40 protein-coding genes, 6 tRNA genes and 1 rRNA gene (1 of these 47 cut by a window edge) are annotated in these 52,433 nt (G+C 59.0%); 43 read left to right on the top strand and 4 right to left on the bottom strand.

Annotated features, from left to right (window positions below; all coding sequences use genetic code 11):
- The 4 genes from rrf to uvrB form a co-directional block, all read left to right on the top strand.
- Positions 1 to 107: ribosomal RNA gene (rrf, locus tag AAA021_RS07615) — 5S ribosomal RNA — on the top strand; the annotation flags it as partial.
- 193 nt (positions 108 to 300) lie between these two features.
- A complete protein-coding gene (gene coaE, locus AAA021_RS07610) occupies positions 301 to 942 on the top strand; it encodes a dephospho-CoA kinase (RefSeq protein ID WP_349088705.1) in 642 nt (213 codons plus the stop codon).
- The gene (locus tag AAA021_RS07605; protein WP_349088703.1) at positions 935 to 1,516 is read left to right on the top strand and encodes a lytic transglycosylase domain-containing protein; all 582 of its coding nucleotides are present in this window, start codon (positions 935 to 937) and stop codon (positions 1,514 to 1,516) included. Before coaE ends, AAA021_RS07605 begins: the two co-directional genes overlap by 8 nt.
- 51 nt (positions 1,517 to 1,567) lie before the next feature.
- A complete protein-coding gene (uvrB, locus tag AAA021_RS07600) occupies positions 1,568 to 3,808 on the top strand; it encodes an excinuclease ABC subunit UvrB (protein WP_349088701.1) in 2,241 nt (746 codons plus the stop codon).
- Between the two features lie 65 nt (positions 3,809 to 3,873).
- Here the strand turns inward: uvrB and AAA021_RS07595 are convergent, their stop codons facing one another.
- The 3 genes from AAA021_RS07595 to AAA021_RS07585 all read right to left on the bottom strand — a co-directional run bounded on the left by AAA021_RS07595 (position 3,874) and on the right by AAA021_RS07585 (position 7,696).
- The gene (locus AAA021_RS07595; protein ID WP_349088699.1) at positions 3,874 to 5,514 is read right to left on the bottom strand and encodes an FAD-dependent protein; all 1,641 of its coding nucleotides are present in this window, start codon (positions 5,512 to 5,514) and stop codon (positions 3,874 to 3,876) included.
- Between the two features lie 79 nt (positions 5,515 to 5,593).
- Positions 5,594 to 6,865: an NAD(P)/FAD-dependent oxidoreductase gene (locus tag AAA021_RS07590; RefSeq protein WP_349088698.1), complete on the bottom strand. Its 1,272-nt coding sequence runs from the start codon at positions 6,863 to 6,865 to the stop codon at positions 5,594 to 5,596.
- The gene (locus AAA021_RS07585) at positions 6,866 to 7,696 is read right to left on the bottom strand and encodes an Mrp/NBP35 family ATP-binding protein (RefSeq protein WP_349088696.1); all 831 of its coding nucleotides are present in this window, start codon (positions 7,694 to 7,696) and stop codon (positions 6,866 to 6,868) included.
- Positions 7,697 to 7,955: 259 nt separating this feature from the next.
- Between AAA021_RS07585 and uvrA the strand changes: the two genes are divergently transcribed.
- From uvrA to folB, 39 genes are all read left to right on the top strand, one after another.
- Complete coding sequence (gene uvrA / locus AAA021_RS07580; RefSeq protein ID WP_349088694.1) at positions 7,956 to 10,835, top strand: excinuclease ABC subunit UvrA; 2,880 nt, start codon at positions 7,956 to 7,958, stop codon at positions 10,833 to 10,835.
- 133 nt (positions 10,836 to 10,968) lie between these two features.
- Positions 10,969 to 11,469 (top strand): Cys-tRNA(Pro) deacylase, encoded by a 501-nt coding sequence (gene ybaK / locus AAA021_RS07575; RefSeq protein WP_138375029.1) that lies wholly within the window; start codon positions 10,969 to 10,971, stop codon positions 11,467 to 11,469.
- Positions 11,470 to 11,472: 3 nt separating this feature from the next.
- Complete coding sequence (locus AAA021_RS07570) at positions 11,473 to 13,776, top strand: lipid II flippase MurJ (RefSeq protein ID WP_349088692.1); 2,304 nt, start codon at positions 11,473 to 11,475, stop codon at positions 13,774 to 13,776.
- Between the two features lie 6 nt (positions 13,777 to 13,782).
- Positions 13,783 to 15,723: an excinuclease ABC subunit UvrC gene (gene uvrC, locus AAA021_RS07565; RefSeq protein ID WP_349088690.1), complete on the top strand. Its 1,941-nt coding sequence runs from the start codon at positions 13,783 to 13,785 to the stop codon at positions 15,721 to 15,723.
- Positions 15,724 to 16,087: 364 nt separating this feature from the next.
- Positions 16,088 to 17,701: an ABC transporter substrate-binding protein gene (locus AAA021_RS07560; RefSeq protein WP_349088689.1), complete on the top strand. Its 1,614-nt coding sequence runs from the start codon at positions 16,088 to 16,090 to the stop codon at positions 17,699 to 17,701.
- Positions 17,702 to 17,858: 157 nt separating this feature from the next.
- Complete coding sequence (locus tag AAA021_RS07555) at positions 17,859 to 18,815, top strand: ABC transporter permease (RefSeq protein WP_035138896.1); 957 nt, start codon at positions 17,859 to 17,861, stop codon at positions 18,813 to 18,815.
- Between the two features lie 3 nt (positions 18,816 to 18,818).
- Positions 18,819 to 20,834 carry a dipeptide/oligopeptide/nickel ABC transporter permease/ATP-binding protein gene (locus AAA021_RS07550; protein WP_099431432.1) on the top strand — a complete coding sequence of 672 codons (2,016 nt, stop codon included), beginning with the start codon at positions 18,819 to 18,821 and terminating at the stop codon, positions 20,832 to 20,834.
- Entirely contained in the window at positions 20,835 to 21,662 is an 828-nt protein-coding gene (locus AAA021_RS07545) for an ABC transporter ATP-binding protein (RefSeq protein WP_006236159.1), read from the top strand.
- Between the two features lie 80 nt (positions 21,663 to 21,742).
- Positions 21,743 to 22,720: an acetylxylan esterase gene (locus AAA021_RS07540; protein WP_349088687.1), complete on the top strand. Its 978-nt coding sequence runs from the start codon at positions 21,743 to 21,745 to the stop codon at positions 22,718 to 22,720.
- A complete protein-coding gene (locus tag AAA021_RS07535) occupies positions 22,713 to 23,564 on the top strand; it encodes an acetylxylan esterase (protein WP_349088686.1) in 852 nt (283 codons plus the stop codon). Before AAA021_RS07540 ends, AAA021_RS07535 begins: the two co-directional genes overlap by 8 nt.
- Positions 23,565 to 23,632: 68 nt before the next feature.
- Positions 23,633 to 24,553 (top strand): dihydrodipicolinate synthase family protein, encoded by a 921-nt coding sequence (locus AAA021_RS07530; protein ID WP_195520698.1) that lies wholly within the window; start codon positions 23,633 to 23,635, stop codon positions 24,551 to 24,553.
- A 173-nt stretch (positions 24,554 to 24,726) separates the two neighbouring features.
- The gene (locus AAA021_RS07525; protein ID WP_022094876.1) at positions 24,727 to 25,692 is read left to right on the top strand and encodes an ROK family protein; all 966 of its coding nucleotides are present in this window, start codon (positions 24,727 to 24,729) and stop codon (positions 25,690 to 25,692) included.
- A 141-nt stretch (positions 25,693 to 25,833) separates the two neighbouring features.
- Positions 25,834 to 26,520 carry an N-acetylmannosamine-6-phosphate 2-epimerase gene (locus AAA021_RS07520; RefSeq protein ID WP_022094877.1) on the top strand — a complete coding sequence of 229 codons (687 nt, stop codon included), beginning with the start codon at positions 25,834 to 25,836 and terminating at the stop codon, positions 26,518 to 26,520.
- A 101-nt stretch (positions 26,521 to 26,621) separates the two neighbouring features.
- A complete protein-coding gene (rapZ, locus tag AAA021_RS07515) occupies positions 26,622 to 27,542 on the top strand; it encodes an RNase adapter RapZ (protein ID WP_022094878.1) in 921 nt (306 codons plus the stop codon).
- 6 nt (positions 27,543 to 27,548) lie between these two features.
- Entirely contained in the window at positions 27,549 to 28,478 is a 930-nt protein-coding gene (gene whiA / locus AAA021_RS07510; protein WP_349088685.1) for a DNA-binding protein WhiA, read from the top strand.
- A gap of 193 nt (positions 28,479 to 28,671) precedes the next feature.
- Entirely contained in the window at positions 28,672 to 29,697 is a 1,026-nt protein-coding gene (gap, locus tag AAA021_RS07505; protein ID WP_055286941.1) for a type I glyceraldehyde-3-phosphate dehydrogenase, read from the top strand.
- A 140-nt stretch (positions 29,698 to 29,837) separates the two neighbouring features.
- On the top strand, positions 29,838 to 31,028 hold the full coding sequence (locus AAA021_RS07500) for a phosphoglycerate kinase (protein WP_006236149.1): 1,191 nt from the start codon (positions 29,838 to 29,840) through the stop codon (positions 31,026 to 31,028).
- On the top strand, positions 31,021 to 31,788 hold the full coding sequence (gene tpiA / locus AAA021_RS07495; RefSeq protein ID WP_349088684.1) for a triose-phosphate isomerase: 768 nt from the start codon (positions 31,021 to 31,023) through the stop codon (positions 31,786 to 31,788). The genes AAA021_RS07500 and tpiA overlap by 8 nt, the downstream gene beginning before the upstream one ends.
- Before the next feature lie 5 nt (positions 31,789 to 31,793).
- Positions 31,794 to 33,347 (top strand): 2,3-bisphosphoglycerate-independent phosphoglycerate mutase, encoded by a 1,554-nt coding sequence (gene gpmI / locus AAA021_RS07490; RefSeq protein ID WP_349088683.1) that lies wholly within the window; start codon positions 31,794 to 31,796, stop codon positions 33,345 to 33,347.
- Positions 33,348 to 33,512: 165 nt separating this feature from the next.
- Entirely contained in the window at positions 33,513 to 33,767 is a 255-nt protein-coding gene (secG, locus tag AAA021_RS07485) for a preprotein translocase subunit SecG (RefSeq protein WP_349088682.1), read from the top strand.
- Between the two features lie 294 nt (positions 33,768 to 34,061).
- Positions 34,062 to 35,738, top strand: coding sequence for an ABC transporter substrate-binding protein (locus AAA021_RS07480; protein ID WP_349088680.1), 1,677 nt, complete (start codon positions 34,062 to 34,064; stop codon positions 35,736 to 35,738).
- A gap of 156 nt (positions 35,739 to 35,894) precedes the next feature.
- Positions 35,895 to 36,932 carry an ABC transporter permease gene (locus tag AAA021_RS07475; RefSeq protein ID WP_195520694.1) on the top strand — a complete coding sequence of 346 codons (1,038 nt, stop codon included), beginning with the start codon at positions 35,895 to 35,897 and terminating at the stop codon, positions 36,930 to 36,932.
- Between the two features lie 14 nt (positions 36,933 to 36,946).
- Positions 36,947 to 37,882, top strand: a complete 936-nt coding sequence (locus AAA021_RS07470) for an ABC transporter permease (protein WP_349088679.1) — start codon at positions 36,947 to 36,949, stop codon at positions 37,880 to 37,882.
- A gap of 2 nt (positions 37,883 to 37,884) precedes the next feature.
- Positions 37,885 to 38,976, top strand: a complete 1,092-nt coding sequence (locus AAA021_RS07465; RefSeq protein ID WP_055310514.1) for an ABC transporter ATP-binding protein — start codon at positions 37,885 to 37,887, stop codon at positions 38,974 to 38,976.
- Positions 38,976 to 40,004, top strand: a complete 1,029-nt coding sequence (locus AAA021_RS07460) for a dipeptide ABC transporter ATP-binding protein (protein WP_022094888.1) — start codon at positions 38,976 to 38,978, stop codon at positions 40,002 to 40,004. The genes AAA021_RS07465 and AAA021_RS07460 overlap by 1 nt, the downstream gene beginning before the upstream one ends.
- A 593-nt stretch (positions 40,005 to 40,597) precedes the next feature.
- A tRNA-Leu gene (locus AAA021_RS07455) sits at positions 40,598 to 40,687 on the top strand.
- 60 nt (positions 40,688 to 40,747) lie between these two features.
- On the top strand, positions 40,748 to 43,093 hold the full coding sequence (locus tag AAA021_RS07450; RefSeq protein ID WP_349088678.1) for a SpoIIE family protein phosphatase: 2,346 nt from the start codon (positions 40,748 to 40,750) through the stop codon (positions 43,091 to 43,093).
- An 81-nt stretch (positions 43,094 to 43,174) separates the two neighbouring features.
- On the top strand, positions 43,175 to 43,921 hold the full coding sequence (locus tag AAA021_RS07445; RefSeq protein WP_349088676.1) for an anti-sigma factor antagonist: 747 nt from the start codon (positions 43,175 to 43,177) through the stop codon (positions 43,919 to 43,921).
- A gap of 105 nt (positions 43,922 to 44,026) precedes the next feature.
- Positions 44,027 to 44,102: transfer RNA gene (locus AAA021_RS07440), tRNA-Gly, on the top strand.
- Between the two features lie 34 nt (positions 44,103 to 44,136).
- Positions 44,137 to 44,210, top strand: a tRNA-Cys gene (locus tag AAA021_RS07435).
- 42 nt (positions 44,211 to 44,252) lie between these two features.
- Positions 44,253 to 44,328: transfer RNA gene (locus AAA021_RS07430), tRNA-Gly, on the top strand.
- Between the two features lie 178 nt (positions 44,329 to 44,506).
- Positions 44,507 to 46,240, top strand: a complete 1,734-nt coding sequence (locus tag AAA021_RS07425) for a glycoside hydrolase family 13 protein (protein WP_349088675.1) — start codon at positions 44,507 to 44,509, stop codon at positions 46,238 to 46,240.
- Positions 46,241 to 46,372: 132 nt separating this feature from the next.
- Positions 46,373 to 46,448 (top strand) — tRNA-Gly (locus AAA021_RS07420).
- A gap of 3 nt (positions 46,449 to 46,451) precedes the next feature.
- A tRNA-Val gene (locus AAA021_RS07415) sits at positions 46,452 to 46,526 on the top strand.
- Positions 46,527 to 47,137: 611 nt separating this feature from the next.
- On the top strand, positions 47,138 to 49,360 hold the full coding sequence (nrdD, locus tag AAA021_RS07410) for an anaerobic ribonucleoside-triphosphate reductase (protein WP_055309732.1): 2,223 nt from the start codon (positions 47,138 to 47,140) through the stop codon (positions 49,358 to 49,360).
- A gap of 426 nt (positions 49,361 to 49,786) precedes the next feature.
- On the top strand, positions 49,787 to 50,368 hold the full coding sequence (gene nrdG, locus AAA021_RS07405) for an anaerobic ribonucleoside-triphosphate reductase activating protein (RefSeq protein WP_349088674.1): 582 nt from the start codon (positions 49,787 to 49,789) through the stop codon (positions 50,366 to 50,368).
- A gap of 66 nt (positions 50,369 to 50,434) precedes the next feature.
- A complete protein-coding gene (folE, locus tag AAA021_RS07400) occupies positions 50,435 to 50,992 on the top strand; it encodes a GTP cyclohydrolase I FolE (RefSeq protein WP_349088673.1) in 558 nt (185 codons plus the stop codon).
- Between the two features lies 1 nt (position 50,993).
- Positions 50,994 to 51,575 (top strand): HD domain-containing protein, encoded by a 582-nt coding sequence (locus AAA021_RS07395; protein WP_171021502.1) that lies wholly within the window; start codon positions 50,994 to 50,996, stop codon positions 51,573 to 51,575.
- 43 nt (positions 51,576 to 51,618) lie between these two features.
- Positions 51,619 to 52,104 (top strand): dihydroneopterin aldolase, encoded by a 486-nt coding sequence (folB, locus tag AAA021_RS07390; RefSeq protein WP_196025577.1) that lies wholly within the window; start codon positions 51,619 to 51,621, stop codon positions 52,102 to 52,104.
- Between the two features lie 6 nt (positions 52,105 to 52,110).
- Here folB and AAA021_RS07385 read toward each other — a convergent pair whose 3' ends face one another.
- Positions 52,111 to 52,433 carry the final stretch of a SprT family zinc-dependent metalloprotease gene (locus tag AAA021_RS07385; protein ID WP_349088671.1) on the bottom strand. The gene runs 454 nt beyond the window's last position, so 323 of the gene's 777 nt are visible here — the last part of the coding sequence; its start codon lies beyond the right edge, outside the window; its stop codon occupies positions 52,111 to 52,113.

The following is a 52,433-nucleotide window of genomic DNA, read 5'->3' as shown; positions in this document are numbered from 1 at the left end:
CAGAGCATGGGGGGCACGCCCGGTCCCGTTCCGAACCCGGAAGCTAAGCCCCATCGCGCCGAGAGTACTGCGGGGTCAGCCCGTGGGAGGCCAGGGCGCCGCTGACCGGTGGACGGCACCGAGCCGTACGCTAGAGCTGAGAAGGGGGAGGCCTCGCGGCCTCCCCCTTTTTTGCGTTTAATAGAGGGTTGTAATACACGAACTCGCCTTCGTTTAGCTTCTCTTACTGTTTGGCTGTATTTTGAGTCCTTCTTTTGTATTTGCGCGATAATAACTCCCATTGGCGTTAGGGAGGACTTGATGTTTACCGTTTTTGTCTTGGGCAATATTGCTTCGGGTAAGTCGACTGCCTGCCGCTATCTCGAATCTCATGGCGCCATGCTTATCGATCTGGATGAGCTTGCCAAATCGCTGTATGTGCCAGGCTCCGATATCGTCAATGCCCTCGCGGAAGAATTCGGTTGGGACATTCTGGACGGGGAGGGCGGCATTCGCCGCAATGTCCTCGCTGCTCGAGCTTTCGCCTCTCCTGATACAGTCGCGCGGCTCAATGGCATCGTTCATCCGGTTCTCATCGAACAGCTGTCACTGAGGATTCTTGATCCGGTTTGCTGCACGGTTTCGTCCCCCCGTTATCCCTTTGCGGTTGTCGAGGTTTCTGCCCCGACTGGTTTTGAGGATGCTTTTGGCCTGGCTGATGAAATTCTGGTTATCAGCGCTCCTTTAGCAGTTCGTCGTGAGCGTGCTATTCATCGTGGTATGGAGTCCCTTGATTTTGATGCTCGCTCTGCATGCCAACCTGATGAGGCTTCGCTTTGCAATCTCGCTACGACGGTAATCGATAATACGGCAGGCGACAATTCACTCTTTGAACAACTGGACGCATGGCTTGCGCGCCATGGCTTCGGGGATGTAGTGGATAGGGAGGAGACCGATGCCTAAGACACGTTTCTTTACGTGGTATCGCGTGGCGCCACTTGTCGTTATGCTCGTCTTCGGCCTTATTTCGCTCGTCTACTCGTATGCCCCTGCCGCCTTCTTTAAGCCTTTGTATCCGATTGACTACGAGGCGTACGTAAAGCAATCGAGCATTTCGCACAATCTTGATCCGTATCTGGTGTGTGCTGTCATAAAGTCGGAATCGAATTGGGATCCCAAGGCTGAGTCGAATCAAGGCGCTCAGGGATTGATGCAGCTGATGCCCGAGACTGCCCAGGATATGATTGCCAAGGGTCTTGTCGATGGTAGCGAGTATTCAGCCGACAACCTTAACGATCCCGCTACGAACATCGAGTTTGGCTGTGCGTACCTTTCGTATCTTCTAACGTATTTTAACGGGTCGACTGACAGCGCCATTGCCGCCTATAACGCCGGCATGGGCAATGTCGACGGATGGGCGCAGCAGAGCACGTCGCTTCATAATGCGATCACTTTTCCCGAGACGCAGGCGTATCTGATTCGTGTCAATAATGCCTGGGTCCGCTACAAGACCCTCTATCCCGATCGGTTCGTATAGGACTATGCCTGCCGCCTGCGTATACTGCAGATATATGAGTTAGGAGTATCCATGGCGGAATTTGAAGTTGAGCGTGTTGGAGGAGAGCTCAAACGTTTTGGCGTTGAGGGCTCTGAGGTGCCGTTTAGGGTCGTGTCTCCATACGAGCCCGCCGGTTCCCAGCCTAAGGCCATTGAGTCGCTTGTGCAGGGTGTGAGGGACGGAGATCGCTATCAGGTTTTGCTGGGCGTGACTGGTTCGGGCAAGACCTTCACGATGGCTAAGACTATTGAGGCCCTGGGGAAGCCGACGCTGGTCATGGCTCCCAATAAAACGCTTGCCGCTCAGCTCGCGAGCGAGCTCAAGGAATTCTTCCCTAACAACGCCGTGGTCTATTTTGTGTCGTACTACGATTACTATCAGCCCGAGGCATATGTACCGCAGAGTGATACGTATATCGAGAAAGACTCCTCGATTAACGAAGAGGTCGAGATGCTGCGCCATCAGGCGACGGCATCGCTGCTATCTCGACGCGATGTGATCGTCGTCGCATCGGTCTCGTGTATCTATGGCATTGGCTCCCCCGAGGACTATGCGGGCCTAGCTCCGAACGTCGACAAGAAGGTGCCGCTCGAGCGTGATGACTTTATCCATGCGCTTATCGATATCCAGTACGATCGCAATGACTATGATTTGGCACGTGGCACCTTCCGCGTGCGCGGCGATGTCGTCGACGTGTATCCGCCCTATGCCGAGCATCCGTTGCGGTTTGAGTTCTTTGGCGACGAGGTCGAGCTGATTGCCGAGATCGACGAGGTCACCGGCGAGATGCTGCGTGAGTACGAGGCCATTCCCGTGTGGCCGGCCTCGCACTACGTGACTGAGAAGCCTAAGGTCAAAGCGGCTCTGAAATCAATCAGCGAAGAGTGCGAGAAGCGTGTGGCCGAGCTCAAGGCGACTGATAAGCTGCTCGAGGCGCAGCGTCTGCAGCAGCGCACCGACTATGATCTCGAGATGCTCGAGACCATGGGTTTCTGTAACGGTATCGAGAACTACTCGCGTCATCTGGACGGCCGAAAACCGGGCGAGCCGCCGTTTACCCTGATCGATTACTTTCCTAAGGATATGCTCTGCATCATCGACGAGAGCCATGTAACGGTGCCGCAGATCCGCGGCATGCACGAAGGCGACCGCTCGCGTAAGGTGACGCTGGTTGAGCATGGTTTTCGTCTGCCTTCGGCACTCGATAACCGCCCGCTTCGTTTCGATGAGTTTGAGGCGAGGATTCCCCAGTTCATCTACGTTTCGGCCACGCCGGGCGACTATGAGCTGCGGGTTAGCCAGAACGACGTTGAGCAGATTATTCGTCCGACCGGTCTGCTCGACCCCAAGATCGATGTGCGTCCGGTTCGTGGGCAGATTGACGATCTTGAGGACGAGATTCGCGAGCGCGTTGCCCGCAAGGAGCGCGTGCTGGTGACTACGCTCACCAAGCGCATGGCCGAGGACCTGACCGACCATCTGCTTGATGCCGGCATTAAGGTCAACTACATGCATTCCGATACGGCGACGATGGACCGTGTCGAGATCTTGCGAACGCTGCGCGAGGGAAAGATCGATGTTCTCGTTGGCATTAACCTGCTTCGCGAGGGTCTTGACCTTCCCGAGGTCTCGCTGGTGGCAATTCTCGACGCTGACAAGGAAGGTTTCTTGCGCAACCGCCGTTCGTTGATTCAGACGATTGGCCGTGCGGCCCGTAATGCCGACGGCGAGGTCATCATGTATGCAGACGTTGTGACCGATTCGATGAAAGAAGCCATCGAGGAGACGCAGCGCCGTCGCGAGATTCAGATGGCATATAACGAAGAGCATGGCATTGTGCCCAAGACGGTCCGCAAGGCCATTAACGACATCTCGAGCTTTATTACCGAGGCCGAAAAGACTGTGGGCTCGAAGGGGCGCTCGAGAGGCGATTCGCTGGGTCACGGTGCGTTCTATACGCCCGACGAAAACGGCGAGGGCGCCGCGCCGGAGACGGTGGCGCCCGAGCAGACGCTCGCCGAGCAGCTGGAAGGGCTGCCGCATGACGAGCTCGTGCGGATCGTCGAGACCATGGAGGAAGACATGCGCAACGCTTCCGCCGCCATGGACTTTGAGGAGGCGGCGCGTCTGCGCGATGCCGTCGTTCAGATTCGGGCGATGCTTGAGGGCGCATCTGAGGACGAAACGATCGAGCGTTTGCGTTCGCAGGCTCGAAAGGGTTCTACCTTTGCTTCGGGCAGAAAACGCCAGGGTGCAAGATTCAGGAAGTAGCGAACAGGCCCCGAGTTCCCTGTGGAGCTCGGGGCCTGTGTCGTTTGGACGCGGGAGTTCGTGCATTAGAGGTCTGCTATCAGCGCCTCAGCGCAACGGATGCCGTCGGTGGCGGCACTCATGATGCCGCCGGCATATCCGGCACCCTCGCCGCAAGGGTAAAGGCCCGGAGTCGACACGGCGTGGCATGTTCGATCGCGGGTGACGGTGACCGGGGAGCTCGAACGCGTCTCCACGCCAGTGAGGACCGCATCGGGGCGGTCATAGCCACGCAGTTTCTTACCGAGCAGGGGGATTCCCAAACGAAGCGATTCGACGATATGCTGCGGGAGGGCATCGTCGATCGCCGTCCAGGTCACGCCAAGTGGATAGGTCGGTTTTACCTTTCCAGGTGCCGTGCTGGCGCGTCTAGCAAGGAAATCTCCGACGAGCTGTGCCGGCGCGTTCCAGTTGGAGCCGCCCAGGCGATAAGCGGCTCGCTCGCAGGCGCGCTGGAGCTCAATGCCTGCGAGCGGATCATCGCCGGGAAGGTCGTCAGGTGTGACGTTAACGAGTAAGGCGGCATTCGCGTTGCGCCCGTCGCGGGCATTGAGGCTGGCGCCGTTGACGCACAGATGGCCTTGCTCGGAAGAGGCCGCGACAACCTGTCCTCCGGGGCACATGCAAAACGAGAACACACTGCGGCCGTTGGGGAGATGGGCGACAAGCTTGTAGGGGGCTGCTCCGAGTGCCGGGTGCCCCGCCGAAGGGCCATATTGGGCACGGTCGATGTCGCGCTGTGGATGCTCGATGCGCACACCCATGGCAAAGGTCTTTTGCGCGAGGGCAACGTCATGTTCTTTGAGAAGCTCGAATACGTCGCGGGCGGAATGGCCGCAGGCGAGAATGAGGTGCTTTGTGGCGATTGTCTCGCTTGTGGTTTCTTGGGGCGGTTGGACATCGACGCCGGTGATGGCGCCAGATCCATCGGTTCGAATATTGACGAGCCTTGTTCGATAGCGGACGGTTCCACCGAGCTGCTCGATGCGCTGGGAAATGTTGGTGACGACGGTGGGGAGGATGTCGGAGCCAATGTGCGGCTTGGCGTCCCACAGGATGTCGCGAGGTGAGCCAGCTTCGACGAAGGTCTCAAGAATCAGCCGATGGGCAGGATTCTTGGTTCCCGTGTTGAGCTTGCCGTCCGAGAAGGTCCCTGCGCCGCCCAGGCCAAATTGGATATTGCTGTCGGGGTCGAGGATACGCTCCTTAAGAAAGAGATCAATCGCTTCCGAGCGGCGAAGCGCGGGGTCGCCGCGCTCGATGAGCAGGGGTTTAAGGCCCGCTTCGGCAAGGGTCAGGGCGGCGAAGAGACCGGCGCAACCGGCGCCGACAACGACGGGACGCCCCTTGGGTGCATTTGGGACAGGGTTGGGGAATGAAGGAGCCTCGCCGTCTACCATGCGGATGCGCGAGCGGTCGCACTCGGCGACGCGATCGACCACCTCCTGCTCGAGTCGGGAGCTTGTCAGCTCGACTCGAAAGCTCAAAATAAAATGGACATCTCGCTTTTTACGGGCGTCGATTGACTTGCGATGGAGCTCAATGGCTTTAATCTGGGAATCCTCGCATCGCAGGGCTCGTTTGACGGCGCGTCTACCAATAGCAAGGCAGGCGGTTTCGTCGCCGGCCTCATCGAGTGACGCGTGGACTTGGGTGATTTCGATCATCGAGGTCTCCTTAGATGCAAGAAAGAGGCCGCCCGGTGTCCCAGACGGCCCGAATGCGTTTTGATTATAGACTGCGCGGCTATAGGCTGCTTGCAGCGCGAATACCCGAGATCCAAGCCCATGCAAGGTTGAAACCGCCGCAATCGGCATCGATGTCGAGCGCCTCGCCACAGATGTAAAGTGGGGCGTCTGCCGCGTTGCTCACGCAGAGGTTGGGAGCTGAGACGCTCTCGATGGGCACGCCGCCGCGCGTGACCTGGGCCGAACGCTCCTCTGTCGTTCCCTCGACGAGCATCTTAAAGTGCTTGAGGATTGAGACCAGATGGATGACGTCGTACGACCCGGGGTGGCACTGTTCGAATGCGGTGCAGACAACGTGAGAGAACTGCGGGGCGAGCATGCCGTCGAGCCAGCGGGGGTCGCGGGGTGAAAAGCCGCCGAGCAACGCAACTCGCTGGCTGAGCATATCGAGCAACTCGTCTTTGGAGAGGTCGGGAAAAACGTCGAGCAGAATCGTGTCGCCGCGCTGGACGCGACGGGAGAGGTTGAAGGCAGCAACGCCTGAGATGCCAAAGGTTCGGAAGAGCACTTCGCCGTCTTCGCGCCAGAGCTCCTCGTGATTGCGGGTGAGCGTCAAACGGGCGCGGACGCGCAGGCCATCCAGTGTCTTGAGCGCAGCCTGGTCGCCGAAGACCGATGCCGACACAGGGCAGAGGACGGGTCGCTGCGGGGTGAGGGAAAGATTGAACGTCCTCGCGATGTCGGCAGGGTTGCCGCCCGTAGCGATAATTACGGCCTTTGCCTGCAGCGTCTCGTTCGTGCGAGGGGTGTCGGCGAGCGCCTTCCGAAGCGAGCGTAGTTCGGATTTTCGGTCGTCGTGCTTTTTTGCCTTGAGTGCTCGCGCGGGACGGTCTATTTGGAGTGCCCAGCCCTCGGGGGCTTTGAATGCCGAGGCGACGTTTGCTCCACAGATCAAGGTGATATCTAGGTGATTGCAAGCGTTGAGAAGCGCATCGCGCACCGATTCGGCACGAAGAGAGCGCGGATACAGCCGGCCCTCCTCGGAGGTCGTCATGATGCCCAGCGAGGAGAAGAAACTGCCGAGCTCTTGCTCGGGCTGGGGACCCATGACGGATTCGACGAATGCGGGGTGGTTGTACCGTTGGAAATCAATTGATTCGTTGGAAAGGTTGCAGCGGCCGTTGCCGGTCGCAAGGAGTTTAAGGCCGCAGGCAACATCGCGCTCAACGATGCAGGTGCTTTTGCCTGCGCGTGCGGCCGTAATGGCGGCGGCGAGACCCGAGGCCCCGCCGCCGATTACCAAGACGTCATAGGAGGCGTTTGCGTTCACTTAGGCCTCGGCGGTTTCGTGCGGGGCAATGGCCTCGACGGCAGAGACGACCTGGGGCAGCATACGTGCGGGCAGTGCGGTCTCAACCTCGCCCTTATCGCAAGCCTCGGCGAGTGCCGGATTGATGGGAAGCTGCCCTAGGATCTCGAGGTTGTAACGCTCGGCAACATCGGGGAGCTTGCTCTTGCCAAAGACCTCTATCTTCTTGCCGCAATCGGGGCACTCGATATAGCTCATGTTTTCGACGATTCCCAAAATGGGCACGTTCATCTTCTCGGCCATGTTGACCGCCTTGGCGACAATCATCGAGACCAGATCCTGCGGGCTCGTGACGATGACGATGCCATCGACGGGCAGCGACTGGAAGACCGTGAGGGCGACGTCGCCCGTTCCCGGAGGCATGTCGACCAGCAGGTAGTCGATGGGGCCCCATGAGGTTTCGCTCCAGAACTGCCTGATGGCACCCGCGATAACCGGACCGCGCCAGAGGACGGGGTCGGTTTCGTTTTGGAGCAGCAGGTTAGAGCTCATAACCTTGACGCCGTGCTCGGAGATTTCGGGCAGCATAAGGTTGCCGAGGGCATGGACGTGACGTCCGCTCATACCGAACATCTTAGGGATAGAGGGGCCGGTAATATCGGCATCGAGGACGCCGACCTTGTGATCGTGGCGGGAAAGCTCCGTGGCGATGGCGCCGGTGACGAATGACTTGCCGACGCCGCCCTTGCCGGAAAGCACGGCGATAACGCGCTTGACCTCGGACAGCGTATTCTCCTCAAATTGCGACGGCGGCGTTTGCCCGCCGGCTGCCTGTGCGTGCTCGCAACCCATGTTTGACTCCTCTGTATATGTTGGGGCCGGAGCCCCGCGGTGTGACACGAGCGTCATTGTACCCTCGTTTGCGAGCGGGAGTCATTCATGATGCGTGGCAGGCGATCGACGGTATTCGAAAGTACGGACCGAGCGTGCGGTCTGCGGCGTCAGACAACGCAAAAGGTCTGCGAATCTTGTATCACGAACATCTGTGCGCGTCGAGTGCGCTAAACTCATCGTCAGTGTGATTTGAAGTTGTAGGAGGCAAGGAGCTTCCATGTCTGATTCTTCTATCGTTATCCGCGGCGCGCGCGAGCATAACCTGCGCGATATCGATGTCTCCATTCCGCGTGACCAGCTCGTGGTCATAACCGGTCTTTCCGGATCGGGCAAGAGCTCACTGGCGTTCGATACCATCTATGCCGAGGGCCAGCGCCGTTACGTCGAGAGCCTTTCGAGCTATGCGCGTCAGTTTTTGGGCCAGATGGACAAGCCCGATCTGGACTCGATTGACGGCCTGTCGCCGGCTGTGTCGATCGATCAGAAGACGACGTCCAAAAACCCACGCTCGACGGTGGGCACCGTAACCGAGATTTACGACTATCTGCGTCTGCTGTTTGCTCGCGTGGGAACGCCGCACTGTCCTGAGTGCGGTCGTGTCATTGAGCGTCAGACGACCGATCAGGTCGCCGACAAGGTGCTGGCGGCGGGGGAGGGCCGTCGCGCGTTTGTGTTGGCGCCGGTGGTTCGTGGACGCAAGGGCGAATATGCCAAGCTGTTTGAGGACCTGCGTGCGGAGGGCTTTAGCCGTGTGCGCGTCGACGGCGAGGTGCGCTCGCTTGACGACCCTATCGACCTGGACAAGAAGTTCAAACACGACATTGAGGTCGTGGTCGACCGTATCGTGATTCGAGAGAACTCCCTGGGTCGCATTGCCGAGTCCGTTGAGCAGGCGACGGCACTGGCGCACGGTAACGTGAACGTGTACATGCTGCCCGACCGCGACGCTCCCGAGGGAACCGAGGGCGAGCTGCTGGAGTATTCGCTGGCACTGGCGTGCCCGGAGCACGGGCATTCCATCGACGACCTGCAGCCGCGCGATTTCTCGTTCAACGCGCCCTATGGTGCATGTCCCGAGTGCGATGGCCTGGGCTTTAAAAAGACAGTCGATGCCGAGGCGCTGATTGAAGACCCCTCAAAGTCGATTGCCGACGGAGTTTTTGGCAGCCTGTTCGGCAATTCCAACTATTATCCGCAGATTTTTGCTGCGGTCTGCAAACACTTTAAGGTGAGTGCCTATACGCCATGGGAGGACCTGCCCCCGCGGGTGCGTCGTGCGTTTTTGGATGGCATGGGCGACACGAAGATTTCGGTCGACTATCAAAAGCTCGATGGGCGTCGCAGCCAGTGGGACACTAAGTTCTCGGGCGTGCGCAACATCCTGTACGAGCGCTACAGCGAGACGACGAACGAGAACACCAGGGCTCGCTTGGAGAAATACATTCGCGAAGAGCCATGCTCGAGCTGTCACGGTGCTCGCCTGCGTCCCGAGATGCTTGCCGTCACCGTGGGCGGCAAGTCCATTTACGATGTCTGCTGCCTGTCGTGTCGCGAGTCGCTCGAGTTTTTTGAGGGCCTGGAGCTTACCGAGCGTCAGCAGTTCATCGGCGGGCGCATCGTCAAGGAAATCCTGGAGCGCCTGCGTTTTCTGGTCGATGTCGGACTCGACTATCTGACGCTCGATCGCGCCTCGGCGACGCTTTCCGGCGGTGAGGCCCAGCGCATTCGCCTGGCAACGCAGATCGGCGCCGGCCTCATGGGCGTTCTGTACATTCTGGACGAGCCGTCGATCGGTCTCCACCAACGCGATAACGAGCGCCTGATCAAGACGCTCGAGCGCTTGCGCGATATCGGTAATACCGTTATCGTCGTCGAGCACGACGAAGATACAATTCGCGCTGCCGACTACGTGATCGATATGGGTCCCGGTGCGGGCGTTAACGGCGGAAACGTGGTCGCTGCAGGAACGCCTGCCGATATCATGGCGTGCCCCGATTCCATGACGGGTGCCTATTTGACCGGCAAGCGGATGATCCGCGTGCCCGATGAGCGCCGCAAGCCCGGCCGCGGCTGTCTTAAGATCACGGGCGCCCGCGGTAACAACCTCAAAAACGTTACCGCCAAGATTGAGTTCGGTACGCTCACAGTCGTTACCGGTGTCTCGGGATCGGGCAAGAGCTCCCTGGTCACCGATACGATTGCGCCCGCGCTTACGAATGCCATCCATCGTTCGACGCGTCCCGTGGGGCCGTACAAGAAGATTGAGGGCATTGAGTGCATCGATAAGGTAATCGATATCGACCAGTCGCCGATCGGTCGTACGCCGCGTTCGAACCCTGCGACCTATATTGGCCTGTGGGATGATTTGCGTGCGCTATTTGCAAGCACGCCGGAGTCGAAGGCGCGCGGCTACTCGCCGGGACGTTTCTCCTTTAACGTAAGCGGCGGTCGCTGCGAGGCGTGCAAGGGCGATGGCCAGATCAAGATCGAGATGCACTTCCTTCCCGATATCTATGTCCCCTGTGAGGTATGTGGCGGCAAGCGTTATAACCGCGAGACGCTCGAGGTTACCTACCGCGGCAAGACAATCTCGGATGTGCTCGACATGAGTGTCACCGAGGCACTGGCTTTCTTTGGGAATATCCCGCAGATTAAGCGCAAACTGCAGACCCTATATGACGTGGGTCTGGGTTATGTGAGCTTGGGCCAGCCCGCTACGACGCTTTCGGGCGGCGAGGCGCAGCGCGTGAAGCTCGCCAAGGAGCTTCATCGTCGTCAGACAGGCAAGACGTTCTACATTTTGGACGAGCCTACAACCGGCCTTCATTTTGAGGACGTTCGCCAGCTGCTCGACGTGTTGCAGCGCCTGGTCGATGCGGGCAACACGGTTCTGGTGATCGAGCACAACCTTGATGTCATCAAGGTCGCCGACCGCCTGATCGATATGGGCCCCGAAGGCGGCAATGGCGGCGGAACCGTCGTGGTCTCGGGCACGCCGGAGCAAGTCGCGGCATGTTCGCAGAGCTACACGGGCAAGTTCTTGGCGCCGCTGCTCAAGCGTGACCGTGAGCGTCAGGCGCAGCTCGACGCACGGTAAAGAGACGTTGTAGTACCGACGCGCCACCGATTCCTTCTGATTCGGTGGCGCTTCTGTGTGTCGAGATGGCATATGCGGCGGAATTGGCCCTATACTTAATCCTTGCGTCGCTCTGCGAGGGAAAGGATGTGCCATGGCAAAGGCTGTTAAGACGCCAAAAACCAATGCGATGCGCGAGCTGGAAAGCGCCGGCATCTCCTATGTTCTCCATACGTACGAAGACGATGGCGATGAATCGTCAGGTCTGGGCGTCGCGATTTCCGAGCAGCTTGGCGAGGAGCCCGGTCAGGGATTTAAGACCCTGGTCTGCACGACGCCGTCCAACGACCATGTCGTGTGCTGCATTCCCGTTGCCGACGAGCTCGACCTCAAGGCCGCCGCGCGCGCCGCAGGCGAAAAGTCGCTGACCATGATGCATGTCAAAGATTTGCTTGCCGCGACGGGGTATGTCCGCGGCGGTTGCAGCCCGGTCGGTATGAAAAAGCGCTTCCGGACGCTGATCGATGAGACATGCGTCCTTTGGGATACCATTTTTATCTCGGGTGGCAAGCGCGGCTATCAGCTTGAGCTTGCTCCCGATGACTTAGTTGCATTTTGCGGGGCGACGGTTGCCCCGATCACGAGAGAGGACTGAGCGATGCCGCAGGAAGAATCAAAGCGCGGAGCTCACTTTGCAAAAGGGTCGGCTCCTCAGGCGCCCGCGCCCGAGGCTGCTTCGTTCGATAACGAGATTCGAAACGCCTGGTCCGCTGCCGCTGACCCGGGCGAGACGGCCGTGTACTTGCGTGCCGCCGGTGCCGGCACGGCGCTTCCCCGTACGGTTCTTTCTTCGGCTCGTCCCGATGAGACGGCTGTCTTTTTGGCCGCCGCTCAATCGAGCGCCAGCGTGACGCCGGTCGCCTCCGAGGCTCCTCGTGTGCCGCGTCCCGATGAGACGGCGGTGTTTTTGATGGCAGCCCAGGGAAAGAGCGCGCCGCAGAGCGCTCCTGTCGCTCGTTCCGCCAAGCCCGCGGCTCATGATGATGACGAGCCGCTTCTTTCGGATGACGAATGGTCGCCGCTTGGTTCGACAGATCCCGTCGAGGGCGTGGCCATCGACGGTGATGACGACTGGGACCCTCTGTCGTTTTCTGCCCGAACCGTCGCCGCCAAAGAAGTTGACACGGTGTTTGGCGACCATGCCATATTCGATGATGATGCCGTATCCGGTAACAACATGCCGAACAGCGATGACGCCGCGCCTGCTGATGACGCCGTTTTGGTTGACGATCCCTTTGCGATGACCGGCTCCTTTGCCGTCGTGGACGATTTGCCGCCACAAGATGAGGTTCATGAGGACTCTCAGGACGACGTAGACGATATGGGTTCGTCGGACTACTCCACGGTTGGTCGTTCTGCTGGCCTCATGACCGTGCTGACCATCGTGTCGCGCGTCACCGGGTTTATCCGCACGTGGGCCATGGCGGCCGCCATCGGCATGTCGCTGCTCTCGTCCTCCTATCAGGTTGCCAACAACCTGCCCAACATGCTCTACGAACTCGTGATGGGCGGCATGCTCGTGACGGCGTTTTTGCCCGTGTACATGGGCGTGAGGCGTGAGCAGGGTCGCGAGGCCTCGAACGAGTACGTGGGCAACCTGCTCGGCATTCTGCTTTTAGTGCTGGGTGGCATTTCGTTGCTGGGGACCGTGTTCGCCCCGGGCTTTATCTGGACGCAATCGTTCCTTTCGGGTGACGGCGGCAGCATGGATACCGCTGCGTTCATGTTCCGTTTCTTTGCCATCCAGATTCTGTTTTATGGTTTGGGCTCGGTGTTCTCGGGCGTTCTCAACGCACACCGCGACTACTTCTGGTCGACGTTTGCCCCGGTCCTCAACAATGTGATCGTCATTGCGAGCTTTATGGGTTTTGTGCCCGTGTCCGCACAGTTTGGCGAACGTGCCGGCATCATCTTGATTGCGGCCGGTACGACCCTCGGTGTCTTTGTTCAGATGGCATGTCAGATTCCCGCGCTTGGCAAGCACGGCGTGCATCCCCATATCCATATCGACTTTAAGGACCCCGCGCTGCGCCAGACGATTGCGCTCGGTATCCCGACGCTGCTCGCCACGGTGTGCATGTTTGTCTCGACTTCTATCACCAACGCTGCCGCGCTGGTGGTCCAGCCCGAGACTGGTCCTTCCGTCATCGCCTATGCGCGCCTGTGGTACACGCTGCCCTACGCGCTGATTGCCGCCTCGCTTTCGACGGCGCTCTATACCGAGCTCTCTCACGACGCGCAGGAGAAGGATTACGACAGCGTTCGCACGGGCATTTCGCGTGGCGTCGCCCAGATGCTGTTCTTCCTGATTCCGTTCGCGCTGTACCTGATTGTCTTCGCGCGTCCGCTCAACATGATTTACTGTGCCGGCAAGTTTGATGAGTCCGGCGTGGCGCTGGTGTCCGAGTTCCTTGTCTACCTGGCGTTCTCGCTGCCGCTCTACGGCGTGGTCGTGTTGATGCAGAAGAGCTTCTCTGCCTTGCTCGACATGAAGCCCTATAGCCGCTATTGCCTGTATTCCGCCATCGGCCAGGCCGGCTCGGTTCTGCTGTTTGGCGTTGTGCTGGGCTTCGGTATGCCGGCAATCGCGCTTTCGTATGTCGTCGACTACGTGATCTTGGTCGGTTGCTCGCTGTGGTGGCTGCGTCGTCGTCTGCGTGGCCTTCAGGTCAAATCTATCCTGCATGGCGGTTTCTTTGGCCTTTTGCTCGGTGGCCTGGGCGCTGCCGCAGGCGCCGGCGTCATGTGGGCGCTTGAGCACTTTGTCGGGGCACTTGGCGGCTCGATTCTGATTACTCTTGGTTACGTTTGTGTTGCGGGTGTCGTCTCGCTTGCTGTTACCTTTGGCCTTGCCGTCGTCCTTAAGATGCCCGAGGTCTCGGCGCTGCTTCGTCGCAAGTAGGTGCGTGTGGCCGGTCACGACAACATTCCAACACTCGCCGAGCAGGTTTCGCGCGTTCCCACGCAGCCCGGATGTTACCTTTGGAAAGATGCCAAGGGCGATGTCATCTACGTTGGCAAGGCGAAAAACCTGCGTTCCCGTATGCGCCAGTACGTGACGCTGCAGGATGAGCGCCAAAAAATACCGCTCATGATGCAATTGGTTGCGAGCTTTGACTACATCGTTGTCGAAACCGAGCATGAGGCGCTTGTACTCGAGCGCAACCTGATCGGCCAGTACCATCCGTACTTTAACGTCGACCTCAAGGATGACAAGAGCTACCCCTTTATCGCCATTACAAAGGGCGACCTGTATCCCGCTATCAAATATACGCGCGAGCGCCATAAGCCGGGAACGCGCTATTTTGGACCCTATACCGATAGCCGTGCGGCACGTGAGACGATAGATACGCTGCGCAAGGTTATCCCCATCTGCTCCGCATCCTGTGCGGAGTGGCGTCGTTGTCGTCGTATCGTCGAGTCCCACAAGGGCGAGGAAGACATCGTCAATATGATTTGCGCGCAAAACGGGCGTCCCTGCTTTGACTACCATGTCGGGCGCGGCCCGGGTGCGTGTGTCGGCGCGATTTCTCCTATGGACTATGCCAAGAACGTCAAACGTGTCGAGCGCTTTTTGTCGGGCCATCGCAAGGATGTCGTCGATGAGCTGACCTCCGAGATGACGGATGCCGCCGAGGCGCTCGACTTTGAGCGCGCGGCACGCGTCAAACGTCGTTTGGAGGTCATCAGGGGTCTGGACGATCGTCAGCAAGTCGTTTTTCCCTCCAGTGTCGATATCGATGTCATCGGTTTCTATCGCGAGGAGACCATCTCTGCCGCTTGCGTCTTCGTCGTTCGCGAGGGCCGAACAGTTCGCACCTGCGAGTTCATTCTCGACAAGGGCTTTGATGTTGACGAGGAAGAGCTCCAGTCGGGCTTTCTTAAGCGCTATTACGATGAGACGGCTGATATTCCAGCTGAGATAAACCTCTCTGTCGAGCTTGAGGATGCGGAGGCGCTGGGGGAGTGGCTTGCAGGCAAGCGCGAGCGTTCCTGCCATCTCCATAGGCCGCAGCGTGGCGAAAAGCACCGTTTGCTCGATATGGCATCCAAAAATGCGCGCCATGCCCTCATGCGCTACATGATGCGAACGGGGTACGCTGACGACCGCACCAATCAAGCGCTCCTGGAGCTCGAAAGCGCGCTGGCGCTGCCGGCGCCGCCGATGCGTATCGAGTGCTTCGATATCTCGACGCTGCATGGAACCTTTACCGTCGCCTCGATGGTGGTGTTTACCAACGGACGCGCCGACAAGAGCCAGTACCGTCGTTTTAAAATTCAGGCCGAATTGGACGAGGCAAACGACTTCGTGTCGATGTCCGAGGTTTTGGGACGACGCTATGCTCCCGAGCGCATGGCCGACGAGCGCTTTGGCTCGCGCCCCGATTTGCTCGTTGTCGATGGCGGTAAGCCGCAATTGACCGCTGCGATCAAGCAACTTGAGGCTCTTGGGCTCGATATACCAGTTTGTGGCTTGGCAAAGGCCGATGAGGAGGTTTTCGTGCCTTGGGACGAGACTCCCGTCGTGCTGCCGACCGGGTCCGCTTCGCTCTATCTAATTAAACAGGTGCGCGATGAATCGCACCGTTTTGCAATCACATTCCATCGTGAGTTGCGTGATAAAGCCATGACAGTTTCGGTACTCGATGACGTTCCAGGCGTGGGACCCACCAGAAAACGTGCCCTTATGCGCCATTTTGGCTCGATGAAGCGTTTGCGCGCGGCGAGCGAGCAAGAGATCGCGGAAGTTCGCGGCATACCTGCCGATGTTGCCAAGGCGGTCCACGAGGCGCTCGTTGCGTGGAATGCCGAGCGCGCCGAGGCGGCGGCTGGCCATTCCGATAGCTAAACACGAGCCTAAACAACTGATATACATGATTGCGCGATTTTCAACCATTTATTTCGCCATGATTGCCTGCTGGTTTCGGGTTTTATTAACGCTAAAACGTTTGACTAACCCAAGCGAAAACCCTGCTATCCTGCGGGTTGACGAAGACTGATATCTCACCTCGCCGATACATACTGTCTGGCGAATCGTTTGTCAACGAATTCGGTGAACGGTAGTAAATACCGTTCAAGCGTATGTATGTATCGGTCGCCGAGCGCGGCACCTCAGTTGGGTTCGTCGGTAGGTAAGGTATATATCGTCCGCAAGTTGCGCGGGGGCAAGTCTAGGTGCTCCCGAGTAAGATTCTCTATTGATAGGAGAAGACATGGCCATCATCAACAAGGGTATGTCCAGGCGTTCGTTCCTCGGCCTCACCGGCAGCGTCGCTGCTGTCGCAGGGCTTGGTCTCACCGGCTGCGGTGGCAGCTCTAACGACGAGGGTTCCGCTTCCGGTTCCACCGATTCCGCCAACCGTGGCGGCGGCGTGATCACCGCTGGTTCCGCTTACGCTCCGTCCAGCTTCGATCCCGCCAGCACCGGCTCCGCTGTGGGCCTGGGTGCTAACTGGCACGTCGTCGAGGGCCTCTACGGCATCGATTACCACGACTACAGCACCTTCAACGAGCTCGCCACCGACGATCCCAAGTCTGTGGACGACACCACTTTCGAGGTCACCATCCGCAAGGGCGCCAAGTTCTCCGATGGCACCGAGGTCACCGCTGACGATGTCGTTGCCTCCTACACCGCTTGCGCCGCTTCCGCTACCTATGCTCCGTTCTTCCAGCCCTTCGAGTCCATCGAGGCCAAGGACGCCAGCACCGTGACGGTCAAGACCAAGGTCCCCAACTTCTCCCTGCTCAAGGATCGTCTGGCCATCGTCCGCGTTACCCCGGCCACCCAGACCGAGGAGGATCGCGCCAAGCAGCCGATCGGTTCCGGCCCCTGGATGTACGACTCTATCTCCGATACCGAGATCACTCTGGTTCCCAACCCCGAGTACAACGGTGAGTATGCTGCCGAGGATAAGAAGATCCAGTACAGCATTCTGACCGACCCCACCGCTCGCGTTACCGCTCAGCAGGAGGGCTCCACGCTCGTTATGGAGCTCGTTACCGCTGACGCCGTCGACCAGCTCGAGAGCGCCGGCTGCAAGATCGATAACGTTCAGGGTTTCGGCACCCGCTTCATCATGTTCAACGTCGCCAAGGAGCCTTGGAACAACGTCAAGGTCCGTCAGGCCGTCATGTATGCGCTCGACACCGAGAAGATGGTCAGCAACACCTTCGCCGGCCTTGCTACCGCTGCCAGCTGCTACCTGCCCAAGAGCTTCACCAACTATCATGAGGCTTCCACGGTGTACAAGACCGACGCCAAGAAGGCTAAGAAGCTCATCGAGGAGTCTGGCATCACCCCGGGTGCCATCACCCTGCGCACCACCGACAACGAGCAGATTAAGGGCATGGCCGCCCAGGTCAAGAACGACCTCGACGCTCTCGGCTTCGATGTGACCATCCAGACCGATACCTCGCCGGCTACCTACGCTGCCATTGACGGCGGCGAGGCCTACGATATCCTCCTTGCCCCTGGCGATCCTTCCTGCTTCGGCGCTGATCCCGACCTGCTGCTCAACTGGTGGTACGGCGACAACGTCTGGATGCAGACCCGTTGCCCGTGGAAGGAGTCCGCTGAGTGGCAGAAGCTCCACGGTCTCATGGACGAGGCTCTTGCCGCCGAGGGCGACGAGCAGCAGAAGAAGTGGAACGAGTGCTTCGACATCATTGCCGACAACGCCGTTCTGTACCCCGTTGTCCACGTCAAGACCGTCTCCGCTTTCTGGGACGATCCGTCCACTGCGCCCAACGGCGAGGCCCTCGATGGCTTCAAGGGCATCGGCACGACGAGCATGTCCTTCAGGGGCGTTGCGACCGTCAAGGCGTAAGACTCGCTTGAGTCTGTATGCAGGATGTCGGCCGTTGGGACCGTATCCTCATAGTTGAAACAAAGACCCGGGCGGCAACGATGTCGCTCGGGTCTTGTAATGAGTATCCGTACTCATATACCAGTTGGTCCTACCGACAAAAGAAAGGGGAGAGAACGTGAACAACTTGCTACGTTTGATTGGAAGGCGTCTTGTGGCGCTGCCGATCATGGCATTGGGCGTCACCGTCCTGGTGTTCTTCCTTATGTCGTTCTCCAAGACCGACCCCGCCTACACGGCGTTGGGTGACGGTGCCTCGCCCGAGGCGGTTGCCGAGTACCATGAGAAGTATGGTCTGGACGACCCCTGGCCCGTGCGCTACGTGCGCTATATGGGCGATCTGATCCATGGCGACATGGGCACCTATGGTGCTGCTCGCAACTCCGTTGCCAAGCGCATCTCCACGGCCCTGCCCGTCACGATGCAGCTGACCTTTATCGGTCTTGCTATCGGTGCGGTCGTTTCGTTTTTGCTCGGCGTCATCGCGGCACTGTATCGCGACAAATGGCCGGACCAAGTGATCCGCGTCTTTTCCATCGCCGGCTTGGCAACCCCGTCGTTCTGGCTTGCCGTTCTGTTGATCCTGCTGTTCTCTTCCTACCTTAAGGTGCTCCCGGCATCGGGTGCTCTGCCTCACTTCACCACGAATCCGGTTGGCTATCTGGGACGTATGATCATGCCCGCTATCGCCTTGGCATTTCCGCTGACGGGCCAGATGACTCGTATCGTGCGTACCGCCATGGTCGAGGAGCTCGACAAGGATTATGTCCGTATGGCTCGCGGCGCCGGCGTTCCCGAGAAGGTCGTCGTCGGCATCAACGTTCTTCGCAATGCGCTGATCACCCCGGTCACCACCCTCGGTCTTAAGATCGGTTACCTCATGGGCGGCGCCGTCGTCATCGAGGTTATCTTCAACCTCCCCGGCATGGGCACCGCGATTCTGCAGGGCGTTCAGGGCAACGAGGCGAACCTGGTTCAGGGCGTCGTCATCGTCGTTGCTCTTGCCTTCATCATCATCAACATCGTGGTTGACATGCTCTACCTGCTCATCAACCCGCGCATCAGGACGGTGTAGATTATGGTAAAGATTCGAGAGAAGCAAACCGAGCAGCTCGAGAAGGCTGCCTCCAAGGGGCTCAAGCTCGGTGGCTGGAAGAAGATGACGCTGTCTTCTAAGATTGCCGCCGTCGTGCTGGTGCTGGTCGCCCTGACTGCGATTCTGGCGCCCCTTCTTGCCCCCTATAGCCCGGTCGAGATCTTTACGGCTCGCCAGGCTCCCGGCAACGGATTTATCTTCGGTACCGACGATAAGGGTCGCGACATTCTGTCGCGTATGCTCTACGGTGGTCGTTACTCGCTGATTATCGGCTTTGGCGCCACTGCCATGGCTCTGGTCTGCGGCTCGGTCGTGGGCGCCCTTGCAGCGGTTTCGCGCAAGGCCGTCTCCGAGACGATCATGCGTATCTTGGACATCATCATGTCCATCCCGGGCATCGCCCTCGCGGCCGTCTTCGTCTCCATCCTGGGCAACTCCGTGCCGTCGATCATCTTCGCCATTGGCTTTATGTACACTCCGCAGATTGCCCGTATCGTGCGCGCCAACATCGTGTCCGAGTACGGCGAGGACTATGTCCGCGCGGTCATCGTTTCCGGCGCCAAGGCTCCGTGGATTTTGATCAAGCATGTTCTGCGTAACTGCATCGCCCCGATCATGGTTTTCACCGTTACCCTGGTCGCCGACGCCATCATCTTCGAGGCCTCGCTGACCTTCATCGGCGCTGGTATTCAGGAGCCCACCGCTACCTGGGGCAACATCCTCGCCGACGCCCGCGGCGGCGTGCTCGCCGGCCGTTGGTGGCAGGCGCTGTTCCCGGGCCTGGCCATCATGATCACCTGCCTGGCGCTCAACATCCTCTCCGAGGGCATTACCGACGCCATGGCCGCTGCTCCCTCCGCCGCCCTGGATCCGACCGATTCCTCCAAGCGTCGCGAGGCCGACCTGCTGGTCTCCGACCCCGTTCGCGCCTACAAGGAGCAGGCCCAGTCCCTCTCCGCTCGCCTTGGCGCCCTGCGCGATGTCGAGCTCAAGCGTGACGATCGCCATGTGCCCGACGAGTCTGTCGAACCGATTCTCTCGGTCCGTGACTTCTGCATTCAGTTTGAGCATCACGGTGATATCAACGTTGTCGACCATGTCAACTTTGACGTCCGTCCTGGTCAGACCATGGGCCTGGTGGGCGAGTCCGGTTGCGGTAAGTCCATCACCACGCTGGCCATCATGGGCCTGACCGATGAGGACGAGCACCTTTCCGGCGAGGTCCTCTGGGAGGGCCGTGACCTGCTCAAGATGAGCAAGAAGGAGTGGTTCGGCCTGCGTGGTACCGATATCGCTATGGTCTATCAGGACGCCCTGTCCTCGCTCAACCCCTCCATGCTCATCTCTGCCCAGATGAAGCAGCTCACCAAGCGCGGCGGAACCCGCAGCGCCGAGGAGCTCCTGGAGCTCGTCGGCCTCGATCCCAAGCGCACGCTCGAGAGCTATCCGCATGAGCTCTCCGGCGGCCAGCGTCAGCGTGTCCTGATCGCTATGGCCCTTACCCGCGACCCCAAGCTGGTCATCTGCGACGAGCCCACGACCGCTCTGGACGTTACCGTCCAGAAGCAGGTCATCAAGCTGCTCAACGATCTTCAGGCCAAGCTCGGCTTTGCCATGATCTTCGTTTCGCATGACCTGGCTCTGGTCGCCGAGGTCGCCCACAACATCACGGTTATGTACGCCGGTCAGGTTATCGAGCAGGCACCCACCAAGGAGCTGCTCACCAACCCGATCCACGAGTACACCCGCGGTCTTCTGGGCTCCGTTCTGTCCATCGAGAGCGGCTCGGGCCGTCTGCACCAGGTCCCCGGCGCCGTTCCCAGCCCGCGAGATTTCCCCAAGGGCGATCGCTTCGCACCCCGCTCGAGCCATCCGCGTATTGGCCTGGATACCCGTCCGGTCTTCAAGCGCGTGCCCGGCACCGAGCACTTCTATTCCGAGCTCCCCGACGAGGTGCTCAAGGCAAATGGTTTGACCCCTCACGCGGAGGTGATGTAGATGAGCGAGACCGCAGTCAACGGCGTCGAGCCGATCATCTTCCTTGATGACGTCCACGTCACCTTTAGGACCCGTACCGGCTCGATTCTGCACCCCAACCTGGTTCACGCCGTCCAGGGTGTTACGATTAAGCTCATGCCCGGTCAGACGATTGGCATCGTCGGCGAGTCCGGTTGCGGTAAGTCCACCACCGCCAACGTCATGTGCGGCCTGCAGGCCCCCACGAGCGGCAAGGTCTACTTTAAGGGCAAGGACGTTACCAAACGTACCGCCGAGGACCGTCGCCACATGGGTCGCGTCATCTCGGTCGTGTTCCAAAACCCGGCCACGGCGCTCAACCCCCGCATGGTCGTTCGCGAGCAACTGCTCGACCCCATGCGCGTCCACAACCTGGGTACCGAGGCCGAGCAGGAGAAGCGCGTCAAGGAACTCTTGGAGCTCACCGGTCTGCCCAGCTCCGCCGCCGAGGTTCTTCCCGGCCAGCTTTCGGGTGGCCAGCGCCAGCGCGTCGCAATTGCCCGTGCCCTGTCGCTGAACCCCGATGCCATCATCGCCGACGAGCCCACCTCGGCTCTGGACGTTTCGGTCCGCGCGCAGATTCTGAATCTGCTGACCGACCTTAAGAAGGAGCTCGGCCTGGCCATGGTGTTCATCAGCCATGACATCCAGACGGTCCGCTATATCTCTGACGACATCATCGTTATGAATGGCGGCAAGATCGTCGAGCAGGGCGAGGCCAAGCAGGTCTTCCAGCACCCCCAGGACCCCTACACCAAGATGCTGCTCGGCGCTGCGCCGTCGCTGCTGCACCCCAAGCTCGGCGAGTAGCCTCGCTTTCCCTCCCGTGCGCCCGGCCCCCTTGCCGGGCGCACCTCCGTTGCGATTTCGAAAGGTTGGGTTCACGAGCCATGCCAAGTGCTCAGGAGCTACAACATCAATTTGGTGAATATCGAGGCGCCATGCCCCGTCCATCAGATTTCGATCTCTTTTGGAAGGATCGCATGGCCGAGGCCGACGCCGTCGGGCTTGACTATGCGATCGAGGCGGCATCGGTCACCGATGCCGCGACCTGCCAGCTTTTCGACCTCTGGTATACCGGCATGTGTGGCGCGCGCCTGCATGCCAAGTACCTTAAACCCGTCTCGGACGAGCCCGTGCCATTGGTACTTCAGTTCCATGGGTATCCGGGTGCAAGCCGCAGCTGGTTTGAGCAGGCGTCGTTTGCGGGCATGGGCATGGCACTCATCGCCCTCGACTGCCCCGGCCAAGGAGGTCCCTCCGAGGACATTGGTGGATTTGAGGGCACAACGGTTGCCGGTCATATCGTCGCCGGTATCGACGGCGATCCGGCCAACCTCTACTATGTCCGCTTGCACCAAGATATTCGCATCCTGTGCCGCATCGTTCGCGAGCTCGAGGGCATCGATCTTGCGCGTGTGTTTGTGAACGGCGCGTCGCAGGGTGGTGGTTTGGGCATTGCGACCTGTGCGCTTAACAGCGAGCTTATCAATCGTGCCGCCATCCTCTATCCCTTCCTGTCAGATTTCCGCCTAGTCTGGGATTTGGATGCAGACGACATTGCCTACGAGGGCCTGCGCTATTGGTCTCGCTGGTTTGACGAGGACTCGACTCGTATTGACGAAGCCTATGCCAAGCTGGCGTACTTCGATTCCAAGAACTTTGCCCCTATGGTCAAATGCCCCGTGCTGTTTGGCACCGGCACAGCCGATATCGTCTGCCCGCCAGCGACGCAGTTTGCGGTCTATAACAACCTGACCTGCGAAAAGCGTCATGAGTTCTTTGAAGGCTTTGGCCACGAGGAGATTCAGGATTTTGACGATCTGATCATTCCGTTTTTCTGCAAGGGAGGGGAGGCTCATGTCTAAGTGCGAGAGCAATGTTAATGAGCTGATTGTCCCCGGGCTCGTGGGAATTCCTGGAACGGTTTCGTCAAGGCTCGCAGAATATCGGGACTGGCGCGGTGATGTCCAAGCAGATGTTTCTGATTTAGAGACATGCGCTTCGAATCTTGAGATTCAAGGCCTGGCCATTACGGCGATTGACTTTGTTAACCCCTGCGCCCGTTACTCGGAGGTCTCCTATGAGCTCGCTGACGATGCGATTCACGCTCGTTTGATCGAGCCTGTCGGTCGTGCCCGAGTGTCTGAGCGCGTGCCGCTGTGCCTGATGTTCCACGATATCGATCGGCCTGTGCGCGGCTGGCATCACATGACGAGATTTGCCGCCATGGGGTATGCCGTCCTCGCGCTGGATGACGATGTTGCTGGTGCGGACGACCTGCAGCGGGGGATTTCTTCGCCCGCTTTTGTCGAGCGCGTCCGTTGGGGTTGCGCGCTGGCGAAGGTGGCGCGCAATCTTGATGGCATGGACCCCGACCGCATCTTTGCATGGGGCGAGGGTCTAGGCGGCGGAGTCGCGCTGGCGGTTTCTGCTCTGGACGAGCGGGGTCTCGCCTGCACGGCGGTTGCCAATCCGCTTCCTGGCGGCCTCGAGGCGCTGTCGTCTCGGGTGCGCGGATCGGTGCTCATGGGCACATCGCTCATGGATACCGTGAGCGATCCCAAGGATCAGTTTGCCGTATTCAACGGTCTTGAGTGTGACCGGAGACATATCATCTATGCCAAATACGCTCACGAGCGCATCAATGCGTTCGAAAACGAAGTCGTCGACTTTTTTAACCAAACGTTCTACTCGTGTTCTTTGGCCTAGACGGCCTGGACACTGCCAACAAGAGTGGGCGGCATAGGGCTGCCCACCAGACAACTAAGGAGATTCTTGTGGCAACTCAGAAATTCACCGGCGTTATCCCTCCCGTCGTTGTTCCCGATACCGAAGACCACCAGCTCGATGTTGCCTCCTTTGAGCGCAGCATCAACCGCATGATCGATGCCGGCGTCGATGGCTTGTTCTTCCTGGGCTCCTCGGGCGAGGTCGTCTTCTCCACCGACGAGCGTCGCCGTCAGATCATCTCCGAGGCCGTCCGTATCGTCGACCACCGCGTTCCCGTTCTGGTCGGCATCATCGACACCGAGACCGAGCGCATGATCGAGCACGGTAAGGTCGCTCAGGAGCTGGGCGCCGATGCGCTTGTCGCCACCTGCCCGTTCTATGCCCTGCAGGGCATGACCGAGGTCGAGGAGCACTTCCGCATCCTGCATGAGGAACTCGACCTGCCCATCTTCGCCTATGACATCCCCGTGTGTGTCCACACCAAGCTCCCGTGGAAGCTCCTTGCCAAGCTCGGTGCCGAGGGCGTTCTGGCCGGCGTCAAGGATTCCTCGGGTGATGACATCTCGTTCCGCTACCTCGTTCAGGAGAACGAGAAGAACGGCCATCCGATGAGCATCCTCACCGGTCACGAGGTTGTTGTCGACGGCGCCTACCTCGGTGGCGCCGACGGTTCCGTTCCGGGTCTCGCCAACGTTGAGCCCGAGGGCTACGTGCGTCAGTGGAAGGCCGCTCAGGCTGGTGACTGGGCTACCGTCAAGGCCGAGCAGGATCGCCTCAATGAGATTTCGCACATCTGGGATGTCACCTCGGGCGTCCAGGGTTATGCCGGTGGCGTCGGCGCCTTCAAGACCGCTATGAACCTCATGGGTATCTTCGACAGCCCGACCATGCCGCGCCCGGTGAAGGCCATGACCGGCGAGAACGTCGAGGCGATTAAGAAGGTCCTCCAGGACAACGGTCTCCTGTAAAGCTTCCCCGGGCACCCGACCTCGCCGTTCAACCGTGCGGCCATGACCCATTAGATCAATGGTCACACGGTTTCTTGGCGATCTCGGGCACCTGGAAAACCTTTTCCGCGCTGTGACGGCTAGCCTGACGGCGCATTTCCTGTAGTTGTTTTTTATCTCCTAAGGAGAGCGACATGGAGAACAAGTACGTCTGCTCTGTCGATATCGGCGGAACTAAGATCGCGACTGCCATCATGGAGTACCCGGCTGACGGCAGCGTGCCCCATCCCGTTTTTGAGGCCGAGGTTCCCACCGAGGCCCAAGAGGGCGGCGAGGCCGTCTTCCAGCGTATCGAGGCGTCCATCAAGGCTGCTCTCGAGGCGAATCCCGATGTCGAGGTCCTTGGCGTCGGTATCGGTGCCGCCGGCGTTGTCGATCCCAAGACGGGTGCCATTGCGTATGCCAACGAGATCATGCCCGGCTGGTCCGGCGTTCAGTTGGGGCCGCGTCTGCGCGAGGACCTCGGTCTTCCCGTTGCCGTTGTAGGCGACGTGCAGGCTCATGCTCTGGGCGAGGCCCACTGGGGCGTCGGCAAGGGCAAGTTTTCCGTCTTGTGTCTTGGCATCGGTACGGGCATCGGCGGCGCATATGTCGAGAATGGCCGCGTGATGCAGGGCTTCCATGGTGCTGCCGGCCATATGGGCCACATCGAGTGCTCGGCTGCCGCCGGCATTCCCTGCGCCTGCGGGCGTTCCGGCCATCTGGAGTCGGTTGCTTCGGGCACTTCCATTGGTCGAATGTACGATGAGCGTTTTGGCCGCGTCGACCCCAGCCGTCCTTCGGTCGGTCGCGATGTGAACGACCTGTGCCGTGCGGGCGACGCAAAGGCGACCGAGGTCATCCATGACGCCGGCTTTGCGCTGGGTGCCAGCTTGGGCTCGCTCGCTAACATCCTGGACCCTGAGGTCATCGTGCTTTCGGGCGGCGTGATTCACCAAGGTCCCGATTGGCGTTCACAGACTTGGAAGGATTCGGTGCACGAGGGCTATGCCAGCCAGGCGCTCGATCCGCTTCAGGACACGCCGATCCTCATCGGTTCTCTGGAGGGCGATGCTCCGCTCATCGGTGCCGCCGAACACCTTCTTGCGTCGTTGAAATAAACATAGCTACCAAGTGCGCCTTCTGAGGTGCCGCAGATTGACGTGAAAGAGGAGCGAAGCGTACTTCGGTACGCGAGCGACGGTTTGAACGTCAAGGTGCGGTGTCTCAGAAGGCTGTTTTTGAGAAAGGTTGAGTCGAACATGACCGTTGATCCTTTGATCCAGTCCCTGAAGGGTAAGCTCGTCGTGAGCGTTCAGGCGTATATGGGCGAGCCGCTTCGTACGCCCGAGACCATGGCGCAAATGTCTCGCGCTTGCGAGCTCGGCGGCGCCGCCGCCATTCGCTGCCAGGGCCTTGCCGACATTGCCGCCATTAAGGGTCGCTGTGAGGTTCCCGTCATCGGCCTGTGGAAGGATGGGCACGAGGGCGTTTACATCACGCCGACGCTGCGTCACGCTCGCGCCTGCGTTGCTGCCGGTGCCGATATCGTGGCGATCGACGCCACCGATCGTCCGCGCCCCGATGGCAAGACGGTCGAGGATACCTTCCGCCCGCTGCACGAGGAGGGTGTGCTCCTGATGGCGGATTGTGCCACCATCGAGGATATTCGCCGTGCTGTTGATATGGGCTTTGACCTGGTATCCACCACGCTTTCTCACGGCGTCGCCGCCATCGACTGCACTATGGCCGATGGCCCCGACCTGCCGCTCCTGCGTCAGGCGACTGAGGAATTCCCCGGCCTTCCTATCATTTGCGAGGGTCGCGTGCATACGCCCGAGGAGGCTCGCGCCGCAATCGATGCTGGCGCCTGGGCCGTTGTCGTCGGCACCGCCATCACGCACCCCACGAGTATTACGAGTTGGTTCAAGGCTGCACTTGAGGCGTAAGACAGGCCTCGTATCCGCTCGGGGCGGTATACTCAATATAGGCAATTGACCGCGCGGGATCCGGGTTGCTGGGTCCCGCGCTTGTTTTCGGGAGGCAGCACATGCAAAAGGGAGATGCCATGGATGCGGCGGAGCGCTCGGAGCGCATCCCCGATATCGTCATCATCACCGGAATGTCCGGATCGGGCCGCACACAGGCCATGCACGTGTTCGAGGACATGGGCTATTTTTGCATCGATAACCTGCCTCCGCGTCTCATCGCCCAGCTTGCCGAGCTCGTCGGCATCAATACGGGCGTGGGCAGGCATCTCGCCGTCACCTGTGACCTGCGCAGCCAGGGCTTGTTCGATGAGCTGCTCGATGCCGTTGCCGCACTCGAGGAGCGCGAGATGAGCTGTGACATCGTGTTTCTCGAGGCCTCTGACGAGGTGCTGATCCGTCGTTATAGCGAAAACCGCCGCCGCCATCCCATTGCCAAGCCGGGGGAGACTACGGCCGATGCGATTCAGCGCGAGCGCCTGCAGCTGCAGGGTGTGCGCGACCGAGCCGATATGATCATCGACACGAGCCGCCTGCGTACCTCTGCCCTGCGCAACAAGCTACGTATGGCATTTTCCGAGCTGTCCGACCAGCAGCTCATGGACGTTCACGTGTTCTCGTTTGGCTTTAAGCACGGTATGCCCGTCGAGGCGGACATTATGATCGACGTTCGCTTCCTGCCCAATCCGTTCTACGATCCCGAGATGCGCACCATGACCGGTCTCGATAAGAAGGTCTCCGACTTTGTTCTGGACCATCCCAAGACCCAGGAGTTCTGGAAAGCTTGGACGCAGCTGCTCGATACGGTCATGCCCGGCTATATCGCGGAGGGCAAGCCACAGCTTTCTATTGCCATCGGCTGCACGGGCGGTCAACACCGCAGCGTTGCCATCGCCGAGGCCACGGCACGTTATTTGGAAGGCGCCCAATATCACGTGAGCATTTCCCACCGCGACCTGTCGCGCGCCAACACGAAGGCATAGGCCTGCATGTCGTTTACCGCTGAGGTGCGCGACGAGCTTGCGCGCTGCGAACCCGAATGTGAATACTGCGACTTGTCGACGCTTGCCGCCCTGACGCGTGTGAGCGGTACACTTTCGCTGGCCGGCTCCGGGCGGTATCGTTTGACGGTCGCGACCGAGACGGGTGCCGTCGCGCGCACGATGATCACGCTGACGCATCGCATCCTTAAGCTCAAAACGGAATTCACCGTTCGTAAATCGGTCTTGCATAAGGTCCGTAACTATCTCATTACCCTGCCCGATCAACCCGACCTGGACAAGGCTCTGGTGCTGCTGGGCATTCTCGACCGCAGGGGAGGGCTCGTCGCCGGTGTTCCCCGGCACATCGTTGCCCGTCCCTGCTGCAGGCTTGCCTACATCCGCGGCGCGCTCATCGCCGGCGGTTTCGTGGCCGATCCCCGCGGCGACTTTCATTTGGAGATCGCGGTGCAGGGCGAGCAGTATGCCCGGGGACTTTGCGATCTATTGGAGCAGATTGGGGTCCATGCGCGCGTTAACGCGCGGCGCGGATCCTTTGCTGTCTACATTAAAAGCGCCGAGGAGATCGAGCAGCTCCTAAAGCTGATTGGCGCCAAGCGCAGCGTTGCCGAGATCGAGGAAGCGCGCGCGGTCAAATTGGTTAAGAACGACGTAAACCGTCGCGTGAATGCCGAACTGGCCAATCAGACCAGAAGTGCGGGTGCCGCCCAGCATCAGCTTGCGATGATCGATGAGCTCGAACAGCGGGGTTTGCGCGACACGCTTCCGGACGCCTTGGCAGTCTTTTGCGACCTGCGCGAGCGCTATCCCGATCTGTCGCTGCGCGATCTGGGCGAGATGGCTGACCCTCCCTTGTCGAAGTCTGCCCTGTACCATCGCGTTTTGAGGCTTGAAAAGCTCATTGAAGCAAACAAGTAGTTTGAAGTATCGACTTATATACGGATTTAGCTGCTATTTTAGTATTTAAAACGTTTTAACGTAAATTTGATTTTCAATTTCGAGCATTCTCGTGAAATTCAAGTCAAAAAAAAGGTATATTAGGCGAGTGGTTAGTTTGTGGGCCTCAACGGCGGGCGCTGTAGCTCGCGGGGGCCTTACGAAAGGAGACACAATGGCAGTAAAGGTTGCTATTAACGGCTTCGGTCGCATCGGTCGTCTGGCTTTCCGTCAGATGTTCGGTCATGAGGGCTCCGAGATCGTCGCTATCAACGACCTCACCTCTCCCGATATGCTCGCTTACCTGCTGAAGTACGACTCCACGCAGGGCAACTACGCTCGCGATCACGAGGTCGTTGCTGGCGAGGATTCCATCACCGTTGACGGCAAGGAGATCAAGATCTACAAGGAGGCCGACGCTAACAACCTGCCTTGGGGCGACCTTGACGTCGACGTCGTTCTCGAGTGCACCGGCTTCTACACCAGCAAGGCTAAGGCTCAGGCCCACATCAACGCTGGCGCCAAGAAGGTCGTCATCTCCGCTCCGGCCGGCAGCGATCTGCCCACCATCGTGTACAACGTCAACCATGAGACGCTGACCGCTGAGGACAACATCATCTCCGCTGCTTCCTGCACCACCAACTGCCTCGCCCCGATGGCCAAGGGTCTGAACGACTTCGCTCCCATCGTGTCCGGCATCATGACCACCATCCACGCCTTCACCGGCGACCAGATGCCGCTCGACGGCCCGCAGCGCAAGGGCAACTTCCGTCGCTCCCGCGCCTGCTCCGAGAACATCGTCCCGAACACCACGGGCGCTGCCAAGGCCATCGGCCTGGTTCTCCCCGAGCTCAACGGCAAGCTCATCGGTGCCGCCCAGCGCGTCCCGACGCCGACCGGCTCGCTGACCAACCTCTACGCCGTCGTTGACAAGAAGGTCACCGTCGACGAGGTCAACGCTGCCATGAAGGCCTACGCCGAGACCATCCCCGAGACCTTCGCCTACAACGAGGACCAGATCGTCTCCCGCGACATCGTCGGCGAGACCCACGGCTCCATCTTCGACGCCACTCAGACCATGTGCTCTGACCTCGGCAACGGCCAGACCCTCGTTCAGGTCACCTCTTGGTACGACAACGAGAACTCCTACACCTCTCAGATGGTCCGCACCATCAAGTACTTCGAGAAGTTCGTTGCTTAATTTAGCTTTTAGCGAATAGCTCGTTGAGCGTCTAAAGAAGGGCGCGGCCTTATAGGGCTTACACCCTAGGGTCGCGCCCTTTTTATAAGAAATCGTCTGCCGTAATGGGAGGCAGACACGTACGAAAGGTAGAAGCAAACATGGCCTTTACCAAGAAGACCGTCCGCGACATCGATGTCGACGGAAAGCGCGTTCTCGTCCGCGTTGACTTTAACGTGCCTATCAAGGATGGCGTCGTTGGCGACACCACCCGTATCAAGGCTGCCCTGCCCACCATCAACTACCTCGTTGAGCACAACGCTCGCGTCATCCTCATGAGCCACCTCGGCCGTCCCGAGGGCACCGGCTTCCAGCCCGAGCTGTCCCTCGAGCCCGTCGCCAAGAAACTCGCTGAGCTCTCTGGTCTCGACGTTGCCTTTGTCGCTGACACCTACGGCGAGAAGGCTGCTGAGGCTGTCGCCGCCGTCGAGCCGGGTAAGGTCCTCGTTCTCGAGAACGTCCGTTTTGACAAGCGTGAGAAGAAGAACGATCCCGAGATCGCCAAGAAGCTCGCTTCCTATGGTGACGTCTTCGTTCTCGATGCCTTCGGCACCGCTCACCGCGCCCAGGGTTCCGTCGTGGGCCCCGCCGCTTACCTGCCTGCCGTCGCCGGCTTCTTGCTCGAGAAGGAGGTCGACACGCTGACCGGCATCTTCGCCGAGCCCGAGCGCCCCTTCGTCGCCATCGTCGGCGGTTCCAAGGTTTCCTCCAAGATCGGCGTTCTCGATCACCTCATCGACTCCGCTGACACCCTGATCATCGGTGGCGGCATGGCCTACACCTTCTTCCTGGCTCAGGGCCTGTCCGTTGGTCAGTCCCTCAAGGAAGAGGACTGGGTCGAGCGCGCCGGCGAGATGCTCAAGAAGGCCGAGGAGAAGGGCGTTAAGATCCTGCTCCCCATCGACAACCGCGTTGCCGATCACTTTGGCGAGGACGCTGTCCCCGAGGTTGTCGCTTCCGACGCTATCCCCGACGATCGTGAGGGCATGGACATCGGCCCCAAGACCGAGGAGCTCTACGCCGAGGCCGTCAAGGGCGCCAAGACCGTGTTCTGGAATGGCCCCATGGGCGTCTTCGAGTTTGACAACTTCGCTCACGGCACCCAGGCTATCGCCGAGGCTGTCGCCGAGGCCGACTGCACCTCGATCATCGGCGGTGGCGACTCCGTCGCAGCTGTCAACAAGTTCAACCTGGCCGACAAGATGAGCTGGATCTCCACCGGTGGTGGCGCTTCCATGGAGCTCGTCGAGGGTAAGGCCCTGCCCGGAGTGGAGGCGCTTCTCGATGCCTAATCGCACCCTTCTTATCGCTGGTAACTGGAAGATGAACAACGACGTCGCCGAGGCTGCCAAGCTCGCCGACGAGCTGGCCCAGGCTCTGCCCGAGGTTCCGGCTGGCGTCGAGGTGCTCGTCTGCCCTCCGACCATCGACATCACCACGGTTCATGACCGCATTCAGGCTGCCCCCATCGCCCTCGGTGCACAGAACGTGTACTGGGAGGCCAAGGGCGCCTTCACCGGTGAGTCCTCTTGCGACATGCTCAAGTCCGCTGGCTGCACCTACTGCATCATCGGTCACTCCGAGCGTCGCGACTACTTCCACGAGACCGACGAGGACCAGAACAAGAAGGCCAAGGCTCTCGTTGCCGCCGGCCTTGTTCCCGTCTTCTGCTGCGGCGAGTCCCTCGAGGTCCGCGAGGCCGGCACCTATGTCGAGCACGTCGTGAACCAGGTCAAGGCTGGCCTTGCTGGTCTTGAGATCACCTGCCCCAAGCAGGTCGTCGTCGCCTATGAGCCCATCTGGGCCATCGGCACCGGCAAGACCGCTACCGCTGAGGACGCTCAGGAGGTTTGCGGCGCTATCCGTGAGACCCTCAAGGAGATGTTCGGCGAGGAGCTCGCCAACGGCATCCGTGTTCTCTACGGTGGTTCCGCCAAGCCCGGAAACATCGCCGAGCTCGTCGCCAAGCCCGACGTTGACGGCGCCCTCGTGGGCGGCGCTTCGCTCAAGGCTGCCGACTTCGCCTCTATGGTCGCCAAGGCAGGCGAGTAGGACATATGGCACAGCGTCATCTTCCTGCACTCCTGATCATCATGGACGGCTGCGGCCTGGCTCCGGCCGATGGCGAGAACGCCGTCGCCGCTGCCAAGACGCCCTTCCTTGATGGCCTGTACGAGAAGTATCCTCACACCACGCTCGGTGCTTCGGGCGAGGACGTGGGCCTTCCCGACGGCCAGATGGGCAACTCCGAGGTGGGTCACCTCAACATCGGTGCCGGTCGCATCGTGTTCCAGGAGCTTTCGCGCATCAACAATGCCATCAAGGACGGCTCCATCGCCAAGAACGAGGTTTTCGTCAAGGCCATGGACGATGTCAAGGCTGACGGCAAGACTCTCCACCTCATGGGCCTTATGAGCCCTGGCGGCGTTCACTCCCACATGAACCACGTCGAGGCTCTGGTCAAGATGGCTGCCGAGCATGGTGTCAAGACCGTTCGCGTCCACGCCTTCATGGATGGCCGCGACGTCGACCCGCAGTCCGGTGCCGGTTACATGAGTGAGTTCTGCGCCTTCCTGGCCAAGATTTCCGAGGAGACCGGTTGCGACGCTCGCGTTGCCACCGTCTCGGGCCGTTATTGGGCGATGGACCGCGACAACCGTTGGGAGCGCATCCAGCGCGCCTACGACGTCATGGTCAACGCGTCCGATGCTGATACCGACCCCGTTGCCGGTATCAAGGCCTACTACGAGAAGGACCCGCGCGGCGACGAGTTCGTCGAGCCCTTCGCTGCCCACAACGAGGGCATTCACGAGGGCGACGCGGCCATCTTCTTCAACTTCCGTCCCGACCGCGCTCGTCAGATGACCCGCGTGTTCACGGACAAGGAGTTCGACGGCTTTGAGCGCGAGCAAATCAAGCTTTCGCACTTTGTGACGATGACCGAGTACGATCCGACGTTTGACGTCGAGGTCGCCTTCCCCAAGACGTTCCCCGAGAACGTCCTGGCCGACGTTATCGCCGCCAATGGCCTGAAGCAGCTGCACACCGCCGAGACCGAGAAATACGCCCACGTGACGTTCTTCCTCAACGGTGGCATCGAGGAGCCCAAGGAGGGCGAGGAGCGCGTGCTCGTCGCTTCCCCCAAGGTTGCTACCTACGATCTGCAGCCCGAGATGAGCGCTCCCGAGGTTACCGAGAAGCTCGTCGCCGCCATCAACGAGGATCGCGCTGATTTCTACATCGTGAACTTCGCAAACTGCGACATGGTTGGTCACACCGGTGTCTTCGACGCTGCCGTTAAGGCTGTCGAGGCTGTTGACGATGCCCTGTCCAGGGTTGTCCCGGCGATTCTCGCCAAGGGCGGCTTTGCGCTGATTACCGCCGACCACGGCAACGCCGATCACATGTTTGACGTTGCTTCCGACGGTTCCAAGCATCCGTTTACGGCTCACACCACCAACCGCGTGCCGTTCATCATCGTTGATGAGAAGGCCAAGCTCACCGGTATCGAGGACGGCCGTCTTTCCGATATCGCTCCGACCATGCTCACCATGGCTGGTATTGAGCCTTCCGCCGAGATGACGGGCCGCGTGCTCGCCACCGAGGCCTAATAGAAAACAAATACCGTTTTCTAGTAAGGGGGTTGTCCACAACCGGACAACCCCCTTTTTTGGTATTTCTGCCATTTCCACCCCGTCCTTGAGTGGCAGGTAGGGGAGAGCGGGGGATTGTGGTACAGTACTGGAGTTTGAACTGTTCTATTAAGGAGCTTATCTATGGGTCCGTTCCAGATTCTTCTGTTTGTCGTTTGGGCTGTCTCTGCCGTGGCGCTGACGATTCTCGTCCTGATGCATTCCGGTAAGGGCACCGGCGTTTCGGATATGATCGCTAGCTCGCTGTATAACTCCAGCTCTGCCACGGGCGTCATGGAGCAGAACCTCGATCGCCTGACGGTAATTATGGCCGTTGTTTTTGCCGTGTGCGTCGTCCTGTGCATGTTCTTCTTCCCGCAGGGCATCGTCGGCTTCTAAGCACGAGCCGTATAAATACTTGAAAAGGGTTCCGCAAGTGCGGGACCCTTTTTGTTTACATATTTGTAACAGAGTCAAAATATCCCCACATACTTCGCCCAACTAAAGAAATTCTTGACCGTTGACCGGAATTAGCCCCAAATCGTGCATAAAATGCGCTACTGTATTGCAAAACGTTGGTCCGTTGTGCATAACCAGCCATAGCGACGGGCGGCGTTTTAATGGTTCGGATCGGATTGTCTCGACATGTGTCCGACTGAACATTTCTTTGTCCTATCTCATAAGGAGGATGGCATGGCTGATTCTATGTTCCACCAGCCCGTTATGGGTCGTCGCGCCTTTGTCGGCGGCACCCTCGCTGCGAGCTCCATGGCTTTTCTTGCCGCATGCGGCAAGAAGGGCGGCGACGCTTCCGGTTCTGAGTCCGGTTCGACGCTGAACTTCTACATCAACAACCCGGTCTGCATCGACCCCTACAACGTCCAGGAGGACCAGGGCACTCAGGTCGAGTACCAGCTCTTTGATGCTCTGACCTCTTATGACGCCGAGAAGGGCAAGATCGTCCCGCTGGCTTGCGAGTCCTTCGAGGCCAACGACGACGCCACCGAGTTCACCTTCAAGATCAAGAAGGCCAAGTTCCACAACGGTGACGACGTTACCTCCAAGTCCTTCAAGCTCGCTTGGGAGCGTCTGGTCAACACCAAGTCGGCCATCGCTACCGAGTACGGCCCTTCCGAGGTCTCCTATCACCTTTCCATGGTCGAGGGCTATGACGACCTGCTTGCCGGTAACGCTACCGAGCTCAGCGGTGTTACTTGCCCCGACGATGAGACCCTCGTCGTCAAGCTGTCTTCCGCTTACGCCGACTTCCCCTTCGTTGCCTCTCACCCGGCTCTGGCCCCGGTTCCCGAGTGCGCCGAGTCCGATGTCAAGAGCTTCTACCTTGCCCCGATCGGTAACGGCCCGTTCATGATGGACGGCAAGTGGGAGGATGGTCAGGAGATCAACCTCAAGAAGTTCGACGATTACTATGGCGACAAGGCCAAGATCGATGGCATCCACTTCCAGGTCATCAAGGACATGGAGACCGCTTACAAGGAGTTCCAGGCCGGTAACCTCGATGTCTGCGACGTTCCCGTTGCTCAGATCGACGCTGCCAAGAAGGATCGCGGCGTGTCCAAGGACGGCTACACCATGGGTGACGGCGAGCGCATGCTGCTCGGCGCCGAGCCTTCCACCTACTACCTGACCTGCAACAACACGGCCGAGCCGTTCAACAACGCCGACCTGCGCAGGGGTATCTCCCTGGCCATCAACCGTGAGGCCATCTGCAAGACCATCTTCAAGGGTACCCGTACTCCTGCCGACGGCATTGTTCCTCCGGGTATCGATGGCTACAAGGAGGGCGCATGGGAGTTCTGCGCCTATGACGTCGACAAGGCTAACGAGTACCTCGACAAGGTTGCTCCCGCTGGCGCTAACGGCGATCGTGGCATTAACGTGACTCTGTCCTACAACCAGGACGGTGGCCACAAGGAGATCATGGAGTCCATCATCGGCGACCTCGCCAAGGTTGGCGTTACCGCTGTCTCCGATACCCCCGAGTGGTCTGCCCTGCTCGAGCAGTATCAGAACTTTAACTATCAGTTCGGTCGTCTGGGTTGGATTGCTGACTACCCGATCATGGACAACTTCCTGTATCCGCTGTTCCACTCCGACTCCCTCGGTGGCGACAACCGCTCTGGTTACAACAACCCCGAGTTCGACGCCAAGGTCGATGAGGCCCGTACCACGGTTGACGACGAAGAGCGCGTCGCTAAGATGCAGGAAGCCGATGCAATGGTCGCTGCCGACTGCCCGGTCATCCCGGTGATGTTCTACACGCACACCATCGCCGGCTCCGATCGCATCAAGCACCTCTATGTCGATCCGCAGAAGCACGCCGATCTGGGTACCGCTGAGCTCGCCTAAGAGTTTGCAGCTTCCGTGAGGGTCAAGTATTTACGTAGACCTCATGGGAAACATACAGTTCTCCCTAACCTGGGGTAAACTGGCTGATGGTAATTTTGGGATGCCGGTCTGGCGATCGGCATCCCATTTAGGTTAATCCCTAGATAGGGGAGTGGTATGGGTAAGTACATCGTTAAACGTGTGCTTCAGTTCATCCCGGTGTTTTTGGGCGTTACGCTGATTTTGTTCGCCCTCCAGAATATCGTGCCGGGAGATCCGATCAAGCTGATCGGTGGAGACAAGGCTCTGTCCCCCGAGGTGGAGCTTCAGCTTCGCGTCCGCTATCACCTGGTCCAGTCGGACGAGGACGGCAACGCGATCCTTGACGAGAACGGCGACCCCGTTCAAACGTCGCTCGTGGACCGTTACTTGTATTACATGAACGGCCTGCTTCATGGCGATCTGGGCAATTCGTATCAGCGCAAGCTGCCGGTTACGGAAATCTTTGCCCAGAAGTATCCGTATACGGTCAAACTTGCCGCGTGTGCCATCGTGCTCGAGGCAATCATGGGTATCGGTGCGGGTATCATTTCGGCGGTAAAGCGTTATTCCTTCTGGGATATTTTGGTAACGCTCACCACGTCGATCCTCGTTGCCGTCCCGGCCTTCTGGCTCGGTATGTTGCTGCAACTGTTCTTTGGCGTCATTCTCAAGGACGCCACGGGCGGTGCATTCTCCATGCCGATCTCGGGTGCCGGCGGTGCCAGCTCTCAGTATCAGGATTGGATGCACTATGTGCTTCCGACCATTACGCTGGCTTCGGTTTCGACCGCTTATGCTGCCCGCATTATGCGCTCGCAGCTGCTTGACGTCATGAACCAGGATTACATTCGTACGGCAAAAGCCAAGGGTCTCTCCAATCGCGCGATCATCATCAAGCATGCGCTTAAGAATGCACTCATCCCCGTCGTTACCTATATTGGTGTCGACTTTGGCGGCATGCTTTCGGGCGCCATCCTGACCGAGACGGTCTTTAACTGGCCCGGTATCGGCTATGAGGTCTATCGCGCCATTAGTATGCGTGACTGGCCCATCGTTATGGGCGGCGTTACGCTCATCGTCGTCGTCGTCATGGTGATCAACCTGCTCGTCGACATTAGCTATGCATTCCTCGACCCGCGCATCCGCCTTGGCGGTCCGTCGGATAAGGCCTAAGGGAGGTACGTCTCATGCAGGAAACTGATTCTCAGTCTCAGGAGCAGGCTACCGCCACCAAGGCCGCATCTGCTCCCGCCAAGTCCCGCACGCTGTGGGGCGACGCTTTTAAGCGTCTTCGTAAGAACAAGCTCGCCGTTATCGGTGTCTGCTGGATCATCATCGTCGTTGTGGTTGCCCTGACCGCAGATTTGTGGGCTAAGCCCTGGCTCGGTTCGCCAACGGCTTCCGACTCGACCACCATGGCCGAGACGTCGTTGATGGCTCCGTGTGCAGAGCACCCGTTTGGCACCGACGCCCTTGGTCGTGACATTCTCGTCCGCGTTATCTACGGTGCACGTGTTTCGCTTTCCGTCGGTATTATGGCCACTGCGATCTCCACGGTGATTGGTCTGGTCATGGGTGCTCTGGCCGGTTTCTACGGCGGCATCTGGGATACGATCATCATGCGCTGTGCGGATATTTTCCTGGCGTTCCCGTACGTGCTTTTCGTTGTCGCCATGATCGCCGTTATCGGCCGTGGTCTTCAGAACGTCTTTTTTGCCATCGGCATTCTCGGCTGGCCTTCGATTGCGCGTGTCTTCCGCTCTGCAATCTTGACGGTCAAGGAAAACGATTATGTTGACGCTGCGCGCGCGATGGGTGCATCTGATGCTCGTATCGTCGTGCGTCACATCTTCCCGAACTCCGTCGCCTCCATCGTGGTCTACGCGACCATGAACATTGGTGGCGCCATTCTGACCGAGTCCGCTCTGTCCTTCCTCGGCATGGGCGTTATTCCGCCTACGCCTTCGTGGGGCTCCATGATTCAGGACGGTCAGCAGTATCTTCTGACTGCTCCCTGGATGATGATCATGCCCGGTCTGGCAATTCTTTCGACGGTGCTCGCCTTCACCCTGCTGGGTGACGGTCTGCGCGACGCCCTCGACGTCAAGATGAAGGACGCATAAGGATGAAGAAGAACAAGAACTATGTGGACCTGAAGGACCAGCCGGTTCCCGAGGGCCAGCATCTGCTCGAGGTCGATGACCTTAAGATGTATTTCCACACCGAGGATGGCGTTGTTCGCGCTGTCGACGGTGTCTCCTACACGCTCGATCGCGGCGAGACCCTGGGCGTCGTCGGTGAGTCCGGCTCCGGTAAGTCCGTGACCGCCATGACCATCATGGGTCTTATCTCGATGCCTCCGGGAAAGATCGAGGGCGGCGACGTTCGCTATCGCGGTCGTTCTATCCTCGAGATGACCGAGGAAGAGATGCAGCACATTCGCGGTAACGACATCGCGATGATCTTCCAGGATCCTATGACCTCCTTGAACCCGGTCTATAAGATCGGCAAGCAGGTGGGCGAGGGTCTTCGTCTGCACCGCGGCTACTCCAAGCAGGAGGCGCTCAAGCGTGCCACTGAGCTTTTGGACCTCGTTGGTATTCCCGAGCCCGAGAAGCGCGTCAATGAGTATCCGCACCAGTTCTCTGGCGGTATGCGTCAGCGCGTCATGATTGCCATGGCTCTTGCCTGCGATCCTGATATTTTGATTGCCGACGAGCCCACGACTGCCCTGGACGTTACCATTCAGGCTCAGATTATTGAGCTTATGCAGGAAATGCAGGAGAAGAACGGCAACGCCATCATCATGATCACCCATGACCTGGGCGTTGTCGCTGATATGGCCGACAAGATCATGGTTATGTACGCCGGCCGTCCCGTCGAGTTCGGTACTGCTGAGGAAATCTTCTACGAGAGCCGCCACCCCTACACCTGGGGCCTTATCCGCTCCATCCCGGAGCAGGCCATCGATGAGAAGAAGCCGCTTACGCCGATTCATGGCAACCCGCCTTCGCTCATGAACCTGCCCGAGGGCTGCGTGTTCTCTCCTCGCTGCCCCTATGCGACGGATAAGTGCCGCAAGCAGCGCCCCGAGCGTTTTGTTACCGAGTCTGGTCACTATTCTGCGTGCCACTACGCTGGCGACCCCGAGTTCCTCAAGAACGCTCCTGTGACGTCCCGTACGCGCAAGGATTCCAAGAAGGGAGGCGAGGCGTAATGGCAGATACCAACGAGCGTACTCCGCTGCTGAAGGTCGAGCACCTCTCTAAGGAGTTCCCCGCTGAGTCCGGCATGTTCGCCAAGCGCTTCTCCAAGCGTGTCGTCTCTGCTGTAAATGACATCTCTTTTGAGATTTATCCTGGCGAGACCTTCGGTCTGGTTGGCGAGTCTGGTTGCGGTAAGTCCACCACGGGCCGTACTATCATGCGCCTGACCAAGCCGACCGCCGGTAAGGTGTTCTTCCAGGGTAAAGATGTTGCCGAGATGAGCAAGCATGAGATCAAGGACATGCGTCGCGAGATGCAGTTTATCTTCCAAGATCCTTATGCTTCGCTCAACCCTCGTATGACCATCGGTGAGATCGTCTCCGAGCCCATGACCATTCACGGCGTGGGCACCAAGGAGGAGCGCATTGAGCGCGTCCGCGAGCTTCTCGACGTTGTCGGACTGAACCCCGAGCACATCAACCGTTATCCTCATGAGTTCTCCGGCGGTCAGCGTCAGCGTGTCGGCATCGCCCGCGCGTTCGCTTTGAAGCCCAAGCTGATCATCTGCGACGAGCCGGTTTCCGCTTTGGATGTGTCCATTCAGGCCCAGGTTCTGAACCTGCTCAAGGAACTCCAAGACAAGTTCGGTACCGCGTATCTGTTTATCGCTCACGACCTGTCCGTCGTGCAGCACATTTCCGATCGCGTTGCCGTTATGTATCTGGGTAAGATGGTTGAGGTTTCGGACTGGAAGACGCTCTATAGCGAGCCTCACCATCCGTACACGCAGTCGCTGTTGTCTGCTGTGCCGGTTCCCGATCCGGATATCCAGAAGACGCGCAAGCGCATCATCCTTGCCGGCGATCCGCCGTCACCGCTGGATCCGCCGACCGGTTGCCGTTTCCACACCCGCTGCCCGATCGCGCAGGGTATCTGCTCTGAGAAACTTCCTGAGTTTAAGGAAGTTGCACCGGGCCACTGCTGCGCCTGCCACTTCGCCGAGCCGTTCCCGATCAAGGAATCGCACATCGACCTGTAGTCGGTTGTTCTTGTCCGGGCCCGCCCTGGTGTTACTTTTCAGAACGTCCTCGGACATGCAAGAAACCCCCGCTGCGCACTTCGTGCGGCGGGGGTTTCTTGCGTCCTGCGGAGTGTTCTGAAAAGTAACACCAGGGCGGGCCCTACGTTAACTCGGCAGGGGGAGTGCGATTCCTTGATCGCTCACTTTGTCTAATAAGAAATTTAGTGAGGCCGGAGCTTTAGCTCCGGCCTCCCCATATAAGGGCTCGGCAAAGCCGAGCCACCAAATTTGCATCAGCCCCCAGAACATGTTTGAGAACTGTGCCTGAAGTACGTATTTGCAGGCCCCGTATCGGTGTTGCCTCCCGGCGCATTCCGCAGGGGGAGCGATATTTTGCAGCACGAAGTGCGTAGCAAAATATCGCTCATGCCCGAGGACGCGCTGGGAGGCAACACCGATACGGGGCCGGACATATAGATCTACCTGCGCATTTACAAATTCGTAAACTTTTTTCTAAAAAGTGCTTGCACAGTTCTCGAATCATAGGTTATTATCTTCCTCGTTGAACGCGCGGGTCCAACAGAACGAACTGCGAATCAACAACATAGCATGTCGGAGTGGCGGAATTGGCAGACGCGCTAGCTTGAGGTGCTAGTGACCGCTTTTTGGTCATGCGGGTTCAAGTCCCGCCTCCGACACCATCGCATTTGAGAAGCCTCTTCGGAGGCTTTTTTTGTTACCGATAGACGGTGAGGTCCACGATGGAAACGCTTGAGCGCAACGAGTGGGCAGACGTTGCCCAACTGGTCGAGATCACGAGCGATGCTGTCATCATCTGTGAGCTCGACGGAACCATTCTTCATGTGAATAATCGTTTGCTCGACCTGATGTGCGAGGAACGCGCTGACATCATCAGCGGTGATGTCAAAGACGTTCTGTACTCGTCTGCCTTTGAGCGCGCGACCGAACATCGTCTGCCGTTTGAGACCGATGGCTCCGAGAGCGAGCTGATGCTCAAGCTGAGCGACGGGTCTTTTATTCCCGTCTTGGTCCGCGCGGGTTCCGTTACGCCTCCGCGTATCTTTGGACGTCGTGCACCGCGTGTCCTGGTGGCGCTTCACAGCATCGAAGAGCAGTATTCCCACGATCGTCAGCTCAAACGTGCGCTATCGGAGCTTAGGGTGGCGAATAAACGCCTTTCGGGTACCCTTTCAGTCATTATGAGTACCGTGGGCTCCGATGAGCTCCCCAGCTTGCTCGATACCGTTTTGAATCAGCTCGTTGGAACGCTCGATGCCTCCGGTGCGGCTATCTATTTTTCCGAGAGCGGCGGCTTTAAGCTCCGCGGTGTTTCTAAGGAGCTTGAGGACAGCTATCTGCCCGAGTTTATGCCGTACGGCGCGGGCATTCCGACCTACGTACTTCGCGAGTCGCGTGCCTGTCGCCTGTCGATCCAGCAGGACCTTGAGGGCGACCGGGTTGCTTCGGGTATGTTCATGGATTTGGACAATCGTTCCAAGCACTTGCTGCGCGTGCAGGATATGCCCCCGTATCGCAGCGAGATCTGTCTTCCCGTGTTTTACGGCACGCAGGTCCTTGGCGTGTTGGAAGTTGGCTGGAAACGCCCCCAGGCGCCACTTGCCTATGACGTTAACGTGCTCGAGGTCATCTGCGATTACCTGTCTATTCAGCTGGTCGGCATGGCGTCGAGCTTACGTTCGCGCCGCACGGCGGAGCTCGGCCGCTCGCTCAATTTGCTGCGCGACGAACTGTTTACCTATCTCGATGATCCCGTTGCCGCCTCGCGAGCGGTGTCGACCGAAATCTGCACGGTGCTCAATTGTCATTTCTGCCCCGTGGAGTATGATGCGGGCCTCGAAACCTATGTCATCGATTTTGAGGGCGGCAGTCGTGTGACGCTGCCGGACGATCCGGAGTCACTCTTCTTTTCTGTCACGGCGCCAGCAGCGCGCCTGGGGGCAGCCCCCGACGGGTTTGAGACATCGGTGTTGGGCGGGACGAGCGCTGACGACCTCAAGTACGTGCGCCTTACACGTGTGGACGAATCCACGTCTATGGGTGCATGGTTGAGGGCCCACGGCCTACCGTGTCAGGGACTTTATGTCGACTCCGGCATCGAAGCGGGGCGCTACCACTCGGAAGCGGATGGCAAACGAAGTAACGATGCGATCGTTCCCGCTGATATCGCCAAGGGGCCGACGAGGCGCGCTTTGCTGCTCCGCGATGGCAGCCAAGAACCAATTGACGACCTTGAATACGACTACCTGGTGCATCTGGCGCATGACTTTGAGCTGATCTACGAAGGCGAATCTCAAAAGCGCGAAGAGCGTCATATCGCTCAGACGCTTCAGATTGGCATGAGAAATTCGCTTGGTGACGTTCCGGGCATTGCAACCGATTCGGTATATCTATCGGCAACGAATTCTGCGTTGGTCGGCGGTGACTTCTATACACTTGTCCGACTTCCCGACGATTGCGCCGTTATGATTTTGGGCGATGTATCCGGCAAGGGAATCGAGGCGGCGTCGATGTCGGCGCTCGTCAAGACAGCGCTGACGGCCTATGCCTGGGAGGGTGCAGGGCCTGCCCGTATGGCACGCTCGCTCAATAGTATGCTCATGGGCTTTTCGAGGGTCGAGACGTTTGTGACGGCGTTTATCGCCAAGATCGATCTTAAAGCGGGCCGCGCTACCTATTGCTCTGCGGGACATCCTCCCACTATGGTCATTAGGCCGTCGTCGACGCCGCGTGACGGCGGCGAGACCTGCGGGGGAGAAGTGGAGCTCCTTGGGTGCCAATCGGGCGTGATCGGTGCCTTTGAGAGCATGGTCTACGAGACGGGCGTGTTTACATTCGCTCCTGGTGACATGCTATTTATGTATACCGACGGAACAATCGAAGCACGTGATCGCTCGGGTGCTTTCTTTGGCGAACAACGCCTTCGCGACCTTCTGCTCTCTGTCTCGGGTGAGGGCGTATCGGGAATCTGCGGTAAGGTCTTGGGCGAGCTTGATCGCTTTACCGAGTCGGCGCTGGACGATGACATCGCGCTGGTCTCCCTTGAGTTTTTACGGGGTCGATCGTAGGTCACGACGCCTGACGGGCAAAATCCCTACGGTTGAAGAAACGTGTGCATCGAGCGAGCTCTTTTGGGGAACCATGGTCGTATGAATGAGTGGAATGACATAGCGGTTTTGACGCCACCGGGCGATATCGACATCGCCTCGGTGCCCGCACTGCGCCGACGGTTGGATAATTTGATCGACCGGGGCGTGCGTCGTGTTGTCATCAATTGCCAGACCGTGGGCTTTATCGACTCGACGGGTTTGGCGTTTTTGCTTACACGTGCCAGAGAGCTCATGAGGCATGAGGGGCTGCTTTCGCTCGTTAACGCTTCCGATGAGGTCGTTCGCTTTTTGGAAATTGCCCGACTTGTCGACATCCTTCATGTCGCGGGCCCGGCGCGGGAGTCGATTCCCGCCATTCCGGTGGGGGAGTTGCCGCGATGGAGCAAGAGCGTCGAAGTGCAGCGAGGCATCGAGAATCTCCCGTATTATCGGCACCGTGTGGCCGAGCTCCTCGAATCGCTTCCCCTGAGGCGTGATGAGCGCTATGACGTCGCATTGGCGTTGGGGGAGGCATTGGGTAACGCATATGACCATGCGGGCGGTGTTGGCTGCATCCTGACGGTTCAGGCCTATGGGGACCGTGTTGTGCTCGAGGTGCTTGATCGGGGCGCTGGCTATTCTATCGATGGAGTGAGCGAACCGGTGGCATCTGAGGAACGCGGACGCGGTATCAAGCTTATGCGCATGCTCGTCGATAATGTGGAAGTTGCCCGCCGTACGGATGGCGCCGGCACGCGCGTTCGGATGGTGAAGCTGTTTGGCTCGGCATTGGAATCGTGCGCTTAGGGTCTTGGCTTGGCATTATTTACCTGCATGAACTTGCTTCGCGCAACTTTTTTGAAAAAAGTACTTGCGTCTTTAGGACAACTCGCGTAAATTAATAACCCGCAAGCGGACATGGCTCAGTTGGTAGAGCACAACCTTGCCAAGGTTGGGGTCGCGGGTTCGAGCCCCGTTGTCCGCTCCATTGCATTTCCGGACCGTTTAGGCGGTCCTTTTTCGGCGAAGTGGCCAAGTGGTAAGGCAGAGGCCTGCAAAGCCTTTACCCCCGGTTCGAATCCGGGCTTCGCCTCCAGGCAACATCCGGGCGCTCCGGCGCCCGTTTTGTTTTACATATGCGGACATGGCTCAGTTGGTAGAGCACAACCTTGCCAAGGTTGGGGTCGCGGGTTCGAGCCCCGTTGTCCGCTCCAAGCGCAACAGCCCGACTACTACGGTAGCCGGGCTTTTTTGTACCTATCTCCTGGGCTCGAACCCGAGAGGGGGCGAGCGTTTTGGGTCGTGGCTGTGGCGTTGTTTGCCGCGAATGTCCGCTTTGGGCGTATCATCGTGGGCATCTCGCATAACCTCGTTGCAAGGGAGATACGCCCCATGGCTACAGAAAAGTCTTCTTCGCGCTCATGGATGTCCGATGCCGCGATCTATCAGATCTACCCGCGCTCGTTTAAGGATTCGACTGGTTCGGGTCTGGGCGATATCGCGGGCATTACCCAGCAGATGGACTATCTTGAGCGGCTGGGTATCGAGGCCATCTGGCTGAGCCCGTTTTACCCTTCGCCTCTTGTCGATGGCGGCTATGATGTGGCGGACTACTGCGATGTCGACCCACGTCTCGGCTCGCTTGACGACTTCGATGACATGATCGCTGCGGCTCACGCGCGCGGCATCAAGGTCATCGTCGACATCGTGCCCAACCATTCATCCAACCAGCACCCCTGGTTCAAAGCCGCTCTTGCCGCCGGCCCCGGATCGCCCGAACGCGCCCGTTATATCTTCCGCGATGGTCGCGGCGAGCATGGCGAGCTGCCTCCCACCAATTGGAATGCCAACTTTGGCGGCCCCGCATGGACGCGTGTTGCGGACGGTCAGTGGTATCTGCACATGTTTACGCCCGAGCAGCCGGACTTTGACTGGTCATGCCCTGAGGTTCACGCGCTCTTTTGCGACGTCCTGGCGTTTTGGAGCGATCGAGGCGTCGACGGCTTTCGCATTGATGTGGCGCAGGGTCTCGCCAAGGATCTCGACCGCGATGACCTCGACCGGTGGCATCTCGCCGAGGGCGATGACATGGTTGACGACGGCACCCATCCGCTGTGGGACCGCAATGAGGTCCACGAGATCTATCGCGAGTGGCGCCGCGTGTTCGACCGCTATAATCCGCCGCGCAGTGCCGTTGCCGAGGCGTGGGTGCTGCCCGAGCGCCAGTATCTCTACGCGCGTCCCAGCGAGCTTGGCCAGACATTCAACTTTGAGTTTGCCAAGGCCACTTGGACCTATGATGACATGCACACTGCAATCGAGAAGGGCTTGAAGGCAGCCGTCGAATCCGATTCCGCCTCGACCTGGGTACTCTCCAACCACGACGTGCCGCGCGTGGCGACACGCTATGCCCTGCCGCAAATCAAGGCGACGCGCTACCACCAGATTGCGCTCGACTGGCTCTTGCGCGACGGGTCGTCTTATGACGAGGACCGTGAACTCGGCGAGCGCCGCGCGCGGGCGGCCCTTTTGCTTGAGCTGGCGCTTCCGGGCTCGGCATACGTGTATCAGGGTGAGGAGCTCGGCCTTTTTGAGGTGGCTGATATCCCGTGGGCTGCACTCGAAGACCCTACTGCGACCAATACGCACGGACCGAAGCGTGAGAAGGGGCGCGACGGCTGTCGTGTGCCCCTGCCGTGGGTGGCGGCGGACGATCCCGCGCATGGCGGATCGTTTGGGTTTTCGCCGGCAGACGCCGATGCGGCGCCCCATCTGCCGCAGCCTGCATGGTTTTCCGATTATGCTGCCGATAGGGAAGAAGCGGACCCGACATCGATGCTTGCGCTCTATCGTGACGCCCTCTGGCTGCGGCGCAAGCTGCGCGGGTGCGCCTACGATCTTGCGTGGCTCGATCTTGACGGGCGCGCCGGTCTTGCGGATGGTGCCGAGGGCGCTGAGGGCGGCGTCATCGCCTATCGCCGCGATAACGGCTGGGCGTGTGTGACGAACTTCGGTGCAGCACCCGTGGAGCTGCCGGCGGGCAGGGTCCTGCTCACCTCATCACCGCTTGCAGACGGCAGGCTCGCGCAGGACAGCTCTGCCTGGATCATGCTCGGTGAGATGTAGGGGCATCTCGCTGCGAGCCTGCGTTTGTTCGCGCCTTTCGTGACGACTGATGCCCTCGCGAGAGCGTCGCAAAACTTTTCAAAAAAAGTTCTTGCATAGGATGCGGGCATCACGTAAGATTAATCCTCGTAAGCGGACATGGCTCAGTTGGTAGAGCACAACCTTGCCAAGGTTGGGGTCGCGGGTTCGAGCCCCGTTGTCCGCTCCATTTGGGCGTTTAGCTCAGGGGGAGAGCGCTTCCCTGACACGGAAGAGGTCAGAAGTTCAAATCTTCTAACGCCCACCAAATGTTCGCAGCTCAGAGGCTATGTCCTCTGAGCTGTTTTGTTTTGCTACCAAGCACGCCGTCAAATATGCCAGCAAATATTGATCCAAGGTCCCCGTAGAGGTGCCGGCAGGTTGCATACGTCCTGGCCGACCGTGACCGCAACATGTTGGTCAAGCATAATCTTTTGGATTCTTTTGGCGTGAGCGGCTTGGTTTTGGTAGGATTTGTCAGCGGCTTGACTAAGGGGGTTTTATAACTGCCATGCAGGTAGCCGTGTTGGTAACGTTTTACCGACTTGCCAAGAACCCCTCATAATTAATGCGTCTGCAAAATGACTAATTGCTTTGACCTGCTGAAACACTATATGTTGTGTTTGACCTAAAAAAAGAATACAGGATATAGATGCCTCTTTGTCGTATGATAGATGGCGGACAGAGAACGAGGACCTTATTCGCCCCATTTGGATGGATCTTCGAGCCCCTTGATTGGCTGCGAGGATTGTCCGCATGAGGGCCTATGGTTTTCGAAAACACAGATTGCGCGACGGCGCCGCAAGACAGGGGCAAGCCCTGCCGGGCATCGTTTGGCTCTGAAGCGCAATACGATTTCGACGCGAAAGAGGCAAGAGGATGAAGATCATCAAGCGCAGCGGCACCGAGGTTGTCTTTGACATCGATAAGATTGTCAATGCCATCCGTGCCGCAAACTTGGAGGTCGAGGAGAGCTCTCGTCTTACCGACCGCCAGGTGGTTTACGCGGCACAAAACGTCGCCGAGGCATGCGAGAACGCGGGCCACACCGTGTCGGTCGAGGAGATTCAGGATCTGGTCGAGGACGAGATTATGCGTCTCGACTGCTACGAGGTCGCTCGCCATTACATCATCTATCGCTATGTTCAGAGCCTGAAGCGCCAGAAGAACACGACCGACGACAAGATTCTGTCGCTGATTGAGTGCAACAACGAAGAGGTCAAGCAGGAGAACTCCAACAAGAACCCGACCGTCAATTCCGTTCAGCGTGACTACATGGCCGGCGAGATCTCCAAGGACCTGACCCAGCGTGTGCTGCTGCCCCAGGAGATTGTGGATGCTCACAATGAGGGTCTGATTCACTTCCATGATTCGGACTACTTTGCCCAGCACATGCATAACTGCGACCTGGTGAACCTGGAGGATATGCTCCAGAACGGTACTGTTATTTCGGGCACGCTGATCGAGAAGCCGCACAGCTTCTCGACTGCCTGCAACATCGCGACGCAGATCATCGCTCAGGTTGCTTCCTCCCAGTACGGTGGCCAGTCGATTTCGCTGACCCATCTTGCCCCGTTCGTCGAGGTGAGCCGTCAAAAGATTCGCGGCGAGGTCGCCCGCGAGCTCGAGGAGCTCGGCGTTTCCGCATCTCCCGAAAAGGTCCGCGAGGTTGTTGAGGACCGCCTGCGTGACGAGATCCGTCGCGGCGTTCAGACGATTCAGTATCAGGTCGTGACCCTTATGACCACGAATGGCCAGGCGCCGTTCGTGACGGTCTTTATGTATCTCAATGAGGCCCGTACGCCCCAGGAGAAGCATGACCTTGCCATGATTGTGGAGGAGACGCTTCGTCAGCGCTATGAGGGCGTTAAGAACGAAGCCGGCGTGTGGATCACCCCGGCGTTCCCCAAGCTCATCTACGTGCTCGAGGACGATAACGTTCACGAGGATTCCCCGTACTTCTACCTGACTCAGCTGGCTGCGAAGTGCACCGCCAAGCGCATGGTGCCCGACTACATCTCCGAGAAGAAGATGCGCGAGCTCAAGCTGTCGAAGGGCGAGACCGCGGGCAACGGCGACTGCTATACCTGCATGGGTTGCCGCAGCTTCCTGACGCCCGACCGCTCCGGTAACGGATTTAACAACGTGGCCAACGCGCTGAACTATGACCCGAACAAGCCCAAGTACTACGGTCGCTTTAACCAGGGCGTTGTGACCATCAACCTGCCCGATGTCGCGCTGAGCTCGCATCAGGACATGGATAAGTTCTGGAAGATCTTCGACGAGCGCCTTGAGCTGTGCCACCGCGCCCTGCTGTGCCGTCATGAGCGTCTGATGGGTACGCTTTCGGATGCCGCACCGATTCTTTGGCAGTACGGTGCCCTCGCCCGCCTGAAGAAGGGCGAGACGATCGACAAGTTGCTCGTGGGCGGTTACTCCACCATTAGTCTGGGTTATGCCGGCCTGTATGAGTGCGTTAAGTACATGACGGGCCACAGCCACACCGAGAAGGAGGGCACGCCCTTTGCCATGGCCGTCATGCAGCGCATGAACGACAAGTGCGCGGAGTGGAAGGCCGAAAGCGATATTGACTTCTCGCTGTACGGTACCCCGCTTGAGTCGACGACCTACAAGTTCGCCAAGTGCCTGCAGCGTCGTTTTGGCATCATCCCGGGCGTGACGGACAAGGGCTACATCACCAACAGCTACCACGTCCACGTGTCCGAGGAGATCGACGCATTCGACAAGCTCAAGTTCGAGGGTATGTTCCAGCAGCTTTCGCCGGGCGGTGCCATCTCCTACGTCGAGGTTCCCAACATGCAGGACAACCTCAAGGCTGTCATTCGCGTGATGCAGTACATCTACGACAACATCATGTACGCCGAGCTCAACACCAAGAGCGACTACTGCCAGGTGTGCGGCTACGACGGTGAGATCAAGATTGTCGAGGATGACGGCAAGCTGGTGTGGGAGTGCCCCAATTGCGGCAATCGTGACCAGGAGAAGATGAATGTCGCTCGTCGTACGTGCGGCTACATCGGTACCCAGTTCTGGAACCAGGGCCGAACCGAGGAGATCCGCGACCGCGTGCTGCATCTCTAATAACCATCCCAGGCCGCCCCGTAGCGAGGCCCCGGGCCTTTACTCGCTATTTCGGACAGTCCTGGCTCACGACGGAGGCGCCACTGGCGCCTCCTGTTCGTGCGGAACTCATATCGAGCAAAGGCCCGGGGCCTCGCTACGGGGCAGCCAAGTTGATGTAGCTGAGATGCAGCATGCGGCCTGCTCACTCCTCGAAGTTCTTAGCGGAAATGAGTTGACTTGCAACAACGCTTTGCTTGCGATGGCGGTTGAGCTGCAACAAAGTTTTTATTGGACCTCGAACCCTATACTCGATGTTCGCTTCGTTCATTGAGTTACCCTTTGCATGAGGCCGGGACATATCGTCCCGCCCGCAGTTTCGCAGGCCGAAGGCCGAGAATGTTTGAGGACGGGATGATATGTCCCGGCCTCCCGGGAGAGTTACCTATGAACTACGCGAACATTAAGTATTTCGACATTGCTGATGGGGAAGGCGTTCGTACTTCTCTGTTTGTGAGCGGGTGCCGTCGCGGGTGCAAGAATTGCTTTAACTCCGTCGCGTGGGACTTTGCCGCGGGTGAAACGTTCGATCGTGCCGTCGAGGACAAGATTATCGAGAGCCTCGACCATCCCTTTATCGATGGCCTGACGATTCTGGGCGGCGAGCCTATGGAGCCCGAGAATCAGGTGGGGCTTGTTGACTTTATCGAACGCGTGCGTGCGGCCTATCCCGCGGGGTCGGGCAAGACCATTTGGTGCTTTACCGGCGACGTGCTCGAGGAGCTTATGCCGGGCGGTCGCCATCATACCGAGGTGACGAACCGTATCCTGGCCTGCCTCGACATGTTGGTGGACGGCCCGTTCGTTCAGGATTTGTACGATATCTCGTTGCGCTTTAGGGGCTCGAGCAATCAGCGCGTGATTGATATGAACGCCACGCGCGACCGCGCTGTGCGTGAGGGCGTTGCGCTTTGCGACGCTGTGGAGCTTTGGCGGGACGATCCAGTCTATTCGACCCATACTATGTAGCTTGTGGCCGATGCCAAAGGGCGTGGTACCATAGCGCGAACGCAAAATCGGAAAAGTGAGGCCCAGATGGTCGATCAGGAAAAAGTCGAGGCCGCCATTAAGCTGTTGCTTGAGGGCATAGGCGAGGACCCAACTCGTGAGGGCCTGCTGGAGACCCCGGCGCGCGTTGCCCGTATGTATGGTGAGATCGCCGGCGGTATGGACCAGAGTGCCGAGGAGCACCTGTCCAAAACCTTTGCCGTCGCTTCGAACGATTTGGTTATCGAGCGCGACATCACGTTCTACTCGCTGTGCGAACATCATCTACTGCCGTTTTATGGCAAGGCCGCCATTGGTTATATCCCTAACGGTCGGGTGGCTGGGCTTTCCAAGCTTGCCCGCACGGTTGAGGTTTATGCCCGCCGTCTGCAGCTGCAGGAGCAGCTGTGTGCGCAGGTTGCCGACGCTCTCATGGATTATCTCGCTCCCCAAGGAGCGATCGTACTGATGGAAGCCGAGCATATGTGCATGACGATGCGTGGCGTGCAAAAGCCTGGTGCCAAGACCGTAACGCTCGCTCGACGCGGCGTCTTTGAGACCGATCCCGCGCTCGAGGAGCGGTTCTTTAGGATGCTGGGCCGTTAGCATGAGGGTCGTCAACGACTTTACATCGAAGACCGACGAGGGGACGTCGCGTCGCGGCTTTATGGCTTCGGGCCTGGCCCCCTTTGGTGCCATGCCTCGTATTGATTACATTTGTGCCAACGGGCTGTTCCGGCGGCACCTGGGCAACATTGCACAGTTGGAATCGGGGCGCATCTTCTGCCGCCATGGTATTGACCATCTTCTCGATGTCGCTCGCATTATGTGGATCAAGAATCTCGAGGAACAGCTCGAATTTGACCGCGAGGTCATCTACGCCACGGCACTTCTTCACGATATCGGCAAAGATGAACAGTATGAATCGGGTATATCTCATGATGTTGCAAGCGAACGCGTCGCTGATGCGATTCTCGGCGGCATGCCCGATGACGTGGCGTTTGAGCCGGCCGATGCCGCAGCCATTAAGACGGCCATTCTGGGCCATCGAAAGCTGCGCGTGAACAGCCAACCGCTTGAGCGCCTGCTCTATGCAGCCGACAAAGCGTCGCGCGCTTGCTTTGCATGCCCCGCGCGCAATGCTTGCAACTGGAGCGATGATAAAAAGAACCTGTCGATTCGCGTGTAGTTAGTTTGCGCGGTCGGGGTCCTAAACGAAGGAGACGATCGCGATGAGCAATAAGAAACTGCCCGAGAATGCAACCAAGACTGAAGGCGCCGAGCTCGCCCGCCGTGGAAGGGGCGAAATATCCACCGCAACGGCGGTACCCCACGTGAGCTATGACGATCTGCGCCATGCCGACCGCATCACCGTTGAAGGTCTTGAGGTCTTTGCTAACCATGGCGTGTATCCCGAAGAGAACGTGCTGGGCCAGAAGTTCATCGTGTCCTTGGTGCTCTATGCCGACCTGCGTGCAGCGGGGGAGCACGATAGCCTGGACGCTTCGATTGACTACGGCTCGGTGTGCCACGATGTCGATGGCTATCTGCGCGAGCATACGTTTAAACTCATCGAGGCGGCAGCCGAGGGTGTGGCCCAGATGCTGCTGCGTCGTTACCCCTTGCTGCTTGGCGTGCGTGTTAAGCTCGATAAGCCTTGGGCTCCCGTCGGTCTTCCCCTGGCAAGCTGCGGCGTCGAGATCGAGCGCGTGCGCTAGTCGACGCTAGAGCTTGTTGAGGGGCGGCTGCTTGAGCCGCTGCGACAGAGCTCTATTGTTGGGACAGTACGTGTCGAGCAGGGCGTGAAACCGCTGATTGTGGCTTGGCTCGAGCAGGTGGACGAGCTCGTGGGCGACAACCATGTCAAGGCACTCGACGGGGTAGGCGGCAAGTTCTCGTGCGATGCGAATGGCGCCGGTTTTGGGCGTGCATGATCCCCAGCGCGTTTTCATGCTGCGCACGGAAACGCGGGAAACGGCGACACCCATTGCGATTTCGTATGCGTGCACCATATCACGCAGCGCCGTGGTGACCTCGGATGCATAGA

The sequence above is a fragment of the Collinsella sp. CLA-JM-H32 genome (assembly GCF_040098165.1).
In the GTDB taxonomy this organism is placed as follows: Bacteria; Actinomycetota; Coriobacteriia; order Coriobacteriales; family Coriobacteriaceae; genus Collinsella.
The sequence above is the reverse complement of the archived record's forward strand: the minus strand, read 5'-3'. Positions and strand labels throughout refer to the sequence as shown.

Excerpts from the sequence above, each read along its gene's own strand:
- folB (WP_196025577.1), top strand. The coding sequence starts at position 51,619 with ATGAGCAATAAGAAACTGCCCGAGAATGCAACCAAGACTGAAGGCGCC.
- AAA021_RS07595 (WP_349088699.1), bottom strand. The coding sequence starts at position 5,514 with ATGATCGAAATCACCCAAGTCCACGCGTCACTCGATGAGGCCGGCGAC.
- AAA021_RS07470 (WP_349088679.1), top strand. The coding sequence starts at position 36,947 with ATGCAGGAAACTGATTCTCAGTCTCAGGAGCAGGCTACCGCCACCAAG.
- AAA021_RS07605 (WP_349088703.1), top strand. The coding sequence starts at position 935 with ATGCCTAAGACACGTTTCTTTACGTGGTATCGCGTGGCGCCACTTGTC.
- AAA021_RS07570 (WP_349088692.1), top strand. The coding sequence starts at position 11,473 with ATGCCGCAGGAAGAATCAAAGCGCGGAGCTCACTTTGCAAAAGGGTCG.
- uvrB (WP_349088701.1), top strand. The coding sequence starts at position 1,568 with ATGGCGGAATTTGAAGTTGAGCGTGTTGGAGGAGAGCTCAAACGTTTT.
- folE (WP_349088673.1), top strand. The coding sequence starts at position 50,435 with ATGGTCGATCAGGAAAAAGTCGAGGCCGCCATTAAGCTGTTGCTTGAG.
- tpiA (WP_349088684.1), top strand. The coding sequence starts at position 31,021 with ATGCCTAATCGCACCCTTCTTATCGCTGGTAACTGGAAGATGAACAAC.
- nrdD (WP_055309732.1), top strand. The coding sequence starts at position 47,138 with ATGAAGATCATCAAGCGCAGCGGCACCGAGGTTGTCTTTGACATCGAT.
- secG (WP_349088682.1), top strand. The coding sequence starts at position 33,513 with ATGGGTCCGTTCCAGATTCTTCTGTTTGTCGTTTGGGCTGTCTCTGCC.
- AAA021_RS07460 (WP_022094888.1), top strand. The coding sequence starts at position 38,976 with ATGGCAGATACCAACGAGCGTACTCCGCTGCTGAAGGTCGAGCACCTC.
- AAA021_RS07500 (WP_006236149.1), top strand. The coding sequence starts at position 29,838 with ATGGCCTTTACCAAGAAGACCGTCCGCGACATCGATGTCGACGGAAAG.
- AAA021_RS07395 (WP_171021502.1), top strand. The coding sequence starts at position 50,994 with ATGAGGGTCGTCAACGACTTTACATCGAAGACCGACGAGGGGACGTCG.
- AAA021_RS07545 (WP_006236159.1), top strand. The coding sequence starts at position 20,835 with ATGAGCGAGACCGCAGTCAACGGCGTCGAGCCGATCATCTTCCTTGAT.
- coaE (WP_349088705.1), top strand. The coding sequence starts at position 301 with ATGTTTACCGTTTTTGTCTTGGGCAATATTGCTTCGGGTAAGTCGACT.
- AAA021_RS07535 (WP_349088686.1), top strand. The coding sequence starts at position 22,713 with ATGTCTAAGTGCGAGAGCAATGTTAATGAGCTGATTGTCCCCGGGCTC.
- ybaK (WP_138375029.1), top strand. The coding sequence starts at position 10,969 with ATGGCAAAGGCTGTTAAGACGCCAAAAACCAATGCGATGCGCGAGCTG.
- AAA021_RS07525 (WP_022094876.1), top strand. The coding sequence starts at position 24,727 with ATGGAGAACAAGTACGTCTGCTCTGTCGATATCGGCGGAACTAAGATC.
- uvrA (WP_349088694.1), top strand. The coding sequence starts at position 7,956 with ATGTCTGATTCTTCTATCGTTATCCGCGGCGCGCGCGAGCATAACCTG.
- AAA021_RS07425 (WP_349088675.1), top strand. The coding sequence starts at position 44,507 with ATGGCTACAGAAAAGTCTTCTTCGCGCTCATGGATGTCCGATGCCGCG.
- AAA021_RS07465 (WP_055310514.1), top strand. The coding sequence starts at position 37,885 with ATGAAGAAGAACAAGAACTATGTGGACCTGAAGGACCAGCCGGTTCCC.
- AAA021_RS07550 (WP_099431432.1), top strand. The coding sequence starts at position 18,819 with ATGGTAAAGATTCGAGAGAAGCAAACCGAGCAGCTCGAGAAGGCTGCC.
- nrdG (WP_349088674.1), top strand. The coding sequence starts at position 49,787 with ATGAACTACGCGAACATTAAGTATTTCGACATTGCTGATGGGGAAGGC.
- AAA021_RS07540 (WP_349088687.1), top strand. The coding sequence starts at position 21,743 with ATGCCAAGTGCTCAGGAGCTACAACATCAATTTGGTGAATATCGAGGC.
- AAA021_RS07560 (WP_349088689.1), top strand. The coding sequence starts at position 16,088 with ATGGCCATCATCAACAAGGGTATGTCCAGGCGTTCGTTCCTCGGCCTC.
- AAA021_RS07520 (WP_022094877.1), top strand. The coding sequence starts at position 25,834 with ATGACCGTTGATCCTTTGATCCAGTCCCTGAAGGGTAAGCTCGTCGTG.
- AAA021_RS07445 (WP_349088676.1), top strand. The coding sequence starts at position 43,175 with ATGAATGAGTGGAATGACATAGCGGTTTTGACGCCACCGGGCGATATC.
- AAA021_RS07480 (WP_349088680.1), top strand. The coding sequence starts at position 34,062 with ATGGCTGATTCTATGTTCCACCAGCCCGTTATGGGTCGTCGCGCCTTT.
- AAA021_RS07585 (WP_349088696.1), bottom strand. The coding sequence starts at position 7,696 with ATGGGTTGCGAGCACGCACAGGCAGCCGGCGGGCAAACGCCGCCGTCG.
- AAA021_RS07450 (WP_349088678.1), top strand. The coding sequence starts at position 40,748 with ATGGAAACGCTTGAGCGCAACGAGTGGGCAGACGTTGCCCAACTGGTC.
- AAA021_RS07475 (WP_195520694.1), top strand. The coding sequence starts at position 35,895 with ATGGGTAAGTACATCGTTAAACGTGTGCTTCAGTTCATCCCGGTGTTT.
- rapZ (WP_022094878.1), top strand. The coding sequence starts at position 26,622 with ATGCAAAAGGGAGATGCCATGGATGCGGCGGAGCGCTCGGAGCGCATC.
- whiA (WP_349088685.1), top strand. The coding sequence starts at position 27,549 with ATGTCGTTTACCGCTGAGGTGCGCGACGAGCTTGCGCGCTGCGAACCC.
- gap (WP_055286941.1), top strand. The coding sequence starts at position 28,672 with ATGGCAGTAAAGGTTGCTATTAACGGCTTCGGTCGCATCGGTCGTCTG.
- gpmI (WP_349088683.1), top strand. The coding sequence starts at position 31,794 with ATGGCACAGCGTCATCTTCCTGCACTCCTGATCATCATGGACGGCTGC.